We start from the raw sequence: 57,671 nt of genomic DNA on the forward strand, positions 1-57,671 counted from the left end.
CGCCGGTTCAAATCCGGCTAGGACCGTGTGACTAATTTTTTTAACTATCCTTTTTAGGATAGTTTTTTTATTACATTACTTAATACACGGGATATTATGTATCGCTTTGAGTTTTATTTAATACTTTATTGTGATAAAATTTAATAGTTACAATCCATTCCCGAAAGGATTCGTTTTAAACGAAGATGCCTTGTAACCAAATTACTTATAATAATGGGGGAATTAAATTGACAGAAAAACACCTTTTTACTTCTGAATCAGTATCAGAAGGTCATCCAGATAAAATTGCAGATCAAATAAGTGATTCAATTTTAGATGCAATGTTAGAACAAGATCCTGAGGCAAGGGTCGCTGTTGAGACTACAGTAACTACAGGATTAGTAGTAGTAGTGGGTGAAGTTTCCACAACAGCACATATTGATATACAAAAAGTTGTTAGGGAAACTATAAAAGAAATTGGATACAAAAATGGTAAATATGGGTTTGATGGTGATAATTGTGCCGTCATAACAGCTATAGATGAACAATCTCCAGATATTGCTTTAGGAGTTGATAATTCTCTTGAAGTAAAAAATGGAGATGTAGATCCACTTGACCAAATTGGTGCAGGTGATCAAGGAATGATGTTTGGATATGCTATAAATGAAACACCAGAATTGATGCCATTGCCAATCTCACTTAGTCATCATTTAATGAAAAAAGTAGCTGAAGTTAGAAAAAATGGAACTTTGGCCTATTTAGGACCTGATGCTAAAGCACAAGTGACAGTTGAATATGATGACAATAATCAACCGTTAAGAATAGATACAGTTGTTTTATCTACACAACACGATGAAAATATTTCACTAGATCAAATTAGAAAAGATGTAATGGATCAAGTTATCACTAAAGTAATACCTGATAAATATTTAGATTCAAATACAAAGTATTTTATTAATCCAACTGGTCGTTTTGTAATAGGTGGACCACAAGGTGATGCTGGTTTAACTGGTAGAAAAATTATTGTTGATACTTATGGTGGATATGCTCATCATGGTGGTGGGGCATTCTCTGGTAAAGATGCTACAAAGGTAGATAGATCAGCAAGCTATGCTGCAAGATATATTGCTAAAAATATCGTAGCTGCAGGATTGGCATCTCAAGTTGAGGTTCAAATATCTTATGCAATAGGAGTAGCTCAACCAGTTTCAGTTTCCGTTAATACATTTGGTAGTGGAAAAGTTTCAAATCAAAAGTTAGTTGATGCAATTAGAAAAGTTTTTGATTTAAGACCTGCTGGAATCATCAAAATGTTAGATTTACGTAGACCTATCTATAAGAAAACTGCAGCATATGGACATTTTGGTAGAACAGATATTGATTTACCATGGGAAAAAACTGATAAGGTAAATGAATTGAAGAAAGAGTTAGATTTCTAAATTTCTCTTGAAATAGATATACTATTTTGGTATTATCATTGTAAATTATAATATGAACGTAGATAAGGAATAGTAGAGTCTATATTTTAATTTAAGAGAGTGCATGGTTGGTGTGAATGTACTAAATAGAGATTTGAACTCGCCTTAGATGTTTCTTCATTGAAATTAGTAGGTGAAGACGGTACTTTCCGTTAGAAAAGAAGAGAGCTAATCATTTGATTGGAATATAGGTGGTACCGCGAGTTTTTCGTCCTATACGGAATAGTTTTATTTCGTATAGGCTTTTTTTATCTACAGAAGTTTATTATTTTTTTGAAAGGATGGAAATAGATGTCATATAAGCATATTGAAATAGAAAAAAAGTGGCAAAGATATTGGGAAGAACACAAAACATTCAAAACAACTGAAGACGATGATAAAAAGAATTATTATGCCTTAGATATGTTTCCATATCCATCTGGGCAAGGACTTCATGTAGGTCATCCTGAAGGGTATACAGCTACAGATATAATGGCTCGTATGAAGAGAATGCAAGGATATAATGTTTTACACCCAATGGGATGGGATGCATTTGGTTTACCTGCTGAACAATATGCGTTGAATACAGGAAACTCACCACGTGAATTTACCAAAAAAAATGTTAATAATTTTAGACGCCAAATTAAATCTTTAGGTTTATCATATGATTGGGATCGAGAAGTTAACACGACAGATCCTGCATATTATAAATGGACTCAATGGATTTTTGAACAATTATATAAAAAAGGGTTAGCTTATGAAGCTGAAGTTCCAGTTAACTGGAGTCCAGATTTAGGAACCGTTGTAGCTAACGAAGAAGTTATTGATGGTAAAACTGAACGTGGTGGTTTTCCTGTTATTAGAAAGCCAATGCGTCAATGGGTATTAAAAATCACAGCTTATGCTGATCGCTTAATAGATGATTTAGATGATTTAGATTGGCCAGAAGCAATTAAAGAACAACAACGTAATTGGATTGGTCGTTCAGTTGGTGCAGCAATAAACTTTCCTGTTTCAGGAGATGAAAATACAAAGATTGAGGTATTTTCTACTCGTCCAGATACAATATTTGGTGTTGCAGCTTTAGTATTGGCACCTGAACATGAATTGGTTAAGCAATTAACAACTCCTGAACATGAAAATGAGGTAGAAGCATACATAGAAAAAATATCTCATAAATCAGATTTAGAAAGAACAGATTTAGCTAAAGATAAAACAGGTGTATTTACAGGTAGTTATGTTGTAAATCCTGTAAGTGGAGAAAAATTACCTATTTGGATTGCTGATTATGTCTTAAATTCATATGGAACAGGTGCGGTAATGGTTGTTCCTGCACATGATGAACGAGATCATGAATTTGCTCAAAAGTTTGATTTGCCTATCGTACAAGTTATCGAAGGTGGAGATGTTCAAAAAGAAGCATATACTGGTGATGGAGTTCATATCAATTCTGATTTCCTAAATGGTATGGATAAAGACGAAGCCATTGATGCTATAAATAACTGGCTAGAAGAAAATGGAGTAGGGGAAAAGAAAGTTAACTATCGTTTAAGAGATTGGTTATTCTCTAGACAACGTTACTGGGGTGAGCCTATTCCTGTAATTCATTGGGAAGATGGTGAAACAACTTTAGTTCCAGAAGATGAATTACCTTTATATTTACCTAAAGCAACAGATATTAAGCCATCAGGAACTGGTGAAAGTCCATTAGCTAACTTAGATGATTGGGTAAATGTTGTTGATGAAAATGGTAGAAAAGGACGTCGTGAAACTAATACTATGCCACAATGGGCTGGTAGTTCTTGGTACTTCCTACGTTATATAGATCCACATAACAACCATGAAGTAGCAGATTATGAAAAATTAAAAGAATGGTTACCTGTAAACTTGTATGTTGGTGGTGCTGAACACGCTGTATTACATTTATTGTATGCTCGTTTCTGGCATAAATTCTTATATGATTTAGGTGTAGTTCCAACTAAAGAACCATTCCAAAAATTGGTAAACCAAGGAATGATTTTAGGTTCTAATCATGAAAAGATGTCCAAGTCTAAAGGAAATGTAGTTAATCCAGATGATATTGTTGAACAATATGGAGCAGATACATTACGCTTATATGAAATGTTTATGGGGCCTTTAGATGCATCTATCCCTTGGAGTGAAGAAGGACTTGGTGGCGCACATAAGTTCATTAACCGTGTTTGGAATTTATTGATTGATGAAAATGACAATTTGCGTGATAGAGTAACTACAATTAACAATCATGATTTAGATAAGATATATAATGAAACTGTTAAGAAAGTTACAGAAGACTATGAGGCTATGCACTTTAATACTGCAATTTCCCAATTAATGGTCTTTGTTAATAATGCTTATAAAGCAGATTCATTACCATTGGAATATGTAGAAGGCTTAGTAAAATTGTTATCACCAGTTGTTCCTCATATTACAGAAGAATTATGGTCTAAGTTAGGTCATGTAGGTAGCATAGCATATGCTAAGTGGCCAACCTATGATGAAAGCAAGTTGGTTGAAGATGTTGTAGAAATTGTTGTTCAAATTAACGGTAAAGTAAGACAACATCTACAAGTATCTAAAGATGCTAGTCGTGAAGAATTACAAGCACTAGCTTTGAACGACGAAAGAATAAAACAAGAACTTGCGGATAAAGAAGTTAAAAAAGTTATTGCAGTTCCTGGTAAGTTAGTATCAATTGTAGTAGCAAAATAAAGTTTAAACATTAGTATTATTAAAAGATTCGTATTTCATGAGATGCGAATCTTTTTTATTATAGTCAATCTCTCTAACATATAATACTGAGAATTTACGAAGCACAAAAAGGTGAATATTTATGAAGAGAAAAATATATTTATTCGGAAGTATACTTGCTACTTAAGGAATTTTTTTATAAAATGGTAGTTACAATATAAAAATTTTCTGAAAATCCTAAATTATAAAGGAGATTTTACATGAAAAATGAATTATCTCGAGCTTTAACTCATCGGCATGTCCAGATGATAGCAATTGGTGGTGCGATAGGTACAGGGTTGTTCTTGGGATCAGGTTCAGCAATCCAAAAGGCAGGACCAGCTCTGATACTAGCCTACTTAATTGCGGGTATTTTTTGTTTTTTTATGATGCGTGCAATTGGTGAATTAATTTTATCTGATAAAAGTAAGAATTCATTTATCGAATTTGTTAAGGTATATATGGGAAGAGGATGGGAGTTCATTATAGGATGGACTTATTGGTTATGTTGGGCAAGTTTGGCAATGGCTGACTTAACTGCTAGTGGTATTTATTTAAGATATTGGTTTCCGAATCTTCCTCAATGGTTGACAGCATTGATAATCATTCTTGTTCTATTAATTTTCAACTTACTCAGTGTAGGATTATTTGGTGAATTAGAATCGTGGTTTTCTAGTATTAAAGTTTTAGCGATTTTAGCATTAATAGGTACAGGTATTATTTTATTGCTCACCCAGGCAAATGTAGGCGGGAATGAAGTTAGTATCATGAATTTATTTAATCATGGTGGCTTCTTTCCTAAAGGGGCAATAGGATTTATGGCAGCTTTTCCAATGGTTATATTTGCTTTTACTGGTATTGAAATGGTCGGTCTAGCTTCTGGAGAAACTGCTAATCCAGAAAAAGATATTCCACAAGCAATCAATACATTGCCTTTTAGAATAGGATTGTTCTATATAGGTTCGATGTTCGTATTGATGTGTATTTATCCTTGGAATGAAATTGTTACAACTTCTAGTCCATTTGTGCAAGTATTTAATGGAATTGGTATCAAATTTGCTGCTGGAATTATCAATTTTGTAGTATTAACAGCTGCATTATCAGCATGTAATAGTGCGATTTTTAGCACAAGTAGAACTTTATTTGTTTTGTCACATAGTGGTCATGCACCTAAATCTTTTGGTCAAACTAATAATCGGAGTATCCCAGTTAAATCATTGTTATTCTCTTCAAGTTCATTATTTTTAATAGTTATATTGAATTATGTACTACCTAAGAGTATTTTTGATATTATTTCTGGTGTAGCAACAGTTAGCTTTGTTTTTGTATGGATTGCATTAGTTTGGTGTCACTATCAATATCGAAAAAATAGCCCAAATAATAATGAAAAAATTTTTCCGATGCCATTGTATCCGGTAAGTAATGTTATAACAATAATCTTTTTTGTTTTAGTATTAGTTTTATTAACTTTTAATACCAATACATTAATGTCACTTATCTTTTCAATAGTTTGGTTTGGAATTTTGGGAGCAATATATTTCTTTAAAGCTAGAAAGTAGTTTATAAAGCTGGTTAGAATTATCCTAACTGGCTTTTTTAAATGCTTATTTGCAGTCATTAGTAAAATGATTTAAAATTAATGGGCTAAGTATTTTTTGGAAGTAGGAATTACATAAAAATGAATGATAATAATGAACAAATAAAAAAAGATTTAGAAGAAACTTCTTCTAAAGAAAAAATGTTGAAGGGCTCAGCTTGGATGACAGCTGGGAGTATTTTTTCTAGAATTCTGGGAGCAATTTATATTATTCCATGGGCAACTTGGTTTGGAGTTAATTATTTACAAGCAAATGCCTTATTTACTAAGGGATATACTGTTTATGCATTATTTTTGATGCTGTCTACTGCTGGAATTCCATCTGCAGTGGGTAAACAAGTTGCACATTATAATTCTCTTAATGAATATGGAATCGGTAGGCGATTATTTAAGCGAAGTTTAGGTGTAATGATGTTTTTAGGAATTATCAGTGCAATGATTTTGTGGTTTATTGCACCATTAATTTCTCAAGGGGATGCAGCAGTTATTCCTGTATATCGTTCTTTAGCAGTTACATTGCTTTTAATTCCAGTAATGAGTTTAACTAGAGGCTTTTTTCAAGGATATTTTGATATGGCTCCGTTCGCTATATCACAATTAGTAGAACAAGTTGCTAGAATTGTTTATATGTTAGCAGCAACATATCTAATTACTCAGGTGTTACATGGAAGTTACCAGAGCGCAGTAGTTCAATCAACTTTTGCAGCATTTATAGGAGCTGTTGGTGGCTTATTAGTTTTATTATGGCATTATTGGCGAAAACGACCAACTATGAATTATCTTTTAGCTCACAGTAATAATAAACTAGAAGTCTCTGATAAGAGATTAATAAAGGAAATATTGTATCAATCGATACCTTTCATCATTATTGGATCAACTACAACTTTGTATAATTTATTTGATCAATTTAGTTTTCCAACAATTATGAGTTTTGTTACTGATTATAGTACTAAAGAAATTAATGCATTATATGCTTTATTTGCGGGAAATGCCAATAAATTGATAATGATTACTATTTCAGTTGCTGCTGCGATGGCTGACACTGCAATTCCATTATTGTCTCAAGCTGTTACAAAAAATGATAATGAAGAAGTTTCAGCTGCTTTATTAGATTCGGTAGAATTATTCTTTTTTGTAATGTTACCTTGTTCTTTTGGAATGGCTGCAGTTTCTAGACCACTATATGTTTTATTTTATCCATATGATTATACGGGTATCTTTGTATTAGCCTTTTCATCATATATAGCTTTAGCATTAGGCTTATTTATGGTTTTAGCAGCTTTACTTCAAGGAATATATGAAAATACAATAGCAATTAAATTTGCGGTAATTGGAATGATTGTCAAAGTTATAATACAATTCCCATTAACAGCATTTTTACATGTATATGGTCCTTTAGCAGCTACAGGTATAGGAATGACCGTAAGTAATGTATTAATTTTTAGATACTTGTATTTCAAATATAATTTAAATATTAATAAATTACAGAAAAATACTAATATGATGATGTTATTTAGTTTATTTATGTTTATTGTAGTACTCGTTATATCATTTGCTTTAGGAAAAGTAACAAATACATATAGCAAATTCCAATCCACCATTGTGCTAATAATTGGAGCCGGAATTGGAGGATATATTTATGCTTTCTTAAGTTTGAAGGCAAGACTAGCTGATGATATTTTAGGTGCTAGAGCTAACTTTTTAAGAAGAATATTGAGAATTAAATAGCGTGATGTATATGAGATTAGATAAGTTTTTAAGTCAAACAGGAAAGTTCACAAGAGCGGAAGCAAAAAAGGTTATAAAGGCTAAGAGAGTAAGGTTAAATGGTGAAGTTGTCAAAGACGGAAAGATAAAAATAAACGAAGACTCAGATAAAATTTTTTTAGATGGGGAACTTTTAGCTTTGAATAACAAAGAAGTATATTATATGTTAAATAAACCTGCAGGAGTTGTGTCAGCTACTAGGGATGATAAAGATAAGACGGTAATTGATTTAATAAATTTTCCTGGGAGAAAAGAAGATCTGTTTCCTGTAGGTAGACTAGATAAAGATACAACAGGATTATTAATTATTACAAATGATGGAAAATTTGCTCACAACATTATTTCTCCTAAAAAACACGTATCTAAAACATATGAAGCAGTAGTTACTGGAAAAATATCAGAAAAAGAGGTTAAAATATTTTCTCAAGGCATGGAATTGGCCAATGGGGATAAATTACAGCCTGCACAACTTGATATAATATCTTATTCTGAGAAGGATGATACTAGCAAAGTTAGAGTTATCATTCATGAAGGAAAATATCACCAGGTTAGACGAATGTTTGGAGCGGTGTCTCAAAGAGTGTTAGAACTAGATAGAGTAAAGATAGGACTACTTGAATTGGACGATACTTTGGAAAGAGGAGAATATAGGGAGTTAACAGAAAAAGAATTAAATTTAATAAAATAAGGAGAAGAGGACTAAATTTGTCCCTTCTCCTTATTTTTGTTCAGAAATAACTTTCAACATCGTTTTTTGAATCTTTTTAATAATATCTGTTGGTAATGTTACATAGTATTTATGAGATAAGTTTTCAGCTATATAGCTGTGTAAATAAACAGCTGCGTTAATTCTTTCATCTAGTGAACTTTCCTTAAACTGTGTGATAAATGCAGCTAGGATACCGGTTAAGATATCTCCCATACCACCAGTTGCCATAAAAGGGCCACCGATTGTTAAATTATCAATAGTTCCTGATTGATGATAAATAGTAGTATGGTGTTTTTTTAAAATAACAGTAGCATTTAGCAATCTTTGTTTTTGTAAGTTGATGTCATCAATTTGTTTATCTATAGGAATACCAGATAGTCTTTGCCATTCCATTTGGTGAGGAGTAAAAATAATTTTTTTATTGTTAGCAATCAATTCTTTTAAGGAATCATTTTCAGATATGAGAGTGATTGCTGAACCGTCAATTATGCAAAGTTGATTATCAGAGATATTACTTAATGTAACTTCAAGAACTTCTTTAGATCTATTATCAGTACCTAATCCAGGGCCTACAACTACTGCATCAGCCGTTGAAATAGCAGTTGTAAGAGATACCTTATCAAAAAAATTAATAAACATTGCTTCTGGTACGACGGAATGTAGTGAAGATAGATTTTCTTTATTAGTTGCGACAGTAACTAACCCAGCGCCAGCATGAACGGCAGCTGAAGCAGCCATAATTATAGCTCCACCATAGTTAATATTTCCGCCAATGAGTAATACTCTACCAAAATTACCTTTATGACTGTTAGGTTTACGTTTTTTAATGACCTTTTGTAAAATATCAAGTGTAATCTCCATAAATAGTACACCAGCCTTTTTTTAAGATATAATTATTATAATTCAAAATTCGTTTATTTTGAAAAAATTATGCTATTATTAAATAGTAAACATTTTTTAGGAGATGAATTATAGAATGGCAATAGATTGGAAAGCAGAAGTTGAAAAAAGACGAGATGATATTCTCGAAGATTTAAAAACAATGCTTCGAATTGAAAGTGTACGAGATGAAAGCATAGCAACAGCTGATGCACCTTTAGGACCTGGACCTAAAGAAGCTCTAGATGCTTTTTTGAATATTGGTAAACGTGATGGATTTGAAGTTGAAGAATTTGATGGTATGGCTGGACATATTAAATTTGGAGATGGTAAAGAAGATTTAGGTATTCTAGCACATGTTGACGTAATGCCAGCTGGTAAAGGTTGGGATACAGATCCATTTGATCCAGTTATTAAAGATGGAAAATTATATGCTCGTGGTGCCTCTGATGATAAAGGACCAAGTATGGCAGCATATTATGGATTAAAGATTGTTAAAGAATTAGGATTACCAGTTAAAAAGAGTGTACGTTTTATTTTGGGTACTGATGAAGAAAGTAGTTGGAGAGGAATGACTCACTACTTTGAAAAAATGCCTAAGCCAACAATTGGTTTTTCACCAGATGCATTTTTCCCAATTATCAATGGTGAAAAAGGTAATTTCAGTATGCTTGTAAAATTCGATGGTAAAAATGGTGATGAATTAAAATTATTATCCTTTGATTCTGGTTTACGTGACAACATGGTTCCACGCGATGCGGTAGCCATTGTTGAAGGTAATGATCTTGAAAGTATAGCTGCTGATTTCAAGCAATATGTTGCTGAAAATAGTGTTTTAAGTGGCGATGCAGAAATTAAAGATGGAAAATTAGAATTATCCTTAATTGGTAAGGCTGCTCATGCACAAGAACCACGTAATGGCGAAAATGCAGGAACTTACTTAGCTGTATTCTTGAATAAGTACAATTTTGCTAAGGATGCCAAGGGATACTTAGCTTTTGCTGCTGAATACTTACATCAAGATTCACGTATGGATAATTTTGGAATTAGCTATACTGATGAAGTAATGGGTGATTTAACTATGAATGCTGGTATCTTTACATTTGAAGCTGGCAAAGGTGGAGAAATTACTTTGAACTTCAGATATCCTAGAGGTATTGATGATGAATATGTATTCAATGCTGTTAAAAAGGCAGCAACTAAATTAGAAGCTGTTTCATTTGAAAAGAAGGAACATGCAATGGTACCACATTATGTTTCACCTGAAGATCCATTGGTTTCAAAATTATTGGCTGTTTATAGTCGTCAAACAGGTCAAGAAGCTCATGGCATGGTTGTCGGTGGTGGAACTTATGGTAGATTGCTAGAACGTGGTGTAGCATTTGGCGCTATGTTCCCAGGTGTTGAAGACACAATGCACCAAGCAAACGAATTTATCCCAGTAGATGATGTAATGAAAGCTGCTGCAATCTATGCAGAATCCATCTATGAATTAATCAAAGACTAATTTAAGAGAACTCCAAAATAGTGATTAGACTATTTTGGAGTTTTTTTGTATATAAAATCTATCTCTTATAAGTTAAGTTAAAAGCAAAGTATGATGAAGAAAAATATTAGAAAAAGCAAGATATTAAAATCTAGATATAGGACCAATTTTTTAATTTATTCAAAATAATCGTTTTCAAAATCAGAAATTGCAGAAATTAAAAAATTGGTCCTGTGTAGAAAATGAAAAAATAGAATTAACCGAAAATAAAATTTCTATATAAATAAAATTGTTATGGTTTATAAAATTTAGTATTATAGTTTATGACGAAACAAAAGTTTTAATACTATATAGAGAAGGATAATGGTATAAAAGTGAGATATTTAGGCAATAAAACAAGACTATTGAGTTTTATAGATAGTGTAATAGAAAAATATAATATTAAAGGAGAAGTTTTTGCTGATTTATTTGCAGGAACTGCAGCAGTAGGAGATCATATGAAAGATAAATATAGAATATATTCAAATGATTTCATGTACTATTCTTATGTATTTAGTAAAGCTAAATTAATGAATAAAACTCAGCCAAACTTTTTAAAGTTTAAACAAAATTATGATAGTAATCCTTTTGATTGGTTAAATAAAAGAAAATATAAACCAAGTGATCATTACTTTATTTATAATAATTATACACCAAAAGCCGAGAGAAAATTTTTTACTGAAGAGAATGCATTAAAAATAGACGGCATGAGAATAGATATTGAAGAATTATATCGAAAAAATATTATCTTTGAAGAAGAGTACTTTTTTTTATTAGGTTCTTTGTTAGAAAGTGTAACAAAAGTATCTAATACTTCTGGGACATATGAAGCTTTCTTTAAATTTTGGGAATCTAGAGCAAATAAAGAATTTAAAATTGAACCATTAGAAATGAAAAGTAGTAAGACGATTAATAGTGGGAATCTTTCTTTTAATGAAGATACAAATTTTTTATTAAGATATATTTCAGGCGACATAGCCTACATAGATACGCCATATACTATTACACAATATGCATCAGCATATCACGTGTTGGAAACTATAGCTAGATACGATTTTCCTAAAATCGCAGGTAAAACTGGTAGGAGACAAAATGGTAGAAAGATGTCAGATTATAGTCGAAAACAAAAAGCAAAAGAGTCTTTTGAGGATATGTTTAGACAGATCCAATTTGATCATATATTAATAAGCTATAGTAATCAAAGTTTAGTTCCAATTGAGGAGTTAATAGATCTTGCACGGCATTTTGCAGTTAATGGTGAAGTAAATATTGAAAGAGTACCTTATAGGGAATATAGAAATTTAAATTCTAGTAAAAAAAGAAATGGACAAGAACTCTTTGAAGTGGTAATTTACTTTAAAAAAGATAGAACACTTGTTAAATCTCCATTAAATTATTCGGGAAGTAAAGATACGTTATTGCCGTCTATTTATAGAGAATTACCAAGACATGTAGGAACATTTGTTGATGCTATGGGAGGAGCTTTTAATGTCGGAGCTAATGTAACAGCACTTAATACCGTTGTATACAATGAATTCAATCCTTTTATTTTTGAAATTATAGAAATGCTGATGAATAGTGATAAAAAAGAATTAATAGGAAAAATCGAAAGAATTATTGAATCAAATAGTTTAGATAACAAGAAAAAAGATGAATATTTAGCTTTTAGAAATAAATATAATAAACTAGAAAAAAAGGCTATAAATTTATTTATATTACACATGTTTTCTTTTCAAAATTTAATAAGATTTAATAGCAAATTTGAATTTAATACACCTGTAGGTAACGCTGGATATAATGATAACTTAAGACAACGAATTTTAGATTTTTCTCCTAAGACACCTAACTTAATTATGCGTAAAGGAAGCTTTGAAGAAATTGATTATACAGAGTTTGAAAAGGGGACAGTTTTTTATTTTGATCCACCTTATTTAATTACTACAGCGGAGTATAATGATGGAAAACGAGGATTAAAAGGATGGAATTCAGAATTAGAAGCAGAGCTATTGATGTATTTATCCAAGCTAGATAAAGCTGGATATTATTTTATGCTTTCAAATGTAATGGAACATCAGGGGAAAATAAATAATTTACTTAAAGAATGGGTGGATAATAATAGTTTTAATATTGTGGAAATAGGAAAAACTGGAAGTAGATATCCAAGAAGTGAAATATTAGTTAAAAATTTTTAATGGAAAGGAGTTTTTTTTATGGGGGCAACTATTTTATTAAATAAAAAATTAAAAGAAGCATGGATTGGAGAAAATAAGGGAAAAAATTCAGAGATAAAAGAAAATAATAATTTGAAAGCATTAAGAAAAAAAGAAATAATAAATATTGAAGAATATTATCAGAAAATATTGGAAAAAGTAAATGAAAGAAATTCAAAATATAATGTTGATAGTATAAATTTTGTAGATGAACCACTTCCTTTTTTAAGTAAACAAGCCTTAAATGCCGGAAAGATTGTAAAATATGTCAAGGATGAGGAGAAAACATTAGCGTATGTATATATAAGTAATCCGAGTCTAGGTTCTAGGAATATTTTTGGTGCTCAACAACTATTTCCAGGTTTATCGTATCTTATTAATTATTACATTTCTTCCCCAGCATATGAATTTGCTAACTTACCAATTTATTTTATAAATGGAAGCATAGATCCTGTTACAGAATCTATGCAAGAAACTATAATGGCAATGAATTTAATGAATATACGATATATTCAATTATTTGATGACAATAAGTTGCCAGATGGAATATTTGAAGGGGATTTGATAAAATTTTCAAGATTCATTAGTAATGATACAGTTAAGAGACCACAGGGAATAATATATACTGACTTTTATGTGTTAGATTATAAAAATAAGAAAATAAAATTTACAACGTCAACTTTTAAAGAGGATAATATTAGTAGTTTTGGAAGCTCAGATAGATTTTTTGTAATAAAAGCCTATCCGGCGTTATTATTAGCAGATGAGGAAATGTATGATATTGATGTTACTGAAATACAACGTTTTTTATCTGTATATGGTAAAGGAAGAAATAATTTAGAACCATTTATTAGTTTCGCTAAAAAATTAAAAGAAAGAGAGAGATTTTAATGTCTACGCTACAGTTAATTTATTATGGTGCTCCAGGGACTGGAAAAAGTTATGTAGTAGATAAAAAGTTAAAAGAGCTGAAGATAGAAGAAAATCAAATATTTAGGGTAACGTTTCATCCAGAGTATACCTATTCGGATTTCACAGGACAATTACTGCCAGTTGTTAAAGATGACGAAATTACCTATGATTATCAACGTGGTATTTTCACTAATGCGCTTAGACAAGCTTATAATGATTTATCTAAACCGGTATTTTTGATTATTGAAGAAATGTCACGTGGAAATGTGGCTGCTATTTTTGGAGATATATTTCAATTATTAGATAGAAATGATAAGAATGTGAGCAGGTACCCTATTAGAAATTCTGTAATAGCTAAAGAAATTCCACAAATAGATGATAATAATGATGTGGTAAAGTTACCTGCAAATTTTAATATTCTAGGAACTGTTAATACTAGTGATCAAAATGTTTTTGTAATGGATACTGCATTTAAGAGAAGATTTGATTGGAGATATATTTCAACAGATCCTGTAAGAAATAAGGATGGTACATTGTTTGAAGAAGATAATGTTTTATTAAAGTTAAAATATGGTAGTAGGGAAGTGGAAACAAATTGGCATGAATTCTATATGAAACTTAATAGTTTTATAACAGATAGGAGACATGGTTTAGGTTTAAGTGAGGATAAACAGATTGGTCAATTTTTTATTCAATTTTCTAAGAAAATGCCTCAAGAGATAATAGAAGATAAGATAAAAAATAAGTTAATTCAATATTTATGGGATGATGTTGAATCAGCTTCATATGGAACAACAGTAAAATTATTTAATGAAGAAATAACAAATTATTCTGATTTATATAGAGCAATGGAAAAGGAAAAACAATTTTTTAGTGACACATTTTTAACTTATTTTGAAGCGCTCGAGTTACCTGATGGAGTTTTATAGAATGGATGAGTTGAAGTTTTATTATTCTAATGAAGGAAAAGTGATAAATACTGATAATATACCATTTTTTTTTGATAAAAGGGATACTTCTATAATTGACACTGATGAGGGAGAAAAAGAAGTGCTGTCTTTTGCAGGTATAATTCTTGAAAAAAATAAGATATTTGTATCTTTCCCGAAGCATTACGAATTAATTGATGATAACGATTATATTTTGGATATACAATTGTTATTTGATACTATTAATAAACATTATAAAGAAAATAAAATGCTATATTTTACAAAAACATTGAATATAAAAACAAATTATCCATTTAATGAATTTTTTGAAATATATGATTATTATCAAAAATATGGTATTTACCATGAAAATTTATCTGAAATATATGATGGATATAATGGAAATGTTTCTTGGAGAGACACGATAAAAAAGTCAGCAACAGTTATTAATAAAAAAGGAATATTATTTTTGCCGTTAAAGATAAAAAAAGTAAAGAGATATCAAGTATTAATTAGTGAATGTATGTCTTATGCTATTGATTATACTTTACAGCAATTTTCTTTATTTCTAGATATGCCACAAGTAGGTGGAAAAAGTTTAGAAAAAGATTTGTTAAGTAATAAGGATTTTATTATTAGAGAATTGTATTCCTTAAAGAATAAGTTTTTTAAAGATATACATAAAAAATTAATTTCCAATTTGATTTCTTTTTTTGAAAAATTACCAGGTGGAGGTAACTATTATTTAAAACACTATTCTTTTAGTTCCGTATGGGAAAAAATGGTTAATCACTACTTAAATTACCATTTTGAAGGTATAGATGATAATAGATTAATTTTTAAAGACAATAGGAGTATGGTAAATAAGTTTGAAAAGGCAACTTTTTATCCTAATTCTGCTAATCCTAGACAAAATATACAACCAGATTATTATTTGGATGATGGTGATACACAATATATCTTTGATGCAAAGTATTATAATAAAATTGATAGTATCAATTATAAACAAGTTGCGTACTATTTCTTTTTAAAAAATATATCTGTAACTAATGAAAAGATGAAAAGAAAGACAACATATAATGCGTTAATTTTACCTGGGAATTATGCCCAAAGAGTCCATTTTAAGTTTAAGCGGGGATTTAATATTGAAGAACCAGATTTTATTATTTATGAGTATTATTTAGATGTAAGAAAAGCTATGGAGTCATATATAAATGATGACTAGTAGTACTAATTAAATAATATAGTTATATAATATTAAAGATTATAATAACCTCTGAGTATACAGACAAAATGAAAATATATCTGATACTTAGGGGGGATTTCTATAGAGAAGAAAATCTAAATGTTCAGTAAAAGAGAAACTATCAATACTTAAGAAATTTCACACGGAATCTCCAAAGTAACAGCTAAAGGACTCTGTGGAACTATTAAAATAGACTACGTTTAGGAAATTTAGTTTAGATGCTGGTATAATTAGTTTAACTTAAGGTCATATATGCTAAAAAAGAGTTTCAAAAATGAATGGAAGTAAGACTAGTTTTGAAGAACGACTAAGTAATTATTGAAGGACTAGAACAATCTATTAAAAAATTGTATATAACATTAGGTGTGTTATATAAACAAGGACGGCTTGACTGAGGAAAAATTTAAAATTCCACAATCAAGCCGTCTAATTTTTCTATTATAGTGTTTAGTGATTAAAGAAGATGTCATCTCTTGCGATTGTGTTAAATAGTTATTTTTTTAATATCTAGAATCTCTATACTTTTTGGATCAATATCTGTTACGAGGAAATCATTGTAATTCTTATTTAGAGAGGTGTAATTGTTGATAGCATTTACAATATTTTTTTTAAGCTGTGGACTGTTAGAAGAAGCTACAGGAGCAATACATTTAATTTGATAAGTAGAAAAATTTCTAGATTTCCATTTTTCGCACAGATCGATATCAGTAATAAAGCTTTTATTTATAACATCATTCAAAGTATAAATTATCTCAGGATACTCAGAAATAGATGAATAATCCCAAAAATCATCTATTAAAAAGCCGCTTATAGTATAGTCAGTTGTTAAACGTTGATATAGGTTATTTATACAAACTGGATCAGCACCACTTTTTAATAATATAGGGGGCTCATTCCTAAATTTTACTGTGAGATTAGAAATATCTACTGTTACATCATTTTCAATTAAAAACTTGCCTAATTGAGAATTTTTATCGTTTATTAAATCTATTAAAGAACGAAGATGAATCAATTCTTCAATTTTATTGTCGTCAAAAGTAGTGTAATGATAAAAAATAAATTTATCAAACTCTTCTAAGTTGTCTAATTGATGTTTACTAGTATCATTTAATAAATCAAATAACATAAAAAACCACCTTTATAATCTTATACTAGATAAGTAAAACTATAGTACGCCACCAGTTTCAGTAATAATTAATACTGATCCAAGATAATCAAAAAACTATAAAATAAGATTTAGCAATGATTAGAAGTTAGTAAAAATCAATAAAAATGCCTCCGACAAGAGTCGAACTTGCACTTGGAAAACCAAACAACGACCTGAACGTTGCGCGTCTGCCAATTCCGCCACGGAGGCAAGAACAATAGTAATTTTACAATAAAGTATTACTATTTGCAATAATGCTAGTTCTTTTTAGGAAAGCTAATAGCAGTTCCGTATCCGTGTAATAACATATACTTTGGACCAACAGAAACACGGACTATTTGAGGGACAAAGCGAATATCAATTACGCCATCAGCATCAAGTTCAAGTGCTTTATTTTCCAATTTTTTTTGAACTTGAGCGTAAAGATTGTCAAATTGATCTACTTCATTTAATTCTTCTGCTTTAAGAGTTCTTTTCACGGTAGCATTAACTATACCCTTTAAAATATAAGATTGATTGAGACCACTTGTTGATAGAAACATTATATTCATCTCCTTAACAACTATAAATATCGTATATTTATAATACCACAAAAGTAGTTTATTTTTCTTTTTAAAATTATATTTTGATTAGAATTTTGATATTCAAAATATGTTTAAAAGGTAAAAATTATATAGTATCATCTGTATAAATAATAAATTAGTTATAGTTATATAAATTATATAAAGAACAATATTTTGAAGAATAACTATTTTAATGGCATATAGTGGATATTTTGAGAAATCAAAATATCCATTTATTTTGTTTTGTAAAAATATATTTTTTTATTTGATGAATTTTTTTCATAGTCATTTTTGCGTGATTTGACAAAATAAAATCAATAAATTATGATTTGTTCATCGAATATTTTGATGTTCGAAATAATTTTAAGTGAGGTGCTTTGTGTGGCAATTATGGATGCACAGGAAATAATGGATATGATTCCTAATCGTTATCCGATCTGTTACATTGACTATGTTGATGAGCTAGTACCTGGTGAGAAAATTATCGCAACAAAAAATGTAACAATTAATGAATCTTTTTTCAGAGGACATTTTCCAGGAAATCCTGTAATGCCGGGAGTTTTACTAATTGAAACTTTAGCTCAAGCTGCGTCAATACTTATTTTGAAATCTCCAGAATTTGTAGGGAAAACAGCTTATTTAGGTTCTATAAGTAAAGCTAAATTTAGAAAAGTTGTCAGACCGGGCGATGTTTTAAAATTAAATGTCGAAATGAAAAAGAAACACGAGAATATGGGGATAGTAGATACTCAAGTTATCGTGAATGGAAAGAAAGCTTGTACAGCTGAATTAATGTTTATCGTTGCGGATAGAGACAAGAAGTTGTAGTTGCAAAGTAGTCTTATTTCGGTTATTATTTTGATAATCAAATTATTTGGAATACGAAAGATAAGGCGGTATAGGGATGGATGAAAGATATCAAGTAATAAATGATGCTTTAGAAAAAATTTATGCTGATATTGTATGGATTGAAGAAAGTGAGTTACGTAAGAGTGTTTTTAGTGATATCACGATTAAAGAGATGCATGCAATAAATGCAATTTCAATGTATGATCATCAAACAGCTTCACAAGTTGCTAAAAAGCTTCATTTAACCCCTGGAACGTTGACTGCAACAATAGATAGACTATGTCGAAAAGGTTATGCTGAACGCATTAGAGGGAATGATGATAGGAGAATTATTAGAATAGGTTTGACTAAAAAAGGTAGACTAGTTTATCGAGCACATGATGCTTTTCATAGGATGATGGTTAAAAGTTTTTTGAAGGATTTAAATCCAGATGAAATAAAAACTATTGAAAAAGCCATTCATAATTTAGAAGATTTTCTAAAAGAGCACTCTTAACTAAGGAGAACTAGGTTTGGAAAATATAGAAATATCTTATACAGCACGTTATGTTCCACCTGAAGTTATAGATAATCAAAGATTAACAGAATTTATGGATACATCTGATGAATGGATAAGCCAACGAACTGGAATAAAGAAGAGGCATATAAGCTTAAATGAGAGTACAGCTGATTTAGCAGAGAAAGTAGCAGAAAAGTTATTAACAAAAAGTGGATGGAATCCTAATTCTTTAGATTTAATAATAGTTGCTACAATGTCTCCTAATTCTTTTACACCAGCAACAGCGGCTATTGTTCAAGGAAGAATAAGTGCTGATAATGCAGTTTGTTTTGATATTTCAGCTGCATGTTCAGGATATATATATGGTTTAAGTATTGTTGAAGCAATGCTAAGGAATATGAATTTAAAAAGGGCTATGCTAATTGGAAGTGAAAATATTTCTAAGTTGATAGATTGGAATGACAGATCAACGGCTGTACTTTTCGGGGACGGTGCAGCAGGTGCTTTGATTGAGTTAAAAGAAGATACAGATTCTAAATTTATCAGCAGTGATTTGAAAACTATTGGAAATGAAGCTGAGTTTTTAACAGCAGGAATAACTGATCCGTTAGAAAAATTTCCAGATTTGGATAGCATAAGGAAATATACGACTTTCAAAATGGATGGCAGAAGAGTATATACTTTTGCGACTAGGGAGGTTCCCCAATCTATTCTAAGGGCAGTGCAAAAAGCTAACCTTAGTTTGGAAGATATAGATTATTTTATTTTGCATCAAGCAAATTCAAGAATTATTCGACAAGTAGCTAAAAAATTAAAGCAAAATGAAGAAAAATTTCCAATTAACATAGATAGTTTTGGAAATACTTCGGCAGCTAGTGAACCTCTTTTATTAGATGAGTTAATAGAAAATGGAATTGTAAAAAGAGGGATGACGCTAGCATTAAGTGGCTTTGGTGGTGGCTTAACAGTCGGTACTCATATTATTAAATATTAATTTAAGGAGAGAATTTGAAATGACAGAAGCAGAAGTATTAAAGAAAGTACAAGATATCGTAGTAGAACAATTGGATGTAGATGTAGATGATGTAACTTTAACAGCAGATATCAAAGATGATTTAGACGCAGATAGTTTAGATGTTTTTGAAATTATGAATGAACTAGAAGATGATTTAGACATTAAGTTAGAAGCTGATGAAAACATCAAAACAATTCAAGATGTAGTTACTTACGTGAAAAAAGAATTGGATAACAAATAGAAGGTAATTAATTATGAAATTAGCCATCTTATTTAGTGGTCAAGGATCCCAATTTACAGATATGGGATTAGATTTTTACCAGGAAAGTCCAATTTTTAAGGACTGTGTAGATAAAGCTAGTGAGATTGCAGATTTTAAAATTACTTCAGTATTTGCTAACGATGGAGATAAACTTTCTGAAACAAAATATATTCAACCTGCAATAGTTGCTATGAGTATAGGTATCTGGAAAATGTTACAGAATACTCTAGGTGATAAGTTAGCTGTTGAAGGCATGGTTGGTTTATCTCTAGGAGAATATAGTGCTTTAATTGCAAGTCAGAAATTATCTTTTAGCGATGGAATGTCAGTACTTAAAGATCGTGCTATTTACATGCAAGATGATGCTAATAAAGTTGATAGTAAAATGGCAGCAATTATTGACCCTCAAATAGAAGTAATTGAAAAATTATGTACCGATTATCCAAATGTATATGTAGCTAATTATAATACGCCTAAACAATCAGTAATAGGTGGAGATGGCGAAGAATTAGTAGATGTTGTAGATAAGATAGATAGTCTAAATGCAGCTAAGAAAGTAGTAGAGTTAAAGGTAAGTGGAGCTTTTCATACTCCACTTTTTACTAATGCAAGTCAAAAGATGAAAAAGAGATTATCAAATGTGGCATTTACTGAAGGAAGTAACTTAGTTGTAAGTAATACTACAATGCGTCCTTTTGAAAAAGATTCTTTAGCAGAAATATTAGCTAAACAAATCGTTAAACCAACACATTTTGGTGAATGTGTTCAATATTTAATTAATAATAAAAATATAGATACGGTACTTGAAATAGGTCCTGGGAAAACATTAAGCAAATTTACTAAGCAAATTGATAAAAGTATTAAAAGATATCACATTAGTAAATTAAGTGATTTTAAAAAATTCATAGATAGTGTGAAAGAAAGTGAATAAATGGAATTAAAAGAAAAAGTAGTTCTAGTCACTGGAAGTTCAAGAGGAATTGGTGCAGAAATAGCATTAGCTTTTGCTAGAAAAGGAAGTACTGTAGTTTTAAATGGACGCCATCAAATACCTAATGATATGATTAGTAAGATGGAAGAAATTGGTTGTAACTATGATGTTATTCTTGGTGATATCAGTATAGAAAGTGATGTTAAAAGAATTGTTAAAGAAGCCATCGAAAAATTTGGTAGAATAGATATACTAATTAACAATGCCGGAATAACTAATGATAAGTTACTAATTGGAATGAAACCTGCAGATTTTAAATCTGTAATTGATGTTAACCTAATTGGAACTTTCCAAATGACACAAGCTGTTGTAAAGAAAATGTATAAGCAACGATCAGGAGTAATTATAAACCTTGCTAGTGTGATTGGACAGCATGGAAATATTGGTCAAGCTAACTATGCAGCAAGTAAAGCCGGAGTTATCGGATTAACTAAAAGTGTGGCAAAAGAAGGAGCTATGCGAAATATTAGAGTTAATGCGATTGCTCCAGGAATGATAGTTAGTGATATGACAGATGTTTTAAGCGATAAAGTTAAAGAAAACATTCTCACTACTATCCCTTTAAATCGTTTTGGAAAAGCAGAAGAAGTTGCACAAACTGCAGTCTTTTTAGCTGAAAATGATTATATAACGGGACAGGTAATTACTGTTGATGGTGGAATGACAATTTAATGGAGGGTTCTAATGACTAACAGAGTTGTTATTACAGGAATGGGAATAGTAGGTCCTGTCGGAAATGACAGAGAAACTTTCTTAAAGAACATATTTGATAGCAAAGTAGGAATAGAAAAGATTACTAAGTTTGACGCTACACAGACTGGAATTTCAGTTGCTGGAGAAGTGAAAGACTTTGATCCTAAAAATTCTATTGGTAAAAAAGCTGCTAAAAGAATGGATTTATTTTCTCAATATGCAGTTCATAGTGCGATTGAAGCTGTTGAACAAGCAGGAATAAATGAAGAGAATACAGATTCATATGACATGGGAGTAATTTACGGATCAGGTATTGGAGGACTTACTACTATTCAAGAGCAAGTTATAAAGATGCATGAAAAAGGTCCTAAAAGAGTTTCTCCAATGTTTGTACCTACTTCCATAGTTAATATGGCTGCTGGAAATATTGCGATGCATTTTGGAGCTAAAAATATTTGTACAGCAGTTGTAACAGCATGTTCATCTGCAACTAATGCAATTGGGGAAGCTTATCGACAAATTAAAGAAGGTAGAGCACAGGTGATGTTAACTGGGGGCTCTGAAGCATCGGTTAACGAAATAGGAATTGCTGGATTTGCGGCTCTAACTGCTCTTTCACCTGAGAAAGATCCTTTAAAGGCTTCACTACCATTTGATAGAAATCGTTCTGGATTTGTAATGGGTGAAGGTGGAGCTACCTTAGTTTTAGAAAACTTAGAACATGCACAAAAACGAAATGCTACGATATTGGGAGAAGTTGTAGGTTATGGTAGTACGTGTGATGCTTTTCATATAACATCTCCAGATCCTACTGGTGAAGGTGCAGCTAGGGCTATGAAACAAGCCATTGATGAAGCTGGTATAACTCCCGATAAAGTAGGTTATGTTAATGCTCACGGAACTGCTACACATGCAAATGATAGTGGTGAATCATTAGCAATTAATAAAGTATTTGGAGAAAATAGCTCAGTAATGGTAAGTAGTACTAAAAGTATGACAGGTCATTTGTTAGGAGCTGCTGGCGCAATTGAGGCAGCTATTACGGTAAGAGCTCTTCAGATGCAACAATTACCTGAAAATGTAGGTTTGAATGAATTAGATGAAGAATGTAATATTAATATAGTTACAAAAGATAAGACTACCACTTCTAATTTAGAATATGCTATCAGTAATTCATTAGGATTTGGTGGCCATAATGCGGTATTAGCGTTAAGAAAATGGAGTGAATAAGATTGGATTTTAATGATGTGAAGAAGTTAATGGAAGACTTCAATAACTCTCCTACACGAGAACTTGAAATCACAACGGATGGTTTTCATATTCATTTGAGTAAAAATGAAGCACCATTTATTAGCCAAGATAATAAAAATTATGCTGATTCTCCAGCTATTGAAGCTAGCGATGAAAGTATTGTAAGCAGTAAAAACGATGATCTCGATGATGCTAGTTTGATAAAATCTCCAATGGTTGGAACGGTATATCTTCAACCTGAACCAGAAAAAGCAGCTTATGTCTCTGTTGGATCACATGTTCATAAGGGCGATGTTGTATGTATTATTGAAGCCATGAAGATGATGACAGAAATCAAGAGTGAGTATACAGGTGAAGTTGTAGAAGTTTTGGTTGATAATGAAGATTTAGTTGAATTTGATCAACCTTTATTTAAAATTAAGGAAGGTTAGTTAAGTGCTAGATATAACTGAAATAAAGAAAATAATTCCGCATCGCTATCCCATGTTGTTAATTGACAGAGTAGAAGAATTGATTCCAGGGGAAAAAGCAGTAGCTAAAAGAAATGTTACTATCAATGAAGAATTATTTAATGGACATTTTCCTGGTAATCCAGTGATGCCAGGGGTATTAATTGTAGAAGCATTAGCACAAACAGGTGCTGTTGCTCTATTATCTTTACCAGAATTTAAAGGAAAAACAGCATATTTTGGTGGAATAAAGTCTGCTAAATTTAGAAAAGTTGTTAGACCTGGTGATTCATTGCGTTTAGAAGTAACTTTAGAGAAGATTCGAAATAATGTTGGTTTAGGAAAAGCTATTGCAACTGTAGATGGAAAAAAAGCATGTACAGCTGAACTAACGTTTATGATTGGATAGGTAAGAGGTAAGTAGTAAGGTAGGTAGAAATATGTTTTCGAAAGTATTAGTGGCTAATCGTGGAGAAATTGCAGTTCGTATTATTCGATCACTTAAAGAATTGGGCATAAAATCGGTTGCTATTTATTCAACTGTTGACCGAGAAAGTTTACATGTACAATTAGCAGATGAAGCTGTATGTGTAGGAACTGCCCGTCCACAAGATTCATATTTAAACATGAAAAATATTTTAGCAGCTGCTATTGGAACTGGTGCGGAAGCAATCCATCCCGGTTTTGGTTTCTTATCTGAAAATAGTCAATTTGTTGAGATGTGTGAAGCTGTAGGTATAACTTTTATCGGCCCTAATTCTGAAATAATTGATTTGATGGGAAATAAAGCTAATGCAAGAGAACAAATGCAAAAAAGTGGAGTTCCTGTGATTCCAGGAAGTGAAGGTTTCATTGAAACTGTTGAAGAAGCCAAGGAAGTCGCAAATAAGGTTGGATATCCGGTTTTATTAAAAGCAGCAGCTGGTGGTGGTGGCAAAGGTATTAGAAAGGTTAATGACGATAATGAATTAACATCATTATTTGAAGAGGCTAAGCGTGAGGCTCAAGTATCTTTCGGTGATAAAAGAATGTATCTAGAAAAAATAATGACAAATGTAAAGCACATTGAAGTTCAAATTTTTCGTGATAAGCAAGGAAATGTAGTTTATTTTCCTGAACGTGATTGTTCAGTACAAAGAAATAAACAGAAGATGATAGAAGAAAGTCCATGCCTTTTAATTACTGAGGAGCAAAGAAAAGAGCTAGGAAATATAGCAATAAAAGCTGCCAATGCCATTAACTATGTTAATACTGGAACAATTGAATTTTTAATGGATAGTCAACATAATTTTTATTTTATGGAAATGAATACGCGTATTCAAGTAGAACATACTGTGACAGAAATGGTTACAGGAATTGACTTGGTAAAAGCTCAAGTAAAAGTAGCTTCTGGGGAAAGGTTACCTTTTAATCAAAATGATATTCAAATTAACGGAAGTGCTATTGAATGCCGTATCAATGCAGAAGATCCATCTAAGAATTTTATGCCACAGGTTGGCAAGGTGCGCTATTTGTATTTCCCAGTAGGAAATTTGGGAATGAGAATAGATTCTGATTTGTATGCAGGTTGGGAAATCACTCCATTTTATGACTCAATGATTGCTAAAGTAATTTCTTTAGGTCAAGACAGACATGAGGCGATTGAAAAAGTAAAACGCTTATTGAGTGAGATGCTAATTACAGGAGTAAAAACCAATCAATCTTTCTACTTAGATATTTTAAAAGATAAGAATTTCTTAGATGGTAAAGTTACTACTGAATATTTAGAACAGAATTTTTTACCTAAATGGAAGGAAGAACATAAAGATGCAGCTATTTGATGAATTAAAAACAATTAGTAAAAAGCATATTAAGGCTAACAAAAAAGCTGGAGAAAAAGTTCCTTCGGGATTATGGATTTCTTGCCCTAAATGTCAACAATCTATATATCATAAAGATTTAGGTAAGTATAAAACATGTCCAAATTGTTACTATGGGTTTAGAATTCATGCTCGTGAGAGATTAGAATGGTTAGTAGATACTTTTCAAGAATTTGATACAGATTTAGAAACTAAAGATCCATTAAATTTTCCTGGATATAAAGAAAAATTAATTAAAGCACAACAAGACAGTAAACTTAACGATTCAGTTTTAACTGGAATAGCAATGATTGATGATGTTGAATTTGCTTTAGGCATAATGGATCCATACTTCATTATGGGCTCAATGGGAACTGTGACTGGCGAGAAGATAACTCGTTTGTTTGAGAGAGCTACTCAGAAGAATTTACCAGTAATATTATTTGCAGCTTCTGGTGGTGCTAGAATGCAAGAAGGAATTAGTTCCTTAATGCAGATGAGCAAGATCTCTCAAGCAGTCAAGGAACATTCAAATGCAGGTTTATTGTACATAACTGTCATTACAGACCCTACTACAGGTGGAGTGACAGCAAGTTTTGCAATGCAGGGAGATATAATTCTTTCTGAACCAAGAGCATTACTGGGATTTGCAGGTAAACGTGTAATAGAACAAACTATTCACCAAAAGGTACCAGATGACTTACAAGATGCAGAAACTGTTTTAAAGAATGGATTTATTGATAATATTATTAAACGTGAAGATCAAAAAGAAAAATTAGCATGGTTGGTAAAAATTCATTCAATGAAAGGAGCTTTTTAGATGCCTAAAATTTTAAAGAAGAAAAAAACGGCTTCTGAAATTGTAGCTGCTGCTCGTGGGTTAAAAAAAGTAACTGCCAATGAATTGATAGATGGAATTTTTGATGATTTTTTTGAACTTCATGGTGATCGCAAGTATTCAGATGATGAAGCAATTATAGGTGGGATTGCATTATTTAATGGAATCCCTGTAACAGTTATTGCAACGGATAAAGGTGGTACTCCTGAAGAGAGAATAGCGAAACATTTTGGATGTCCAGAACCGTCAGGATATAGAAAGTCCTTACGTTTAATGAAACAAGCTGAAAAATTCAATCGACCAATCGTAACTTTTGTAAATACTTCAGGTGCTTATCCCGGACGATCTGCTGAGGAAAATGGACAGGGTGAAGCTATTGCTAGGAATTTACTAGAAATGAGTGATCTAAAGGTACCAATTATTTCATTTATTTATGGTGAAGGAGGCAGTGGAGGAGCTTTAGCTTTGGCATGTGGAGATCAAGTTTGGATGTTAGAAGATAGTATGTATTCTATTTTATCACCCGAAGGATTTGCTTCTATTTTATGGAAAGATAGTAAAAGGGCAGATGAAGCTGCAGAAGTAATGCAGTTAACTCCTGAGGCTTTATTAAAACAAGAAATTATTGAAGGAATAATTCCAGAATCTAATTCACATCGAAAAGTTTGCAAAGAGATAAAGAAAATATTGGCACAAGAATTAAAAAATTTAACTTCACTTACAAAGTTTGAACTTGTAAAAAGAAGAAAAGAGAGATATAGAAAATTTTAGAAGGGAATGAAATTAATGTCAGACTTGTTAAAAGGAAAGAAAATCCTTGTTATGGGAGTAGCTAATAAGCGTTCAATTGCATGGGGATGTTCCCAGATGATGATGGAAAATGGGGCTGAATTAATATTCACATATCAAAATGACAGAATAAAAAAAAGTTTGAGTCGTTTAGTTTCTGAAGAAGAAAAACTAGTAGAATGTGATGTTTCAGATGATGCAAGTATTGAAAACGCCTTTAAATTAGTGAATGAACGCTTTGGAAAAGTAGATGGAATTTTGCATGCAATTGCTTTTGCTAACAAGGAAGAATTGGGTGGAGAAATTATGCAAGCTAGTCGCGAAGGATATGTATTAGCTCAAGATATTTCAGCATATTCCTTAATTGCGGTTGCAAAGTACGGTCGTGAAATTTTAAATGATCCATCTAGTATTGTAACATTAACTTATTTTGGTTCAGAAAGAGCTATCCCTAACTATAATGTCATGGGAGTAGCTAAAGCATCTCTAGAAGCTAGTGTCCGTTATTTAGCTCGTGACATGGCTAAGTATGGTACTAGAGTTAATGCTATTTCTGCAGGAGCAATAAAGACATTGGCTGTTACTGGAATTAAAGGTCATTCAGAGTTATTAAAAATGTCTGAAGAAAGGACAGTTGATGGGGAATCAGTAACAATTAGAGAAGTAGGCGGAACATGTGCATTCTTGATGAGTGACTTGTCAACAGGTGTCGTAGGCGATGTTATTTACGTGGATAAAGGAGTCCATTTAATATAGTTAAAAAGTTGGAAGAGAGAGTCTCTTTCAACTTTTTTATAAATATGGAACTTATAATTAAAACCATTTTAGTTTATTTAATTAGTAAATATAGTATATAATGTAATTATGTATTATTGATAAAGATTATCGAAAGTGGTGTAGTTATGACTGAAAAGGGAAAAGAGCAGAATGCATTATTTATAATTTTTGGTGCTACTGGTGATTTAGCACAAAGAAAATTATACCCTTCTTTATTTAATTTATATAAAAAAGGTTTTCTTTGTAAAAGATTTGCTGTAATTGGCACTGCACGTAGACCGTGGACTGATGAACATTTTCAACAAGTAGTAAGGAATTCTATTTCCGGAATGGAAGATACTGCTGCCCAAGCGACAGAATTTTCTCGCCATTTTTATTATCAATCTCATAATGTAAATGATGTAGAACATTACGTTACATTGAAGAAATTGGCAGAGAAACTGGATGAGAAATATAAAATTAATGGTAATAGATTATTCTATTTAGCAATGTCTCCACGATTCTTTGGAACAATATGTAAGTATCTAAAATCTGAAGAAATTGTGACAGATGAAGGTTATAATAGGGTAATTATTGAAAAGCCATTTGGTCATGACTTACAAAGTGCAGTTGAATTAAATGATGAGATTGCAAAATACTTCTCTGAAGAATCTGTATATCGTATTGATCATTATCTCGGTAAAGAAATGAATCAAAATATTTTAGCTGTTAGATTTGGTAATAATATTTTCCGTGCTCTATGGAATAATAGATACATTGATAATATTCAAATCACTTTGAGTGAATCTCTAGGTGTTGAAGATAGAGCAGGGTATTATGAAACAGCAGGTGCATTGAGGGATATGGTTCAAAATCATATTTTACAAATTGTTTCATTATTAACAATGAATGCACCAGTAACTTTTACTGATGTTGATATTCGCCGTGAAAAAATTAGTGCATTAAAAGCTTTACAATTGTATACTCCAGAAGAAGTTAAAAAATATTTTGTTCGTGGACAATATGCTCATACAGAAGATTTAAATGGTTATCGTGAAGAAGATCAAGTAGATCCAAATTCGACTACTGAAACTTTTGTTGCTGGAAAACTTCATGTTAATAGTATGAATTTTGCTGGGGTTCCAATTTATATTAGAACAGGTAAGAGATTAGCTGCAAAATCTACTCGTGTTGACGTAGTATTTAAGAATATGCCTAATAACATTTTTAATGCTAATAAGAAATTGTTACCTAATGTTTTGTCATTTGATATTGATGCAAATCCAGGTATGAGTTTAACTCTTAATACTAAGAAAGTTAGTCAATCAGGATATAAATTGGAAAATAGAGCATTGAGCTACCGTCATGATATCTCAACACAAGCAATTACACCAGAGGCTTATGAGAAACTAATTTTAGATGCGGTAAAAGGCGATGCTACTAATTTTGTTCATTGGGAAGAGGTTTACTATTCTTGGAGATTTATTGATTCCGTTAGAACAGCATGGGATAATGAAGATGTAACCCCTGATGAATTGACAAATTATAATTGTAATACTATGGGACCAAAAATTTCTGATGAACTACTAGCTAAGGATGGAAATTATTGGTTCTTTGATCCAACTAAATAGTAATTTAGCTAAACAAAAAAATCACAGCTCTGAATCTTTCAGAACTGTGATTTTTATTTGTATTAATAATTATTTATTCAAACGATCTTGAAGTTCTTTTGTTAATTCTTCGTAACCTGGACGACCAAGTAAAGCAAACATGTTCTTCTTGTATGCTTCTACACCAGGTTGGTTGAATGGATTAATACCATTTAAGTATCCAGAAATAGCAACTGCAATTTCGAAGAAGTAGATCATGTAACCTAATGTGTATTCTGTTTGATCTGGAATGTTAACAATCATGTTAGGAACATTACCGTCTGTATGAGCAAGGACAACACCTTGGAAAGCTTTTGAGTTTACATAGTTCATGGACTTGCCTTCTAAGTAACCTAAGCCGTCAAGATTTTCTTCTTCTTTAGGAATATCTGTATCATTTGTTGGATTTCCTACAGTGATAACTGTTTCCATTAAATTACGCATACCTTCTTGGATGTATTGACCAAGTGAGTGCAAGTCTGTTGAGAAGTTTGCTGAAGAAGGATAGATACCCTTACCATCTTTACCTTCAGATTCACCCATCAATTGTTTCCACCATTCAGCAAAGTATTGTAATGTTGGTTCGTAATTTTCAAGAATTTCAGTTGTATAACCTTTACGATATAAAATATTACGTAAAGCAGCATATTGGTATGCTTCATTCTTTGTTAAATCAGCATCAGAATATTCTTCACGAGCATCAGCAGCACCTTGCATCAATTTATCAATATCAGCACCGGAAACTGCGATAGGTAATAAACCAACTGGTGTAAGTACTGAGAAACGACCACCAACATCATCAGGAATTACAAATGTTTCGTAACCTTCTGCGTCAGCTTCAGTCTTTAGAGCACCACGAGCACGATCAGTTGTAGCATAGATACGTTCACGAGCACCTTCAACACCGTACTTAGCAATTAATTTTTCCTTAAATACTCGGAATGCGATTGATGGTTCTGTAGTTGTACCAGACTTAGAAATTACGTTAACAGAGAAATCACGATCTCCGATTAATTCGATTAAGTCATGTACATAAGAACCAGAAATAGAGTTACCAGCGAAGAAAATTTGTGGAGCATTTCTCTTTTCAGCTGGTAATAAGTTGAAGAATTGGTGATGTAAGAAATCGATTGCTGCACGAGCACCTAAGTAAGAACCACCAATACCAATAACAACTAAAACTTCAGAATCAGATTGAATTTTTTTAGCTGCTTTTTTAATTCTGTCAAATTCGTCCTTGTCGTAATCAACTGGTAAATTTAAGAAACCGCGGAAGTCATTACCTGCACCAGTACCTTCGCGCAATTCTTTATCAACAGCAGTTACTAAAGCTTGCATTTCGCCAAGTTCATTGTCATTAACAAACTTAGTTAAGTTAGAGCTATCAAATGAAATATGAGCCATTATATATTCTCTCCTTATTAATAATAATTGTACGCTTACATTATACCGTAAAATAGTAAATTTGAACATATAAAATGAAGATAAATTATTAATTTTCCTTACAATCCCTTAAATATCAGTATAAGATAATAAGCATTTCTTAATTTATCTTTATCTTAATTGACGTATAAATTAGATAAGGGGTAAAATTATAAGTTAGTTAAGATTGAGAAAGGACGTAACTATCTTGAATTTACTCCGAATAAAAAAGTTCCTTAACACACGCTGGGGATTTTTCTCCTTGCTAGTCTTTTTATTTTGGTTAAAGACTATTTTAGTTTATTTTATAGACTTTCATTTAGGAGTTAAGGGCATCTATCAATATTTTGTACTTTTAGTTAACCCTTTAGCTACGACACTGCTCTTATTGGGGATAGCTTTATATATTAAAAGGACGATTCCATCATATATATTTATGGGATTGATTTATATTGCGAATACAGCTTTACTGATGTTTAATGTCATCTATTATCGTGAATTCACAGATTTTATGACAATTAATACGATATTTGGATACTCTACGGTATCACAGGGATTGAGTGGAAGCTCGTTTGCATTGTTGAAACCACAAGATATTATTATTGTTGCAGATATAATAATAGTTGCTTTAGGCTTTATCACCGGGTTTCTTCATTTAGACAAACGCCCAATTCCACGAGTGCAAGCATTAGCTTTAACTTCATTTTCGTTATTTTGCTTAGTATTGAATATTACTTTAGGTGAAATTAGCCGTCCACAGTTATTGTCAAGAACTTTTGATAGGAATTATCTAGTAAAGTATCTGGGAATAGATACCTATATGGTTTATGATGGATTGAAGACAGCAAGGAACAGTCAAGTTCGTAATAAAGCTGGAAGTTCAGACTTAAATAATATTATTAATTTTACGCGTAATCATTATGCTGAACCAAATTCTAAAATGTATGGAATAGCAAAGGGACGTAATGTAATCGTTATTCATTTAGAAAGTTTTCAACAATTTTTGATCAACTACAAACTAAATGATAAGGAAGTTACCCCATTTTTAAATAGTTTATACAATAGTAAAGAGACATATAGTTTTGCTAACTTTTTTAATCAGGTAGGACAGGGGAAAACTTCTGATGCTGAAAATATGTTGGAAACCAGTACGTATGGACTATCTCAAGGTTCTCTATTTTCAATACTTGGAACTGATAATACATTTGAGGGTGCTCCGGCTATATTAGATCAGTCTCAAGGTTATACCTCGGCTGTCTTTCATGGGAATTCTGGATCATTTTGGAATAGAAATAATGTATATAAGAATTTAGGATATAATTATTTCTTTGATTCTAGTTACTATAATACTGATGCAAATAATTTAACTGAATATGGATTAAAAGATAAATTATTATTCCATGATTCTGTTAAGTATTTAGAAAGACTTCAACAACCTTTCTATGCTAAATTTGTAACTGTATCTAATCATTTTCCTTTTGCTTTAGATGATCAAAATACATCATTCGATAAGGCTAATACATCAGATGCTTCGATAAATAATTATTTTGTGACAGCTCATTATTTAGATCAAGCTGTGCAAGAATTTTTTGAATATTTGAAGAAATCAGGATTATATGATAACTCGATTATCGTTTTATATGGTGATCACTACGGAATATCTGATACTAGGAATTTAAAATTAGCTTCATTGTTAGGTAAATCTTCATCCACATGGAGTGATTTTGATAATACTCAAATGCAAAGAGTGCCATTTATGATACATATACCAGGTACTAAAGATGGTGGTGTTCAAACTCAATATGGTGGAGAAATAGATGTATTGCCAACGTTACTGCATCTATTGGGAATAGATTCTCGCGATTACATTCAATTTGGAACAGATTTATTTTCATCAAAACACGATCAAGTAGTTGCATTTAGAAATGAAGATTTTATAACTCCAAAATATACAGTGGTTGGTAATACTATTTACCAAAATAGTACGGGGAAAATATTAACCCATCCTAGTCAAAAAGTTAAAGATGAGATAAAGAAGGATAGGGAAAAGGTTAATACCGAACTCTCCTTATCAGATACATTGAATAACAAGAATCTCTTAAGATTTTATATACCAACGGGATTTACTCCTGTTGATCCTAAGAAATATAACTACACTAATCAATATGGTCAGATTTTAAAGATTCAAGAGGATTTAGGAAAGAAGTCTACATCGCTATGGTCTAAAAATGGAAATAAAACAACTATTGATGATTATAGTTCAGACGCACCTGAATTAACAACAACAGATCAAAATGAAGCTAATGTATCAAGTGTAAAGAACACATTAAAATCCAACAAAAAAGAATCAATAGATACATCATCTTCATCGGCAGAAAGTGATTCTGATCAATGAAAATGATGAAAAAACCAGTAAAGAAGTAAGTTACTATCCTTTACTGGTTTTTTTGATAATAAAAAAGCTAACCTTTCTATAAATAAGAAAAGTTAGCTATAGTTCAGACATTAAAGTCCAAAAATAATATTATAAATTAAAACGCCTGAAACAGCAGCGCAAATAGGTGCTAATACTGGAACCCATGCATAATCCCATTGAGAAGAACCTTTATGTTTTAATGGAAGTAATGCATGAACGATACGAGGACCCAAGTCACGAGCAGGGTTTAAAGCAGGTCCAGTAGGTCCACCGAATGAAGTAACTAAAACCATAACTAGTAAACCGATACCTATGTATCCAGCACCTTGGTTACCATGTTCAAAGAATGAAGTATGAGTAATTGCTAGAGCGCCAAAAACTAAAGTAAATGTTCCAAAGAATTCGTTAACGAAACCATTGAAACGACTATTTGTTGCAGAAATAGTTGAGAATGTTCCCAAAATACTTTCAGGGTCTTCAGTAATATCGTAGTGAGGGTAGAAACAAGCAACTACGACCAATTGACCAGCGATGGCACCTAAGAATTGTGCTAATATGTATAAAAATGCTTCATTCCATGGAAATGCTCCATTGATAGCTAAACCTAAAGTCATAGCAGGGTTAAATTGTCCCCCAGAAACACTACCAAACATCAAAGCTGGAACCAAAACAGCAAAACCATAACCGATAGAGATTGTAATCCAACCACTATGGTAGCCTTTAGTTCCTTTTAATTCAACGTCAGCTACAGATCCGTTACCTAACATAAGCATAATTGCAGTTCCAAAAAATTCTGCAGCTAATCGTGTAAATAATGGAAAATCCATATTATCCTCCTAAAGATATATGTTATATGTATGTAAGTAATATTAATACTCATATTATAATAATGAGTGATTAAAGCTATGTCAATAAGCAACTTGAAAATTAGAGTAATAATTTTCAAAAATCAAAAAAGTTTGTGAAAATAGTGTTTTTAGTTGCAATATATTCAAACAATACACTAGAATATTATTAGTGATTAAAGGAGGAAATTACATATGATGTCACAACCAATTGAACAAATGTTAATGAGAAACAGTGAGGATTTTTTAATTCCAGCTGATATTGTAGCAAATGTTCAAGAAGAAAATCATTTAGATCATGCTTTTATGGTATTGACTAAGGTGAGATATGCTAAAATTCCTGTTTTAGATCATAATCAAAAATTTAAAGGATTACTTTCATTGTCTATGATAACTGAAGAAATGTTAGGATTAAAAGGAATCGATGCAAGATGTCTTTCAAAAAAACAAGTTAAAGATGTTATGCAGACAGAGGTAGAAACAATAAAACCGACAGCTGATTGTGAGGAGATATTGCATCGCTTAGTTAATCAACCTTTTTTAGTTGTTGTAGATGATGATAATCGTTTTTTAGGTATTGTTACCAGAAGAGAATTATTAAAAAGTATGAATTATTTATCACATGAATTTGATAATTTTTATGTAACTGAACCTAAATAATTAGGCCTAATAAGGAGGAAAAATAATGGCAAAACTTGACGCTCATGATATTATTAGAACAATAGCTGAATCAAAAAAGAAGACGCCAGTTAAGGTTTATGTAAAGGGAGATTTAAATTCTTTAGACATACCTTCAAATGTTGAAACATACTTTACTGACAATGTTGGTGTTATGTTTGGTGATTGGGCAGATGTAGAACCTATCTTGAAGGATTCCTCTGTTGAAAGTTATCATCTAGAAAATGATGGTCGAAATACTGGGGTAGCGATGGTAGATAAGAAGAAATTCAATGCAAGAATTGAACCAGGCGCAATTATCCGTGACCAAGTTGAAATTGGTGATAATGCTGTTGTTATGATGGGAGCTGTAATCAATATTGGTGCTGAAATAGGCGAAGGCTCAATGATAGACATGGGAGCTGTATTAGGTGGCCGTGCGATTGTCGGCAAGAACTGTCATATCGGTGCTGGAACAGTATTAGCAGGTGTGGTAGAACCACCTTCTGCACAACCAGTTGTGATTGAAGATGATGTTTTAATCGGAGCTAATGCAGTAGTCCTTGAAGGTGTACGTGTTGGTAAAGGTGCAGTGGTAGGTGCTGGCGCTGTTGTTACTAAAGATGTAGAACCTTACACTGTAGTTATGGGAATGCCTGCTAAGAAAGTTAAAGATGTTTCCCAAGTGGATAATTCTAAAACTGAAATTGTTGATGATTTACGTAAATTATAATTAATAAAGAGCATGTGAAATATAAGTTGTTTCACATGTTTTTTTGTTTATAGGACTATTTAATCTGGTTATATTAGAGTATAATGAGTATGATTAAAATAGATAAAGGGTGTAATTATGACTTTACAAGAAAATGAATTAATAAAAATCCGAAGAGATCTTCATCAAATACCAGAAATCGGTTTGGAGGAATATGAAACTTCTGATTATTTGTTAAAAATAATTAACGGCTTACCACAAGAGAATTTAGAGATAAAAAGATGGAAGACAGCTATCTTGGTTCATCTTAATGGTGAAAATAAGAATTATACCATAGGTTATAGAACTGATATTGATGGATTACCAGTTGAGGAAAAAACAGGTTTGCCATTTTCATCAAAGCATGAAGGAAGGATGCATGCATGTGGACACGATATTCATATGACGGTTGCTTTAGGTGTATTAAGTTATTTTGCTAGTCATCGTCCTAAATATAATATGACATTTATTTTCCAACCTGCGGAAGAAAATGCAAGTGGTGGAATGAAACTTTATCAAAGTGGTGAATTAGACGAATGGATGCCAGATGAAATCTATGCATTACATGATAATCCACAACTTCCTGCTGGTACAATTGGTTGTCGTAAAGGTACTTTGTTTGCAGGTACATGTGAAATACATGTGAAATTTATTGGTAAAAGTGGGCATGCTGCATATCCACATCAAGCTAATGATATGGTAGTTGCAGGAGCTCAATTCGTTAACCAAATTCAAACTATTGTAAGTAGAAATGTCGATCCAATTCAATCAGGTGTAGTTACTTTAGGTCATTTTTCTGCAGGAACAACAGGAAATGTAATTTCTGGTGTTTGTCAAATAGATGGAACAATCAGAGCTTTAACTCAAGAAAATAATTTGCTTATTCAAAAGCGTGTACGTACAATTGCTGAAGGAATAGCACATAGTTTTGATTGTGAATTGGAAATCGATTTACATCAAGGCGGGTATTATCCTGTTGAAAATGATGATAATACAACAGAAGCTTTCATTAATTATATGAAAAATGAAGATGATGTAGATTTTGTTGAAACATTACCTGCGATGACAGGGGAAGACTTTGGCTATTTAATTTCAAAAATTCCAGGAACAATGTTTTGGTTAGGAGTAGATAGTCCTTATTCTCTACATTCTGAATATTTAGCACCTAAAGAAGAAGCAATTATGTTAGGTGTAAATGCAATCACAGGTTATCTTAAAAATAGACAAGAAAGCTTAAATAAATAGATGTATTTTGAATGTGTCTTTTATTCATAAAAATATACCCCGTAGTTACTTAGATTTTTATCTAATAATTACGGGGTATTTGCTATATATAATTGATTACTTAGCTGATAGATTAATAGGAGAAATAGGCATCTCTAAACCAGCTTGTTTTAAAGCCTCTAAATATTTTGCGAGAAATGCCCTTTGAACAGGAGCTTGGGCACCATTTTTAGTAAAAATAATTACTCTGTAAACAAGACCATTTGGAGTTTCAACTACACCTAAAATTTGCGGTTTTTTGGTAATATCATCAAATTTGGGAGTTAAGGATTTGTTTACATTTTGTATAACAGTTTTAATTTTATCAAAGTCTTGGTTAGGCTTAACATGGATATCAATTTGGGCTCGCATATCATTACGTGAAAGATTGCTAACAATTGTGATGCTTCGATTAGGTATGTAATGTAGGGTACCATCATAGTCAAGAATTTGTGTCGTTCTTAAACCAAAAGCTGCTACCTTTCCAGAAATAGTCCCGATCTTAACGTCATCACCAACTGTAAATTGTTGTTCTAAAAGAATAAAAAATCCAGTAACCACGTCAGTAACAAATCCTTGAGCACCTAAACCTATTGCAACACCCATGATTCCAGCACCAGCAATTAAAGAGCCTATTGGAATTCCTAACAAAGATAATACCGCATAAAAATAGAAGAACAAAATAAAATAATGGAAGATATTTTGTGATAATGTGTAAGCTGTATTAATTCTTCCAGGAGACAATGACTCAACTAAACGATTTTTTTTAAAAGCTCGTTTGATAATTTTCTTACCAATATAATGAAAAATATAAAATAGCAACGAGACTAACAGCAACAAAATAGTTGTTGTTATAACTTTAGAAAGTAATTCATCCCAATTGAAGTTATCGATATATTTTTTGAAAATATTAGTATCAGTGCTAACTTTTTTAGTAATGATATTAGATTCCAACCAAAAATTAAGCAAAATTCCCATCCTTTCTGAAAATGACTAAATTAAGCATATCAAAAAAAGCAAGAAATTTAAATTGTAAAAATAATGTTGCAAAATTTTTTGTAAAATAATTAATTAATAATGAGAATTAAGAGCAAGATATACAAATGGAGTAAATAATTAGGTACTATATATAGAAAATATTTAATTTAAGGAGGAATTATGAGAAGTATAATAAAAAAAGAATTCACTTTAAGTAATGAAGAACAGGAGATTTTAGCAAGAGCTTGTCGTATAAAAAAATTCAAGTATGCAGAAACTATTTACAATGAAGTTGATGATCGTACACACTATTACTATTTAATAAATGGAAATATTGAAATTACAAAGTTATACGGTGATAGGGAGGTTCCTTTTTATAAAGGTAGGGGAAGATTTTTCCCTAATTTTAGTCAAAATGAAGAGTTATGTTGTGAAAGAGTAACAGTTGCTTCTAAAATAGCGACTGTATTGGTTATTAAACATGATGTTATGGAGAAATTAGTTAGAGCAGGTAAAGAATTTTGTAATCTAGTTTGGGATGATATTATTGAGGAACTGGATTTTTTAAAGAGTTTATCTCAAGAAATTGGTAATCGTAATAAACTAGAAGCATTAGATAGGACATGTAGACTATATGCAATATTTATAGATGAGAAAGATAAGCATGGACATTATGAATTACCCCGATCATTAAATCAAGAGAAATTATCTAAAATATTAGGTACTACACGTGTAACAGTTAACAAAAAAATAAAAGAATTAAGACAAAAAAGAGTTCTTCTCCAGAAGGAAAGAAATATGAGAATAGCTAACAAAGCAATTGAAGAATTTAAGAAATTCCTATGAAGATAGGCTTAAATGAGTAAATAGATACATAATTGTGATAAAATATACTGAGTAATTTTATTGACAAGGAAGTTAATGAATGAAGATAAAAGATTTTTTTGAAAAGATAAAGGATGACTTTTTAGCCAATTCTAGAATTTTTGGTTCTTGGTTTAAGAAAAAATGGACAAGATATCAAGGATGGCGATGGTTAACAATAGTCTTTTTAAGTATATTTTTCTTAATTAGTAGCTATGGAGTTTTTTTAGCCAAAAAGACAAATGTTAGAGGGTTAAAATCAGCATTACAAACCTCTACTGAGATTTATGATTATAAAGGACAAAAAGCAGGAGCATTATATTCACAAAAAGGGACATGGGTACCTCTTGATAAGATATCTGATAATGTTCAAAATGCTGTCTTATCTACAGAAGATCGTAATTTCTATCATGAGTACGGTTTTTCTATTACTGGTATTGGAAGAGCTACTCTTTTATATGCTAAAAACAAGATTTTACACAGAGATTATATAAGTGGCGGTGGTAGTACACTAACGCAACAACTTGTAAAAAATGCATTTCTTTCTCAAGAACAGACATTTTCAAGAAAAATTAAAGAAATATTTATTGCTATGCAAGTAGAAAATGATTACTCAAAGAAAGATATTTTAGCAATGTATTTAAATAACGCTTATTTTGGAAATGGTGTTTGGGGAGTAGAGGATGCAGCTGAGAAATATTTTGGTGTACATGCTAGTGAATTGAGTGTGCCACAAGCAGCTACTTTAGCAGGTATGTTAAAGAGTCCAACAGCTTATAATCCAATAGATCATCCCCAGGCTTCAAGAGATAGAAGAAATGTAGTTTTGGGATTGATGGAGGATAATAAAAAGTTAAGCGCAGAACAAGTTAGTCAGTATCAAGCAACTCCAATGACAACAAATGATAACTATCAATATACATCTAGTTATAGATATCCATATTATTTTGATGCAGTTATTAACGAAGCGATGAATAGGTATGGGCTAAGCGAAACAGATATTATGAATAGAGGATATAAAATATATACATCCTTGAATCAAAATTATCAAAATGAAATGCAAGATGATTTTGCTGACAGTAGTTTATTCCCATATAATGCAGAAGATGGAACTAAAGCACAAGGGGCATCTATTGCTATTAATCCTCAAAATGGGGGTGTAGCTGCAGTTGTAGGTGGAAGAGAAGGAACTCATGTATTTAGAGGGTATAATCGTGGTACACAATTAGTAAGATCGCCAGGATCAACGATAAAACCTCTAGCTGTATATACCCCAGCTCTTCAGTCAGGATATCATTATGATACTGATGTAAAAGATGAATTAAAGGCATATGGTAAAGATAAGTATGAGCCTCATAACTGGAATGACGTGTACTCTGGAGAAATTCCTATGTACCAGGCCCTAGCTGAAAGTAAAAATACTTCTGCTGTATGGCTATTAAATAAAATTGGAGTTTCTAAAGGTTATAAGTCTGTCGAAAAATTTGGAATAAAGTTAACTTCAGATGATGAAAATCTAAGTTTAGCATTAGGTGGCTTGAAGAAGGGAGTTTCGCCTTATCAAATGGCCAATGCTTATACAGCCTTTGCAAATGGAGGAAAATTATATACTGCTCATTTTATTACAAAGATAGTCGATGCACAGGGCAAAGTGATTGTGGATAATACAGAGAATGATTCTAAAAAAATAATGACTAAAAAAATTGCCAATGAGATGACTAGTATGATGATGGATGTATATAGAACAGGTGGGACAGGTCAATCTGCTAGTCCAAGTGGATATACGATTGCTGGGAAAACTGGTTCTACCGAAAGTTTAACAGCATCTAATAGTTCAAATGAAAACGATCATTGGTATATAGGATATACACCTGATGTAGTAGTAGCAACTTGGGTAGGTTTTGATTCTACTAAGTATTCGTTAAGTGAAGAAGGCATTAGAGGTGGAGCAAGTCTATTTAAGAATGAAATGGAAGGTATTTTGCCTCATACTGCTGGAAATACGTTTACTGTTAAACCAGCTTCAACTATGGTAGCCCAAGAAAGTGGAGCTTCTTCGAGTTCATCAAATGTATGGGATACATTTAGAAAAGCAGGTGAAACATTAGATGATTCATTCTCTAAATCAGCATCTGATTGGGGAAGTAAGGCTTCATCTTTGTTTGATCAAGGAAAACAAAAATTACAAGAATGGTTTGGACAATAAGAATATATGTTAAAATAAGAACATAAAGGTTTTGGAGGAATTATTATGATAAATGTTTATGATACAGCTAATCAATTAGAAAAAGATTTACGTGAATCACAAGAATACAAAGATTTACAAGCAGTTGTTGCTAAAGTTAAAGCAGATGATGCTACTTTTGCAGTTTATAAGAAATTAAGAGAAGCACAAAAAACTTTACAAGAACAACAAATGCAAGGAACACTTGACGAAAAAGTGATGAAATCATTACAAGAAATTAGTCAAGAAGCTTCTCAATATCCACTAATGATGGAATTGATGGAAAAAGAACGTGCCATCAGTGTTTTGATTGATGATTTGAATAAAATAATTTTTAAACCTTTAAGTGAAGTATATGATATAGAAGGTTAAGATTTAACTCCCATGGAAGCACAGAGTTGCTTAACTGGGAGTTTTTATTTTAAAATAAGTTTTAGAGAAACATTAAGTGTGAGGAAAAGTAGGAATGGAAGAAAAAAAGTTATTAGATTTTTCAATAAATGAAAATATGGATATTTTTGTTTTGATTAAAAGTGCTGAAGTAAGAGTGGCGAAAAACGGGAAAAAGTTTATTGCCTTTAATTTTGCTGATAAATCAGGTGAAATAAGTGCTAAATTCTGGAATGCAACTGAAAAAGAAATCGAAGAATTTAAAGAAGGAAAAGTTGTCAGATTAAAAGGAAAAAGAGAGAATTATCAAGATAATCCGCAAATTAAGATATTTAATTTAAGAATTGCTACAGAAAATGAACCTAACAAACCTGAATATTATTTACAAACTGCACCAGAATCAATTAAAAAAATTGAAGAAGAAATTAATAATACATTTTTTGAAATTACTAATCCTAAATGGAATAGAATAGTGAGATATTTGCTAAATAAATATCATGATAGTTTCTTTTCATTTCCTGCGGCTAAGAAAAATCATCATGCTTTTTCTGGAGGATTAGCATTTCATACAGTATCTATGTTGAGGTTAGCTAAAGCGATTGCCAAGGAATATGATGTATTAAATGAGTCATTGTTATATGCAGGAGTTCTTCTTCATGACTTGGGGAAAGTAAAAGAGCTATCTGGACCGATAGCAACTAAATATACACTAGAAGGTAACATGATAGGGCACATTGTAATTGTTGACGAAGAAATTATAAAAGCGTGTGAGATATTGCAGATAGATTATAATAGCGAAGAAGTAATTTTGCTAAGACATATGATATTATCACACCATGGCTTGTTAGAATATGGGTCACCGGTCAGACCACATATTATGGAAGCTGAGGTATTACATCAAATCGATCAACTTGATGCATCGATTCAAATGATGAAGAGTTCATTAAGTCATACGGAATCTGGTGAATTTTCTGAACGTATTTTTGGCCTTGATGGTCGTAATTTCTATAAACCTAAAGAATAAAGATATCAAGTAGATATTATTTTTATTAGAAAATAAAAAGGCACATAGTCGAAATTGACTTGTGCCTTTTGTTCTATTTAGAACTAGAAGAACTACCTAAGTAGCTAGATAAAATATTTTGTAAATCTTTATCTTTAATAGATACATTACCCTTCTTTAGAACCTTAGATACAACTGTTTGTAGAGTTGTAGAATCACTCATCTTAGAATCAATGATTTGTGATTTTAATTCAGAAGTATGATCTGACATTTTACCTTTGCCAGGGTTCTTAATAGAATAAATTACATGGTAACCATATTCTGTTTTTACAGGTTCAGTTGTAAATGATCCTTGCTTTAATCCAAAAGCAGCTTTCTTAAAAGTACTATCTAATGAAGTATCTGTGTTGTCAAAAGCAGCTAATTTACCGCCATCGTTCTTAGTAGAAGAGTCAGTAGAATATTTCTTAGCTAATTTCTTGAAGTTAGCGTAACTTCCATCTTCTTTTAATTTATTAATGATGTCTTCAGCAGTACTTTTCTTTGATACTAAAATATGAGCTACTGTAACTTTAGGTTCATATTCTTTCCATTGAGCTTTTAATTGTTTATTGGTGATTTTTGTATTATCTTTTACAGCTTCTTTTAAAAGTAAGTTAGAACGAATTTCTTGTTTGAAACTAGATTTAGTCATGTCATTTTGTGCTAAAACAGAATCAAAAGAAGAACCATATTGCTTTTTGTAAGTATTATATTGTTCGTTAACTTTTTTGTCAGAAACTTTTGAACCATATTCTTTTTCAAGAACTTTATTTAAAATCATTTGTTGAAGAACTTGCTTACCAGAAGAAGTTTTCTTCATACTACTATAGTATTCACTTTCAGTAATCTTTCCGCCAGATGTTGTAGCTACTGTCTTTGAACAAGCAGCAAGACCGAAAGTTAAAACAATACCAGATATGGCAACTAACCATTTCTTTTTCATGATAAATATACACATCCATTCAATTAATTTAAATTAACGATAATAACTATACCATAGATATTGAAATGATAGTAAAAAAAACTAAATCTTACAAAAAAATAAAAGAAAAAGTCTAAAAATCAAAGACTATCTAAAGTTTTATTGACTTCTTGAGAAAAAGTGTCAATTTCAGTTAATAAATTTTCAATAGTATCTGAGGATTCACTAACCTGATCTAATAGTTGCATTACATTAAACAAGACTTTCTTTGAAGCAAAAGAAACTTGTGAAAGTTCTTTAGATAAGTTTTCATAGTAATCTTTATAGATAAGAAATTCATTTTTAAGAGCTTTTCTATTGTAATAAGCTAATCCAACAGCACCCAGAGCAATTGGAATAATAAGTTTTCTTTTTTTCATAGATTATTTCTCAACCTTAGAAGCAATTTGATTAGCAATTTCTTGAAGTTTTTTACTATCATATTTTGAAGAATTATCATCAAATCTAAGGCCAAATCCTTCTTTTTTACTATAACGAGGAATCAAGTGTATATGAGAATGGAACACAGATTGATAAGCAACTTCACCGTTATTATTAAGGATGTTAAGGCCTAAAATATTAGGATTAGAATTTTTAATAGCTCTGGCAAGCATTGGAATACGACTAAAAACTTTAGCAGCTAAATCTGTATCGTATTCATAAATATTAGCTACATGTTTTTTTGGAACTACCAAAGTATGTCCAGGAGTAACTTGTGAAATGTCTAGGAAAGCTAATACTTCATCATCTTCATAGACTTTTGTGCTAGGAATTTCACCAGCAATGATTTTACAAAAAATGCAATCTTCCATAAATTTCTACCTTCTTTCAAGTTAATCTATCTACAATTATACACCTATTAGGCGATTACTAGACATAATTTTTAACTGCTGCTAAGATGATATTAAATTAAGAAATAGAAGGAATGTAGAATGACGTTAAAGGTTAAGAATTTAGTAGGTGGTTATTCCCAAATACCAGTGTTAAAAGGGATTGATTTTAGTGTTGATAATGGCGAATTGGTGGGCTTGATTGGTCTGAATGGTGCTGGAAAGTCAACGACAATTAATCATATTATAGGGTTATTACATGCTATGAAGGGTTCAATTGAGATAGATGGGATAACTATTGATGAAGATGCACAAGCATACAAGAGTAAGATTGCTTATATTCCAGAAACGCCCATTTTATATGATGAATTAACGTTAAAGGAACATATAGAGTTGACGATATTGGCATATAATTTAGATAAAGATGAAGCTTGGAAAAAGGCAAATGAGCTATTGGAAATATTTAGGTTACAGAATAAATTGGACTGGTTTCCGGCCAACTTTTCAAAGGGTATGAAACAAAAGGTAATGATCGTGTGTGCCTTCATTACTAAGGCTAAGCTCTTTATTATCGATGAGCCGTTTTTGGGATTGGATCCATTGGCTACAGATGATCTATTAAAGCTCATAGATGACGTTAAAAAGGAAGGATCAGCTGTGTTAATGTCTACGCACGTACTAGGAACGGCCCAAGAGTACTGCGATCGATTTGTAATGATCAATCATGGAGAATTGAAGGCAAGTGGGACATTGGAAGAATTACGAGCTCAATTTAATAAGCAAGATGCTTCTCTTTCTGAGATTTATTTGAGTTTGACTAAAGGGGAAAAGGCCAATGAATAATCTATGGAAGAAGCGATTAAACCTGTATCTAAAGCGAATGATCAAGTACTATCGCTATGTATTCAACGATCATTTTGTAATTGCGTTACTCTTTTTACTGGGTGGAATAAGCTACACATACTCTAATTTCATAAAGTCCTTAAATGTAGATCTATCGTACCCATGGGCCAAGCCGGTAGTAATCATTGTCTTACTTGTGATGTTGCAGTTTGGAAAGGTAGGGACATTAATTGATGAGCCTGATAAAGTGTTTCTTTTGCCACAAGAAAAGGGTATGAGAGAGTATTTAATGAGAGCACAAAAGCGAGCTTGGGTTTCAAACAGCGTTATTCAAATCGTTGTCTGGATCGTTTTACTGCCTTTCATTTACTATGGTGTCCATTTAAACTTAGTAGAAAGCATAATCCTATTATTAAGTCAGGTAGCTTTAAAGGTTGCCCAGGTAAACTTATTCTTTATCCGAGCCTTTGAAGCGAAGTATCAAGCAGGCAAATATAGTCTTATCTTTAATTATGTGGTACCTTTAATCGTTTATATGCTTGGCTTGTATGCATCCATATATTTCGCATTGGGGATTACCGTTGGACTAATTCTGTATTTGAAATCATTGCCTAAAAATAAAATCATTCAGTGGAATTATTTGATAGACGTAGAAAAACTAAGACTGATGAGAAAATACAGTTTCTTCAATCTATTTACAGATGTTCCCCAAGTAAAGAAGAAAGCTAAGCGCAGAAAGTATCTAGACTGGCTCATACCTAAGTTTAAAAACGTATATGGCTACCTATTCATTAGGGCAATCATCCGAAATGGTGAATATAGTGGCCTGTATATACGCCTAACCGTTATCGAGTTCATTGTCCTACTCTTTATCCCTAAATTTTGGCTTAGCCTGGTAATAGGAATGTTGTTTATCTACCTAATCGGCTTCCAAATGTTACCACTATACAAGTACTTTGACGATAATGTATTCGTACATCTATATCCACTTGAAACCAACAGTAAAGGCAAAGAATTCAAAAGCATCCTATTAGCTTTATTGATAATCAATGCCCTTATATCAGTCATAGCCGTATATATCGCTATCCAAAACATACTACTCTCAGGAGCCTTCCTTGCCCTTGTATTAGTCGAAAGCATCCTGTTTGTTTATGGATATGCAAATTTAAGGTTAGAAAAATCTTGACACTTAATAGATATATTTGTAGACTTAGTTTAGTTAGCACTAAATGCGAGGAGTAAGTCATTATGAATCTTAATTTAGAAAATGGATGGCAAATCCTCCCAATCGGTGGTGACACAGATACAGCATATATGGGAATAAAAAGTGATCAAAAAGTATTTTTAAAACGAAATACCTCTCCTTTTTTAGCAGCATTGTCTTTGGAAGAAATAGCACCTAGACTAATATGGACGAAGAGGATTTCAACAGGTGATACTTTGACTGCTCAAGAGTGGTTAAATGGTAGATCTTTATATAGGAGTGAAATGGGACAAAAATCGGTATCTGATTTATTATATAAAGTTCACCATACTCCTGTACTTAAAAAAATGTTAATTCAAGTTGGTGGGAAAGTAGTTACGCCAATTGATTTAGTGAGAAAATACTTTGAAGGACTTCCTGATGATTTAAATCAGCATCCGTTATTGAATAAAGTAGCAAATTATCTAAAGGCTAATCAGCCTGATTTAAAGTCTGACTTTTATGAAGTATGTCATGGAGATTTAAATCATAAAAACTGGTTGTTGTCAGATAAAGAAAAGCTTTATTTAGTGGATTGGGAATCAGCTAGAATTGCTGATCCAGCTAGTGATCTTAGTATGTTAATGTGTCAATATGTCCCACGTAAAAATTGGGAGCAATGGTTACGTCAGTATGGTTTAGAAGTGAATAGAGATTTATGGTATCGAATTTACTGGTATTCATTGATAAATTTATTGCTCGATGTTAAATACTATCATCAACGTGGTCGTTTCACAGAAATGAACCAAGACATATTAAAAATATCGGAATTAATTAATGAACTTAATTTTTAAAATGTAGAATTGTTGAGATAGAGGAAGTTAGTACATTAACCCCTCTATCTTTTATTTTTTGTAGGAGGACTAGTATTGCGATTAAGAAATAAACCCTGGGCTAAGCCTTTGATTGAAGAAAATCCAGATTTTGTAGTAACAGAACCAACAAAATTAAAAGGAAAATGGCACACACGTTTTCAAAATAATAATCCAATTTTTGTCGAAATAGGAATGGGAAAAGGTCGTTTTATTGTTGAAATGGCCAAAAAGAATCCAGAAAAGAATTACATTGGATTAGAATTACAGACAGTTGCTGTAGGAATTGCCTTGAAGAAACAGTTAGAAGAGAAACTACCTAATCTTCAGTTAATATGTGCTAATGGTAGTGGCTTAGGAGAATATTTTGAAAAAGGTGAAATTGCAGGTATCTATTTGAATTTTTCTGATCCTTGGCCTAAGAAACGTCAAACTAAAAGAAGATTGACGTACAAAACTTTTCTTGAACAATATAAAGAGGTATTAGATTCAGATGGACATATTGAATTTAAAACTGATAACCAAGGATTGTTTGAATATTCTTTAGTTAGCATGAATAATTTTGGAATGAAATTTGACGGAGTTTGGTTGGACTTACATTCATCTCCTGAGGCTGAAGATAATGTAATGACAGAATATGAGGAAAAATTTAGTAAAAAAGGGCAACCAATTTTTAAATTAGAAGCCCATTTCTAAGTTGATAATATGTGAGTCAATAATTTTTCCGGTTTTTGCATCTGCAGTAAAGGTATAATTAATGGTTTTTCCTGAAGGATCAATACATTTTACACCACCAGCATAAGTTAATGGTTGATTAAATTGATAATTTTGACGAGGGTATACGTGGATCCAGGAATCTTTGACTATATACTGTTTGGAAAATTCGTCTCTTATCTTTGATAAAACAGTCTCGCTATTTTTGATATACTTCCTTTTTAAATAGAAGATGAGCAAAAATAAAGGACAAAGGACAATAAGCAGAGCAAAAAGCAATTGTAAGTTCAGTTTTTTCACAGTCATCAATCCTTTCAAACTAACTATAGTAATATCAAATATTTGATGAATAAGCAATATATTTTACTTATTATTTTTTTAAGTTATAATTAAGGCATAATTAATTACAAAAAGTAAGGAAGTGTCTGTAATGGAACAATTGGCAAAAATGAATAAACAAGAACTAGAAGAAAAATTAGCAAAGGGAAAATACGTACTATTTTTCACAGCTGGTTGGTGTCCTGATTGTCGTTTTATAAAACCAGCTATGCCTGAAATTGAAGAAGAATTTTCAGATTTTAACTTTATTCAAGTTGATAGAGACGAAAATATTGATTTATGTCAAGAATTAGATGTATATGGAATTCCAAGCTTCATTGTTTATGAAGATGGAAAAGAAGTAGATCGTTTTGTAAATAAAGATAGAAAGACTAAGAAAGAAGTAGAAAATTTCTTAAAAGCGATCTAAAATTTTAATAAAGGAGAAAAGAATCAGATGTTTATTGCTAGTTATAATCCTAAAAGTATAGGTGATGTATTGGTTGTTGTTCTAAGACCTGATACAATCCAACAAAAATCAGAAAAAAAGGGAAATGTTGTAAGAATTTTTGACGCTGAAAGTAATACAACATTAGGATATAACTTTTTTGGTATTTCAACTGTGTTGGCGGACCTACAAGGACATGGAGAGGAACAATTAAATCAAGAACAAGTGGATAAGTTGAATAAATTACTTGAAGAAAATGATTTTGATCCAGAATTAATTTTAGATGCTAATCCAAAATTTGTTGTAGGGTACGTAGAAAGTATGAAAGAACATCCTGATTCTGATCACTTACACATTACCAAAGTAAAAGTTGATAATGATCAAGAATTGCAAATTGTATGTGGTGCTCCAAATATAGACGAAGGGCAAAAGGTTGTAGTGGCTAAAGTAGGAGCAATGATGCCAAATGGCGCTATGATTTTTCCTGGAAAATTACGTGGTGTAGAAAGTATGGGAATGATTTGTTCTGCTAGAGAATTAGAGTTACCTAATGCACCACAAAAGAGAGGAATTTTGGTTTTACCTGAAACCGATGCTTTTGAAGTAGGAAAAGAGTTTAATTTTGTAAAAGGTGCAGAATTATTTGTAAATAAAGCGTAATAATATGATAGAATGGGCTAGTATTCAAATTTATTTTGAAATATTAGCCTATTTTTTATAGGAAAATAAAGAATTTAGATAGGATGAGATAGAATGGAACATTATGATGGACCAGCTTTTTTTCGTAGACAAGGTCGATCAAGTAATATAGATGAAAATAGTGCAAAAAAAAGTTCAAATGTTTCTTCTACATCTTCTTTTAAGAAAGCTAGTCATAAATTTGAAGGAAGAAATATTAGACGTCAAAGAGCTTTTGTGCGGACAAGCACAACTTTAGACAGTTATAGAACACGTTCATTTCGCCCTACATATGTACCACCTTCATCTATTAAGTTTACTAACAAGAATGACAAAGAAAAATATAGTAAGTTAGTAGCAAAATTGAGATTAAAATTTAATAATTTATGGTTATTTACGGATGATTTTCAAGAGCCTAAAGATATTGTAGATGATAATATCTTTGAAGAAAATAATCTCCAACAAATTGAAGATAAAAATGAATTACCTGAAGATGAATTAGAAATACCAGCAGATAGTAAGTCAATTGAAGAAATAAATGATGACAACGCTGATGGCAATATTAAAGTTAATAAAGAACAAGAAATTAGCGAGCCTACTGATAATGAAGAAGATAAAGGAAATGAGAAGACAGAAGATATAGGTAGGAATGAGATAGAAATTTCAGAAGATTCTATAGAAGAACAAAATGATACTGATACTATTTCTTCAGAAGAAAGTGATGATAATAGTATGGATACAGTAATTCCTTACGAAACAGCTAGAAATTATCATCATGAAGAAATTGAAAAAACTGTAGAACTTAAGCAGCAAGATGATAATGCTCCTAAGAAGAAAGCATTAGATCGTTCTTTAGATGAAATTATGCAACAAGAAAAGAATGATATGCAAAGTCACTTATCCTTATTTAATCAGTCGCAAAAAGGTGACAATAAAGAAGATTTAATGTATAAATTCCCGGAAATGTCATTACTACCAGATCCTGTAATTAATGATGAAGATGAGATGGATGAATGGGTGTTACAAGAAGTAGATATTCTAAATGAGACTTTAGAGGCTTTTCATGTTAAAGCTGAAGTTACTAATTGGACTATTGGCCCAACAGTTACTCAATTTGAAGTAACGTTAAATAGGGGAGTTAAAGTTAATAAAATTACAAATTTGACAGATGACTTAAAATTAGCTTTAGCGGCTAAAGATATTAGAATAGAAGCACCAATTCCCGGAAAACGAAGTGTGGGAATTGAGATACCAAATAAAAAGTCACGTCCAGTTATGTTATCAGAAGTCTTAAATTCTAAAGTCTTCAAAGAAGCAACTTCACCTTTAACTGTAGCATTAGGTGTAGACTTATTTGGACAACCTCAAGTTACAAATATAGCTAAAATGCCACACGGTTTGATTGCGGGAGCAACAGGTTCGGGAAAATCAGTATTTATCAATAGTATGTTAGTATCTTTATTATATAAAGCAACACCGACAGAGCTAAAACTGTTACTGATTGACCCTAAAGCTGTTGAAATGGCTCCATATCATGATATTCCACACTTATTAGCTCCTGTTGTATCTGATCCTCAAGCAGCTACGGCATCATTAAAATGGGCAGTTAATGAAATGGAAGAACGATTTGAACGTTTAGCGGCTGCAGGAGCTAAAAATATAGAATCGTACAATGAAAAAGCTGAGGAAAATGGAGATTATGGATTAAAAATGCCATATATTGTCATCGTTATAGATGAGTTGGCAGATTTAATGATGGTCGCTTCTTCTGAAGTTCAAGATTATATTATAAGAATTACACAAAAAGCGCGTGCAGCAGGGATACATATGATAATTGCAACGCAACGTCCAAGTGTAGATGTTATAACTGGTGTTATTAAAAGTAATATACCTACTAGAATTGCTTTTATGGTATCTAGTCAAGTTGATTCAAGGACGATTTTAGATTCGTCTGGAGCAGAAAGATTACTTGGTAGAGGAGACATGTTGTATTTAGGAAATGGTGAAAGTCAAGCAAGACGTATTCAAGGAACGTACGTTGAGGATGAAATAGAAAAGATTACAGACTTTATCCGAGAACAAGGAACTCCGACATATGCTTTTAATCCAGATAAGTTAAAAGTTATAGAGACACAGACTGAAAATGAAGATGATCTAATGCCTGAGATTTTAGAATATATTGTTAATGAAGATGGAATTTCTATATCTAAGCTTCAAAGAGTATTTTCAATAGGCTATAATAGAGCTGCAAAAATTATTGATGATTTGGAAAGTAAACAATACATTTCGTCTGCAAAGGGGTCTAAACCTAGGGACGTATATTTAACTCCTGAAAAACTTGAAAAAATGAAGGAAACAAATTAAGTCTAAATAATAAAAATAATTATATTTATGGTATCATTGAAATGATCGGAAGTTAGAAAAGAGGAAACGTAGATTATGAATAGTGAACAAACATATTTTTTTGTAGGAATTAAAGGAACTGGAATGAGCTCTTTAGCTTTAATTTTGCATGATAAAGGATATAAGGTTCTAGGATCTGACATTGATAAGTACACTTTCACACAAAGAGGTTTAGAGAATGCTGGAATAAAAATTTTACCATTTGATGAAGATAATATTAAGGAAGATATGATCGTAGTTGCTGGTAATGCATTTGGTGATGATCAAGTAGAAATTAAAAAAGCTCATGAGATGGGATTGACAGTACAAACATACCCAGAAACAGTAGAACAAATTATTGAAGAAACAACAAGTATAGGTGTTGCTGGTGCACATGGTAAAACAAGTACATCAGGTTTACTAGCTCATGTATTAAGCGGAGTATCACCAACAAGCTATTTAGTTGGCGATGGTTCTGGTAAGGGAACTCCTAATGCACGTTTCTTCGTTTTTGAAGCAGATGAATATCGTCGTCATTTCGTTGCATATCACCCAGATTATGCGATTATGACTAATATTGATTTTGATCATCCAGATTATTTCACAGATATTGATGATGTTAGAGATGCATTTGAAACATTGGCTATGCAAACTAAAAAAGGAATTTTTGTATGGGGCGAGGATGAAAACTTGCGTAAACTTAATGCAAAAGTTCCAGTGCATTATTATGGTACTAAGTCGGATGATGATTTTAGAGCTGAAAACATTAAACGTACAACAAAGGGTTCTAATTTCGATGTCTATTTCCATGATGAATTTATTGGAAATTATGATATTCCAATGTTTGGAGAACACAATGTTTTAAATAGCTTAGCTGTAATTGCTGTTTCTTATATGGAAAAAGTAGATCAACAAGAAATTGCTAAAGAATTGTTAACATTTAAGGGTGTTAAGAGACGTTTTACGGAAAAACGTGTGGCAGATATGGTGATTATTGATGATTATGCACATCATCCAGCAGAAATAAAAGCAACAATAGATGCAGCCCGTCAACAATACCCAGATAAGAAGATAATAGCAGTATTCCAACCACATACTTTCAGTAGAACAATTGCGTTAATGGATGAATTTGCTGAAAGTTTAAGTTTAGCAGACAAAGTTTACTTAACTGATATCTTTAGTTCTATTAGAGAACATGATGGAAAAGTTTCTTCTGAAGATTTAGGTAAGAAAATTAGTAAAGGTGGAGAGGTTCTAAAATTAGATAATATGTCCCCTCTACTAGATTTTCATGACGATGTTGTTATTTTTATGGGAGCAGGAGATATTCAAAAATATGAACATGCATATGAAGATTTGCTAAGTAATTTGAGTCTAAAAAATAACTAGTTATTAAAAGATCATTCTAAAAAATATCAAAACAGACGCCTGTCTAATTAATTGTTAAAAAAATCTATATGTGGTATGATATGTCTAAGAAAACGTGGAGGTGTTGTCATGTCTGAAGATGTGCATAGGCGCGGTAAAACAATTGATGAGATAAAAGAAGGAGATTCTTTAACTGTTACTGAAAGTATAAGCGATAGAGATCTGTTATTATATTTAGGTATTACAAACGATAATAATCCTCTATATATCCAACATGATTATGCAAGAGATACTGAGTATCAAAAGCCAATCGTTCCACCAGTATTACTTACAGGTATTATTACAAGTTCAATTTCTAAAGTTTTACCGGGACCAGGTAGTGATGTAGTTAATTTATCAACTAATTTTATCCTTCCCGTCTATCATGATGAGATGGTAACATTTAGTTTTGAAGTTATTAAAGTTGATAGCATGAAAGAAGTTATTACGATTTCTGTTGAAGGTGAAAATGAAGATGGAGATCGTGTTATTGATGCAGTGGTGATTGTAAAGCCACCTAAGATTTTTTAATACTTTAGACTATATGAGAGGATTTGATATTGAGAATGAATAATAATGAAATTTATAGAAATCAAGCTGGACTAAATAGTTTTATGGCTAAGATGTATGGTTTTATGGCTGGTGCAGTTGCAATTTCTGCTGTCACAGCTTATCTGATTTCTAATGTATATCAAGTACAAGCCCTAACTTTTTTTTCTAATAATCGTTGGGCTGTATGGGGAATTTTGATTTTGCAAGTTGTTTTAGTTATGTCAATGTCTTTTAAGGCAGATAGATCACCTGCTATGTCGTTAACTGGATTAGGATTATATTCAGTGTTGGAAGGATTATTCTTTGGACTAATTGTTCAGGTATATTCAAGCCAAGATGTAACGATGGCATTTGTTTCAGCAACTGTTATGTTTACAGTATTAGCTTTAATGGGAACAAATACTAAGAAAGATTTGTCAGGAATAGGTCGTCAAGCAATGGCTGCTTTGATAGCTTTAATTATTGTAATGATAATTAATATTTTCCTAAGAAGCTCAATTATAACTTTGGCATTTTCATTTATAGGTGTTGTTATCTTTGCAGCTTTAATAGCTTGGGATTCACAAAGATTTCGTCAAATGTATATTCAATATGGAAATCAAATTAATACGACAAATTTAGCGATTATGGGTGCATTACAATTATATTTAGACTTCGTAAATTTATTTATACAATTATTAAATATTTTTACTGGTTTAGGTGGAAACAAAGATTAATATTTCAGGCTTGGGATTTTTCCCAAGTCTTTTTTTATTTAATAGAATATAGTTTATTGGTACAATAAGATTAGAAGAAAACGAAGGGAGTATATAGTTGGACTTCCAGCTAAGTGTATTATGGTAGAAGAAAAAAATAAATTATTATTAATAGATGGAAATAGTGTCACATTTAGAGCTTTTTTTGCTTTGCACAATTCTTTAAGTAGATTTGTAAATCATGAAGGACTACATACTAATGCAATTTATGGATTTAAGAATATGTTAGATAGCATCTTAACTAAGGTTAACCCTACACATATATTAGTAGCATTTGATGCTGGTAAAACTACTTTTAGAACTGAAAAATTCACTGATTATAAAGGTGGGAGAGCTAAAACTCCTTCAGAATTATCAGAGCAATTTCCAGAAATAAAAAATTTACTAGAAGGATATGGAATAAAAACTTACGAGCTAAAAAATTATGAGGCTGATGATATTATCGGAACATTAGCTGCAAAAGCTGAAAAGAAAAATTATGATGTTGTAGTTGTTACAGGAGATAGGGATCTAACGCAATTAACAACTGACAAAATAACAGTTGCTGTAACAGTTAAGGGTGTTAGTGAAATTGAAGAATATACTCCAAGTCATGTTGAAGAAAAAATAGGTTTAATCCCTGAACAAATCGTTGATATGAAAGCTTTAGTGGGGGATACTTCTGATAATTATCCTGGGGTTACAAAAATTGGTGAGAAGACAGCAATTAAATTGTTGAAACAATATGGTACTTTAGATGGAATCTATAAAAATATAGATGAAATGAAAAAGTCTAAGATGAAAGAAAATTTAATCAGAGAAAAGGAAATTGCTTATTTATGCCAAGATTTAGCAGAAATTAGAAAAGACGCTCCAGTTGAAATAGATTTAGAAGAAACTGAATGGACTGGAAAAGATATTGAGAAACTAATAACGTTATATCAAAAATTAGATTTTCGAAAGTTTTTATCACAATTAAAGGATGAAAGTAGTGAACAATTAGATATTTTTGAATCTAAAAGTAATATAGAGTTTACTGAATTAACAGAAGAAAATTTAGATGATATAAATGTTAGTGATAATGACGAAATAGTATTTAATTTAGAAATAGATGGAGAAAATTATCATACAGCTGAAATTATTGGTTTTTCTATTAAAATAGATGATAAATATTTAGTGTCGGATGATATAGATTTACTAAAGAAAAAACAAATCAAGAATTTGTTGGAATCAGATGAAGTTGAAGTAGATCTATTTGATGGCAAAAGACAATATGTTGGCTTAAATAGATTAGGTGTTACTTTATCGAAAATTAATTTTGATTTGTTACTTGTATCATACTTGCTAGATAATAGTGAAAATAGTAATGATCTAGGTCTGTTGGCACAACAGCACGAATATTATGATGTAGAATCTGATGAGCAAATATATGGTAAAGGTGCTAAACATGCTGTGCCAAAAGATAAAGAAGTTTTATTTGAACATTTAGTGAGAAAAGTAAAAGCGATAAATAATTTAAAAGAAAAATTATTTAATGAGTTAGAAGAAAATCAGCAACTAGATCTATATACAAAAATAGAACGTCCATTGTCGATTGTATTAGCAAATATGGAAATTGCGGGCGTAAAAGTGGATAGTAATAGACTAGAAACTATGCAAAGTGAATTGAAGGAACGATTAAGTGAACTAGAGCAGGAAATATATAATGAAGCTGGAGAAGAATTTAACTTAAATTCACCAAAACAGTTAGGTGTTATATTGTTTGAAAAATTAAAGTTACCAGTTATTAAAAAGACAAAAACAGGATATTCAACAGCAGTAGGTGTATTAGAGCAACTTAGAGGTATGTCCCCAATTGTTGATAATATTTTACAATATCGTCAATTAGCTAAAATACAATCTACATATATTGAGGGATTGTTAAAAGTAGTTTCTAAGAAAGATGGGAAGGCCCATACAAGATATACTCAAACATTAACTTCAACGGGAAGACTATCTTCAGTTGATCCAAATTTACAAAATATTCCTGTTCGTTTAGAAGAAGGTCGAAAAATACGTCAAGCTTTTGTTCCAAGTCATCCGGGATGGGAAATATTTTCTTCTGATTATTCACAGATTGAATTACGTGTATTGGCACATATTTCAAAAGACAAAAATATGCAAGAGGCTTTTAAGGAAGGCATGGATATTCACGCAAGTACAGCGATGAGAATTTTTAATGTAGATAGTCCGGATGAAGTAACTCCTAATATGAGAAGACAAGCTAAAGCTGTTAATTTTGGAATTGTATATGGTATTAGCGATTACGGTTTATCACAAAATATAGGAATATCAAGAAAACAGGCTAAACAATTTATAGATACCTATTTAGATACATTTTCAGGCGTAAAAGATTATATGGAAAAAATTGTTGAATTCGCTAAAGAAAATGGATACGTAGAAACTATTTTTAACAGAAGAAGATATCTACCTGATATAAAGAGTCGTAATTTTAATTTACGCTCTTTTGCTGAAAGAACGGCTATGAATTCACCAATTCAGGGTAGTGCAGCTGATATTATCAAGGTTGCGATGATTAATATGCAAGAAATGTTAAAAGAAAAGAATTTACAAGCAAAAATGCTACTTCAAGTACATGACGAATTAATCTTTGAAGCACCAACAGAAGAAATTCCATTATTAGAGGATATGGTTCCAAAAGTTATGGATTCAGCAGTTAAGCTAGATGTACCGCTAAAAGTTGAAAGTAAGCATGGACAAACTTGGTTTGATACGAAGTAGGAAGGTGAGATAATGCCTGAATTACCAGAAGTTGAAACAGTACGTAGAGGATTAGAGAAATTAGTCTTAAATAAAAAAATAAAAGATATTAGAGTGTTGTATTCAAAAACTATAGTTAATGAAGAATCAGAATTCATAGAAAAATTAACAAATAAAACTATTAAAAAAATTGATAGACGTGGGAAATATCTATTGTTTAGATTTAGTAGTGATTTGACAATGATTTCCCATTTGAGAATGGAAGGAAAATATTTCGTTGAACCAAGTACAAAAGAAGTTGAAAAACATACCCACGTAGTATTTGATTTTACAGATGGAACATCGCTTAGATATAACGATGTTAGAAAGTTTGGCAGGATGCAGTTGGTTAAAACAGGAATGGAAATACAAACTGCTGGTTTAGCTAAATTAGGGCCAGAACCTAAAGAGAAAACATTTATAGTTGAAGATTTTTCTAAAAATTTGAAAAGGAGAAAAAAAGCTATAAAAAATGCCTTATTAGATCAAACAATAGTGGCAGGTTTGGGAAATATTTATGCAGATGAAGTGTTGTGGATGAGTAAAAT

52 protein-coding genes, 1 tRNA gene, 1 pseudogene, 1 riboswitch and 1 other annotated feature (1 of these 56 running past the window's edge) are annotated in these 57,671 nt (G+C 31.5%); of the genes and pseudogenes, 43 read left to right on the top strand and 11 right to left on the bottom strand.

The genetic code is table 11. The features are described from left to right. Window positions 1-142: 142 nt before the first annotated feature. Window positions 143-230, top strand: a riboswitch (SMK box riboswitch). The 5 genes from metK (at window position 228) to FC55_RS02310 (ending at window position 8,236) form a co-directional block, all read left to right on the top strand. Beyond that, window positions 228-1,418: a methionine adenosyltransferase gene (metK, locus tag FC55_RS02290; protein WP_034982396.1), complete on the top strand. Its 1,191-nt coding sequence runs from the start codon at window positions 228-230 to the stop codon at window positions 1,416-1,418. It overlaps the preceding riboswitch by 3 nt. Before the next feature lie 50 nt (window positions 1,419-1,468). Beyond that, window positions 1,469-1,676: a binding site (T-box leader), on the top strand. Window positions 1,677-1,748: 72 nt separating this feature from the next. Continuing rightward, window positions 1,749-4,166: a leucine--tRNA ligase gene (gene leuS / locus FC55_RS02295; protein WP_003699717.1), complete on the top strand. Its 2,418-nt coding sequence runs from the start codon at window positions 1,749-1,751 to the stop codon at window positions 4,164-4,166. 239 nt (window positions 4,167-4,405) lie between these two features. Continuing rightward, entirely contained in the window at window positions 4,406-5,743 is a 1,338-nt protein-coding gene (locus FC55_RS02300; RefSeq protein ID WP_003699718.1) for an amino acid permease, read from the top strand. Between the two features lie 119 nt (window positions 5,744-5,862). Further along, window positions 5,863-7,509: a putative polysaccharide biosynthesis protein gene (locus FC55_RS02305; RefSeq protein WP_003699719.1), complete on the top strand. Its 1,647-nt coding sequence runs from the start codon at window positions 5,863-5,865 to the stop codon at window positions 7,507-7,509. A gap of 10 nt (window positions 7,510-7,519) precedes the next feature. After that, on the top strand, window positions 7,520-8,236 hold the full coding sequence (locus FC55_RS02310; RefSeq protein ID WP_003699720.1) for a pseudouridine synthase: 717 nt from the start codon (window positions 7,520-7,522) through the stop codon (window positions 8,234-8,236). Window positions 8,237-8,266: 30 nt separating this feature from the next. On the opposite strand, the gene FC55_RS02315 is transcribed toward FC55_RS02310, so the two are convergent. Continuing rightward, the gene (locus FC55_RS02315; RefSeq protein ID WP_003699722.1) at window positions 8,267-9,118 is read right to left on the bottom strand and encodes an NAD(P)H-hydrate dehydratase; all 852 of its coding nucleotides are present in this window, start codon (window positions 9,116-9,118) and stop codon (window positions 8,267-8,269) included. 115 nt (window positions 9,119-9,233) lie between these two features. Here FC55_RS02315 and pepV point away from each other — a divergent pair, with 115 nt between their 5' ends. From pepV to FC55_RS02340, 5 genes are all read left to right on the top strand, one after another. Then, window positions 9,234-10,643 carry a dipeptidase PepV gene (gene pepV / locus FC55_RS02320; protein ID WP_003699723.1) on the top strand — a complete coding sequence of 470 codons (1,410 nt, stop codon included), beginning with the start codon at window positions 9,234-9,236 and terminating at the stop codon, window positions 10,641-10,643. A 353-nt stretch (window positions 10,644-10,996) separates the two neighbouring features. Next, window positions 10,997-12,853: a Dam family site-specific DNA-(adenine-N6)-methyltransferase gene (locus tag FC55_RS02325; RefSeq protein WP_003699724.1), complete on the top strand. Its 1,857-nt coding sequence runs from the start codon at window positions 10,997-10,999 to the stop codon at window positions 12,851-12,853. An 18-nt stretch (window positions 12,854-12,871) separates the two neighbouring features. Further along, complete coding sequence (locus FC55_RS02330) at window positions 12,872-13,762, top strand: hypothetical protein (protein WP_003699725.1); 891 nt, start codon at window positions 12,872-12,874, stop codon at window positions 13,760-13,762. Beyond that, window positions 13,762-14,712, top strand: a complete 951-nt coding sequence (locus FC55_RS02335) for an AAA family ATPase (RefSeq protein WP_003699726.1) — start codon at window positions 13,762-13,764, stop codon at window positions 14,710-14,712. The genes FC55_RS02330 and FC55_RS02335 overlap by 1 nt, the downstream gene beginning before the upstream one ends. A gap of 1 nt (window position 14,713) precedes the next feature. Then, a complete protein-coding gene (locus FC55_RS02340; protein WP_035149642.1) occupies window positions 14,714-15,937 on the top strand; it encodes an LlaJI family restriction endonuclease in 1,224 nt (407 codons plus the stop codon). A gap of 505 nt (window positions 15,938-16,442) precedes the next feature. Here FC55_RS02340 and FC55_RS02345 read toward each other — a convergent pair. From FC55_RS02345 to FC55_RS02355, 3 genes are all read right to left on the bottom strand, one after another. Next, a complete protein-coding gene (locus FC55_RS02345) occupies window positions 16,443-17,084 on the bottom strand; it encodes a hypothetical protein (RefSeq protein ID WP_003699728.1) in 642 nt (213 codons plus the stop codon). A 147-nt stretch (window positions 17,085-17,231) separates the two neighbouring features. After that, window positions 17,232-17,315: transfer RNA gene (locus FC55_RS02350), tRNA-Leu, on the bottom strand. Window positions 17,316-17,362: 47 nt separating this feature from the next. Beyond that, complete coding sequence (locus FC55_RS02355; protein WP_035149645.1) at window positions 17,363-17,647, bottom strand: hypothetical protein; 285 nt, start codon at window positions 17,645-17,647, stop codon at window positions 17,363-17,365. A 402-nt stretch (window positions 17,648-18,049) separates the two neighbouring features. Between FC55_RS02355 and fabZ (FC55_RS02360) the strand changes: the two genes are divergently transcribed. The 13 genes and pseudogenes from fabZ (FC55_RS02360) to zwf all read left to right on the top strand — a co-directional run bounded on the left by fabZ (FC55_RS02360) (window position 18,050) and on the right by zwf (window position 29,529). Further along, window positions 18,050-18,496: a 3-hydroxyacyl-ACP dehydratase FabZ gene (fabZ, locus tag FC55_RS02360; RefSeq protein WP_004563897.1), complete on the top strand. Its 447-nt coding sequence runs from the start codon at window positions 18,050-18,052 to the stop codon at window positions 18,494-18,496. Between the two features lie 76 nt (window positions 18,497-18,572). Next, complete coding sequence (locus FC55_RS02365; protein WP_003699732.1) at window positions 18,573-19,013, top strand: MarR family winged helix-turn-helix transcriptional regulator; 441 nt, start codon at window positions 18,573-18,575, stop codon at window positions 19,011-19,013. A gap of 16 nt (window positions 19,014-19,029) precedes the next feature. After that, window positions 19,030-20,010, top strand: a complete 981-nt coding sequence (locus tag FC55_RS02370) for a beta-ketoacyl-ACP synthase III (RefSeq protein ID WP_003699733.1) — start codon at window positions 19,030-19,032, stop codon at window positions 20,008-20,010. Between the two features lie 19 nt (window positions 20,011-20,029). Continuing rightward, a complete protein-coding gene (locus tag FC55_RS02375) occupies window positions 20,030-20,272 on the top strand; it encodes an acyl carrier protein (protein WP_003699734.1) in 243 nt (80 codons plus the stop codon). Between the two features lie 13 nt (window positions 20,273-20,285). Beyond that, the gene (locus FC55_RS02380) at window positions 20,286-21,224 is read left to right on the top strand and encodes an ACP S-malonyltransferase (RefSeq protein ID WP_003699735.1); all 939 of its coding nucleotides are present in this window, start codon (window positions 20,286-20,288) and stop codon (window positions 21,222-21,224) included. After that, on the top strand, window positions 21,225-21,956 hold the full coding sequence (gene fabG / locus FC55_RS02385; protein ID WP_003699736.1) for a 3-oxoacyl-[acyl-carrier-protein] reductase: 732 nt from the start codon (window positions 21,225-21,227) through the stop codon (window positions 21,954-21,956). It begins immediately after the preceding gene. Window positions 21,957-21,968: 12 nt separating this feature from the next. Continuing rightward, the gene (fabF, locus tag FC55_RS02390; RefSeq protein WP_003699737.1) at window positions 21,969-23,207 is read left to right on the top strand and encodes a beta-ketoacyl-ACP synthase II; all 1,239 of its coding nucleotides are present in this window, start codon (window positions 21,969-21,971) and stop codon (window positions 23,205-23,207) included. A gap of 2 nt (window positions 23,208-23,209) precedes the next feature. Further along, window positions 23,210-23,659: an acetyl-CoA carboxylase biotin carboxyl carrier protein gene (gene accB, locus FC55_RS02395; RefSeq protein WP_035149650.1), complete on the top strand. Its 450-nt coding sequence runs from the start codon at window positions 23,210-23,212 to the stop codon at window positions 23,657-23,659. A 4-nt stretch (window positions 23,660-23,663) separates the two neighbouring features. Further along, on the top strand, window positions 23,664-24,086 hold the full coding sequence (fabZ, locus tag FC55_RS02400) for a 3-hydroxyacyl-ACP dehydratase FabZ (protein ID WP_003699740.1): 423 nt from the start codon (window positions 23,664-23,666) through the stop codon (window positions 24,084-24,086). A gap of 31 nt (window positions 24,087-24,117) precedes the next feature. Next, window positions 24,118-25,497, top strand: coding sequence for an acetyl-CoA carboxylase biotin carboxylase subunit (accC, locus tag FC55_RS02405; RefSeq protein ID WP_003699741.1), 1,380 nt, complete (start codon window positions 24,118-24,120; stop codon window positions 25,495-25,497). Then, a pseudogene (gene accD / locus FC55_RS10080) lies at window positions 25,484-27,124 on the top strand (acetyl-CoA carboxylase, carboxyltransferase subunit beta). The gene accC and the pseudogene accD overlap by 14 nt, the downstream one beginning before the upstream one ends. 15 nt (window positions 27,125-27,139) lie before the next feature. Next, complete coding sequence (gene fabI, locus FC55_RS02420) at window positions 27,140-27,898, top strand: enoyl-ACP reductase FabI (protein ID WP_035149655.1); 759 nt, start codon at window positions 27,140-27,142, stop codon at window positions 27,896-27,898. A gap of 146 nt (window positions 27,899-28,044) precedes the next feature. Beyond that, window positions 28,045-29,529: a glucose-6-phosphate dehydrogenase gene (gene zwf, locus FC55_RS02425; RefSeq protein WP_003705857.1), complete on the top strand. Its 1,485-nt coding sequence runs from the start codon at window positions 28,045-28,047 to the stop codon at window positions 29,527-29,529. A gap of 69 nt (window positions 29,530-29,598) precedes the next feature. On the opposite strand, the gene FC55_RS02430 is transcribed toward zwf, so the two are convergent. Beyond that, window positions 29,599-30,951 carry a glucose-6-phosphate isomerase gene (locus FC55_RS02430; RefSeq protein WP_003699746.1) on the bottom strand — a complete coding sequence of 451 codons (1,353 nt, stop codon included), beginning with the start codon at window positions 30,949-30,951 and terminating at the stop codon, window positions 29,599-29,601. Between the two features lie 226 nt (window positions 30,952-31,177). Here FC55_RS02430 and FC55_RS02435 point away from each other — a divergent pair, with 226 nt between their 5' ends. After that, complete coding sequence (locus FC55_RS02435) at window positions 31,178-33,364, top strand: LTA synthase family protein (RefSeq protein ID WP_035149660.1); 2,187 nt, start codon at window positions 31,178-31,180, stop codon at window positions 33,362-33,364. Between the two features lie 110 nt (window positions 33,365-33,474). On the opposite strand, the gene FC55_RS02440 is transcribed toward FC55_RS02435, so the two are convergent. After that, entirely contained in the window at window positions 33,475-34,212 is a 738-nt protein-coding gene (locus tag FC55_RS02440) for an MIP/aquaporin family protein (RefSeq protein ID WP_003699748.1), read from the bottom strand. 213 nt (window positions 34,213-34,425) lie between these two features. Between FC55_RS02440 and cbpB the strand changes: the two genes are divergently transcribed. The 3 genes from cbpB (at window position 34,426) to FC55_RS02455 (ending at window position 36,883) form a co-directional block, all read left to right on the top strand. Continuing rightward, window positions 34,426-34,890, top strand: coding sequence for a cyclic-di-AMP-binding protein CbpB (gene cbpB, locus FC55_RS02445; RefSeq protein WP_003705862.1), 465 nt, complete (start codon window positions 34,426-34,428; stop codon window positions 34,888-34,890). Between the two features lie 25 nt (window positions 34,891-34,915). Further along, window positions 34,916-35,620 (top strand): 2,3,4,5-tetrahydropyridine-2,6-dicarboxylate N-acetyltransferase, encoded by a 705-nt coding sequence (gene dapD / locus FC55_RS02450; protein WP_003699750.1) that lies wholly within the window; start codon window positions 34,916-34,918, stop codon window positions 35,618-35,620. A gap of 117 nt (window positions 35,621-35,737) precedes the next feature. Continuing rightward, window positions 35,738-36,883, top strand: a complete 1,146-nt coding sequence (locus tag FC55_RS02455) for an N-acetyldiaminopimelate deacetylase (protein ID WP_003699751.1) — start codon at window positions 35,738-35,740, stop codon at window positions 36,881-36,883. Window positions 36,884-36,979: 96 nt separating this feature from the next. Here the strand turns inward: FC55_RS02455 and FC55_RS02460 are convergent, their stop codons facing one another. Continuing rightward, window positions 36,980-37,879, bottom strand: a complete 900-nt coding sequence (locus FC55_RS02460) for a mechanosensitive ion channel family protein (RefSeq protein WP_003699752.1) — start codon at window positions 37,877-37,879, stop codon at window positions 36,980-36,982. A gap of 180 nt (window positions 37,880-38,059) precedes the next feature. Here FC55_RS02460 and FC55_RS02465 point away from each other — a divergent pair, with 180 nt between their 5' ends. From FC55_RS02465 to FC55_RS02480, 4 genes are all read left to right on the top strand, one after another. After that, window positions 38,060-38,725 carry a Crp/Fnr family transcriptional regulator gene (locus FC55_RS02465; protein WP_003699753.1) on the top strand — a complete coding sequence of 222 codons (666 nt, stop codon included), beginning with the start codon at window positions 38,060-38,062 and terminating at the stop codon, window positions 38,723-38,725. A 79-nt stretch (window positions 38,726-38,804) separates the two neighbouring features. Then, window positions 38,805-40,949 carry a PBP1A family penicillin-binding protein gene (locus FC55_RS02470; RefSeq protein ID WP_003699754.1) on the top strand — a complete coding sequence of 715 codons (2,145 nt, stop codon included), beginning with the start codon at window positions 38,805-38,807 and terminating at the stop codon, window positions 40,947-40,949. A 45-nt stretch (window positions 40,950-40,994) separates the two neighbouring features. Then, window positions 40,995-41,339 (top strand): YlbF family regulator, encoded by a 345-nt coding sequence (locus tag FC55_RS02475; protein WP_003699755.1) that lies wholly within the window; start codon window positions 40,995-40,997, stop codon window positions 41,337-41,339. Window positions 41,340-41,433: 94 nt separating this feature from the next. Beyond that, window positions 41,434-42,381 carry a 3'-5' exoribonuclease YhaM family protein gene (locus FC55_RS02480; protein WP_003699756.1) on the top strand — a complete coding sequence of 316 codons (948 nt, stop codon included), beginning with the start codon at window positions 41,434-41,436 and terminating at the stop codon, window positions 42,379-42,381. A gap of 73 nt (window positions 42,382-42,454) precedes the next feature. On the opposite strand, the gene FC55_RS02485 is transcribed toward FC55_RS02480, so the two are convergent. The 3 genes from FC55_RS02485 to FC55_RS02495 all read right to left on the bottom strand — a co-directional run bounded on the left by FC55_RS02485 (window position 42,455) and on the right by FC55_RS02495 (window position 44,175). Beyond that, window positions 42,455-43,345, bottom strand: coding sequence for a peptidylprolyl isomerase PrsA (locus tag FC55_RS02485; protein WP_003699757.1), 891 nt, complete (start codon window positions 43,343-43,345; stop codon window positions 42,455-42,457). A 119-nt stretch (window positions 43,346-43,464) separates the two neighbouring features. Next, window positions 43,465-43,743, bottom strand: a complete 279-nt coding sequence (locus FC55_RS02490) for a hypothetical protein (RefSeq protein WP_003699758.1) — start codon at window positions 43,741-43,743, stop codon at window positions 43,465-43,467. A 3-nt stretch (window positions 43,744-43,746) separates the two neighbouring features. Further along, complete coding sequence (locus tag FC55_RS02495; protein ID WP_003699759.1) at window positions 43,747-44,175, bottom strand: HIT family protein; 429 nt, start codon at window positions 44,173-44,175, stop codon at window positions 43,747-43,749. Window positions 44,176-44,295: 120 nt separating this feature from the next. Here FC55_RS02495 and FC55_RS02500 point away from each other — a divergent pair, with 120 nt between their 5' ends. From FC55_RS02500 to trmB, 4 genes are all read left to right on the top strand, one after another. Continuing rightward, a complete protein-coding gene (locus FC55_RS02500) occupies window positions 44,296-45,036 on the top strand; it encodes an ABC transporter ATP-binding protein (RefSeq protein WP_003699760.1) in 741 nt (246 codons plus the stop codon). Further along, window positions 45,029-46,222 carry an ABC transporter permease gene (locus tag FC55_RS02505; protein WP_003699762.1) on the top strand — a complete coding sequence of 398 codons (1,194 nt, stop codon included), beginning with the start codon at window positions 45,029-45,031 and terminating at the stop codon, window positions 46,220-46,222. Before FC55_RS02500 ends, FC55_RS02505 begins: the two co-directional genes overlap by 8 nt. A 62-nt stretch (window positions 46,223-46,284) precedes the next feature. After that, window positions 46,285-47,073 carry a phosphotransferase family protein gene (locus tag FC55_RS02510; RefSeq protein ID WP_003699765.1) on the top strand — a complete coding sequence of 263 codons (789 nt, stop codon included), beginning with the start codon at window positions 46,285-46,287 and terminating at the stop codon, window positions 47,071-47,073. 75 nt (window positions 47,074-47,148) lie between these two features. After that, entirely contained in the window at window positions 47,149-47,787 is a 639-nt protein-coding gene (trmB, locus tag FC55_RS02515; protein WP_003699767.1) for a tRNA (guanosine(46)-N7)-methyltransferase TrmB, read from the top strand. On the opposite strand, the gene FC55_RS02520 is transcribed toward trmB, so the two are convergent. Further along, window positions 47,770-48,111, bottom strand: a complete 342-nt coding sequence (locus FC55_RS02520; RefSeq protein ID WP_223687525.1) for a hypothetical protein — start codon at window positions 48,109-48,111, stop codon at window positions 47,770-47,772. The genes trmB and FC55_RS02520 overlap by 18 nt on opposite strands. A 124-nt stretch (window positions 48,112-48,235) precedes the next feature. On the opposite strand from FC55_RS02520, the gene FC55_RS02525 reads away from it, so the two are divergent. The 8 genes from FC55_RS02525 to mutM form a co-directional block, all read left to right on the top strand. Further along, window positions 48,236-48,553, top strand: a complete 318-nt coding sequence (locus FC55_RS02525; protein WP_003699770.1) for a thioredoxin family protein — start codon at window positions 48,236-48,238, stop codon at window positions 48,551-48,553. Window positions 48,554-48,580: 27 nt separating this feature from the next. Beyond that, window positions 48,581-49,231, top strand: coding sequence for a YtpR family tRNA-binding protein (gene ytpR / locus FC55_RS02530; protein WP_003699772.1), 651 nt, complete (start codon window positions 48,581-48,583; stop codon window positions 49,229-49,231). Between the two features lie 93 nt (window positions 49,232-49,324). Then, window positions 49,325-51,613 carry a DNA translocase FtsK gene (locus FC55_RS02535; RefSeq protein WP_003699773.1) on the top strand — a complete coding sequence of 763 codons (2,289 nt, stop codon included), beginning with the start codon at window positions 49,325-49,327 and terminating at the stop codon, window positions 51,611-51,613. A 75-nt stretch (window positions 51,614-51,688) separates the two neighbouring features. Next, a complete protein-coding gene (gene murC / locus FC55_RS02540) occupies window positions 51,689-53,020 on the top strand; it encodes a UDP-N-acetylmuramate--L-alanine ligase (RefSeq protein ID WP_003699774.1) in 1,332 nt (443 codons plus the stop codon). Between the two features lie 108 nt (window positions 53,021-53,128). Beyond that, window positions 53,129-53,569, top strand: coding sequence for an FAS1-like dehydratase domain-containing protein (locus tag FC55_RS02545; RefSeq protein WP_003702490.1), 441 nt, complete (start codon window positions 53,129-53,131; stop codon window positions 53,567-53,569). 35 nt (window positions 53,570-53,604) lie between these two features. After that, window positions 53,605-54,306 carry a Bax inhibitor-1/YccA family protein gene (locus FC55_RS02550; protein ID WP_003699778.1) on the top strand — a complete coding sequence of 234 codons (702 nt, stop codon included), beginning with the start codon at window positions 53,605-53,607 and terminating at the stop codon, window positions 54,304-54,306. A gap of 120 nt (window positions 54,307-54,426) precedes the next feature. Beyond that, window positions 54,427-57,105 carry a DNA polymerase I gene (polA, locus tag FC55_RS02555; protein WP_003699780.1) on the top strand — a complete coding sequence of 893 codons (2,679 nt, stop codon included), beginning with the start codon at window positions 54,427-54,429 and terminating at the stop codon, window positions 57,103-57,105. Between the two features lie 12 nt (window positions 57,106-57,117). Further along, window positions 57,118-57,671 carry the 5' portion of a DNA-formamidopyrimidine glycosylase gene (gene mutM, locus FC55_RS02560; protein ID WP_003699782.1) on the top strand. The gene runs 277 nt beyond the window's last position, so only the first 554 of its 831 coding nucleotides appear in the window; its start codon is at window positions 57,118-57,120; the stop codon falls past the right edge of the window.

Source organism: Ligilactobacillus salivarius DSM 20555 = ATCC 11741 (assembly GCF_001435955.1).
In the GTDB taxonomy this organism is placed as follows: Bacteria; Bacillota; Bacilli; order Lactobacillales; family Lactobacillaceae; genus Ligilactobacillus; species Ligilactobacillus salivarius.

Coding starts and splice junctions, on each gene's coding strand:
- leuS (WP_003699717.1), top strand. CDS start 1,749: ATGTCATATAAGCATATTGAAATAGAAAAAAAGTGGCAAAGATATTGG.
- FC55_RS02300 (WP_003699718.1), top strand. CDS start 4,406: ATGAAAAATGAATTATCTCGAGCTTTAACTCATCGGCATGTCCAGATG.
- FC55_RS02305 (WP_003699719.1), top strand. CDS start 5,863: ATGAATGATAATAATGAACAAATAAAAAAAGATTTAGAAGAAACTTCT.
- FC55_RS02310 (WP_003699720.1), top strand. CDS start 7,520: ATGAGATTAGATAAGTTTTTAAGTCAAACAGGAAAGTTCACAAGAGCG.
- FC55_RS02315 (WP_003699722.1), bottom strand. CDS start 9,118: ATGGAGATTACACTTGATATTTTACAAAAGGTCATTAAAAAACGTAAA.
- pepV (WP_003699723.1), top strand. CDS start 9,234: ATGGCAATAGATTGGAAAGCAGAAGTTGAAAAAAGACGAGATGATATT.
- FC55_RS02330 (WP_003699725.1), top strand. CDS start 12,872: ATGGGGGCAACTATTTTATTAAATAAAAAATTAAAAGAAGCATGGATT.
- FC55_RS02335 (WP_003699726.1), top strand. CDS start 13,762: ATGTCTACGCTACAGTTAATTTATTATGGTGCTCCAGGGACTGGAAAA.
- FC55_RS02340 (WP_035149642.1), top strand. CDS start 14,714: ATGGATGAGTTGAAGTTTTATTATTCTAATGAAGGAAAAGTGATAAAT.
- FC55_RS02345 (WP_003699728.1), bottom strand. CDS start 17,084: ATGTTATTTGATTTATTAAATGATACTAGTAAACATCAATTAGACAAC.
- FC55_RS02355 (WP_035149645.1), bottom strand. CDS start 17,647: ATGTTTCTATCAACAAGTGGTCTCAATCAATCTTATATTTTAAAGGGT.
- FC55_RS02365 (WP_003699732.1), top strand. CDS start 18,573: ATGGATGAAAGATATCAAGTAATAAATGATGCTTTAGAAAAAATTTAT.
- FC55_RS02375 (WP_003699734.1), top strand. CDS start 20,030: ATGACAGAAGCAGAAGTATTAAAGAAAGTACAAGATATCGTAGTAGAA.
- FC55_RS02380 (WP_003699735.1), top strand. CDS start 20,286: ATGAAATTAGCCATCTTATTTAGTGGTCAAGGATCCCAATTTACAGAT.
- fabG (WP_003699736.1), top strand. CDS start 21,225: ATGGAATTAAAAGAAAAAGTAGTTCTAGTCACTGGAAGTTCAAGAGGA.
- fabF (WP_003699737.1), top strand. CDS start 21,969: ATGACTAACAGAGTTGTTATTACAGGAATGGGAATAGTAGGTCCTGTC.
- accC (WP_003699741.1), top strand. CDS start 24,118: ATGTTTTCGAAAGTATTAGTGGCTAATCGTGGAGAAATTGCAGTTCGT.
- fabI (WP_035149655.1), top strand. CDS start 27,140: ATGTCAGACTTGTTAAAAGGAAAGAAAATCCTTGTTATGGGAGTAGCT.
- zwf (WP_003705857.1), top strand. CDS start 28,045: ATGACTGAAAAGGGAAAAGAGCAGAATGCATTATTTATAATTTTTGGT.
- FC55_RS02430 (WP_003699746.1), bottom strand. CDS start 30,951: ATGGCTCATATTTCATTTGATAGCTCTAACTTAACTAAGTTTGTTAAT.
- FC55_RS02440 (WP_003699748.1), bottom strand. CDS start 34,212: ATGGATTTTCCATTATTTACACGATTAGCTGCAGAATTTTTTGGAACT.
- cbpB (WP_003705862.1), top strand. CDS start 34,426: ATGATGTCACAACCAATTGAACAAATGTTAATGAGAAACAGTGAGGAT.
- dapD (WP_003699750.1), top strand. CDS start 34,916: ATGGCAAAACTTGACGCTCATGATATTATTAGAACAATAGCTGAATCA.
- FC55_RS02455 (WP_003699751.1), top strand. CDS start 35,738: ATGACTTTACAAGAAAATGAATTAATAAAAATCCGAAGAGATCTTCAT.
- FC55_RS02460 (WP_003699752.1), bottom strand. CDS start 37,879: ATGGGAATTTTGCTTAATTTTTGGTTGGAATCTAATATCATTACTAAA.
- FC55_RS02465 (WP_003699753.1), top strand. CDS start 38,060: ATGAGAAGTATAATAAAAAAAGAATTCACTTTAAGTAATGAAGAACAG.
- FC55_RS02470 (WP_003699754.1), top strand. CDS start 38,805: ATGAAGATAAAAGATTTTTTTGAAAAGATAAAGGATGACTTTTTAGCC.
- FC55_RS02475 (WP_003699755.1), top strand. CDS start 40,995: ATGATAAATGTTTATGATACAGCTAATCAATTAGAAAAAGATTTACGT.
- FC55_RS02480 (WP_003699756.1), top strand. CDS start 41,434: ATGGAAGAAAAAAAGTTATTAGATTTTTCAATAAATGAAAATATGGAT.
- FC55_RS02485 (WP_003699757.1), bottom strand. CDS start 43,345: ATGAAAAAGAAATGGTTAGTTGCCATATCTGGTATTGTTTTAACTTTC.
- FC55_RS02490 (WP_003699758.1), bottom strand. CDS start 43,743: ATGAAAAAAAGAAAACTTATTATTCCAATTGCTCTGGGTGCTGTTGGA.
- FC55_RS02495 (WP_003699759.1), bottom strand. CDS start 44,175: ATGGAAGATTGCATTTTTTGTAAAATCATTGCTGGTGAAATTCCTAGC.
- FC55_RS02500 (WP_003699760.1), top strand. CDS start 44,296: ATGACGTTAAAGGTTAAGAATTTAGTAGGTGGTTATTCCCAAATACCA.
- FC55_RS02505 (WP_003699762.1), top strand. CDS start 45,029: ATGAATAATCTATGGAAGAAGCGATTAAACCTGTATCTAAAGCGAATG.
- FC55_RS02510 (WP_003699765.1), top strand. CDS start 46,285: ATGAATCTTAATTTAGAAAATGGATGGCAAATCCTCCCAATCGGTGGT.
- FC55_RS02520 (WP_223687525.1), bottom strand. CDS start 48,111: ATGACTGTGAAAAAACTGAACTTACAATTGCTTTTTGCTCTGCTTATT.
- FC55_RS02525 (WP_003699770.1), top strand. CDS start 48,236: ATGGAACAATTGGCAAAAATGAATAAACAAGAACTAGAAGAAAAATTA.
- ytpR (WP_003699772.1), top strand. CDS start 48,581: ATGTTTATTGCTAGTTATAATCCTAAAAGTATAGGTGATGTATTGGTT.
- FC55_RS02535 (WP_003699773.1), top strand. CDS start 49,325: ATGGAACATTATGATGGACCAGCTTTTTTTCGTAGACAAGGTCGATCA.
- murC (WP_003699774.1), top strand. CDS start 51,689: ATGAATAGTGAACAAACATATTTTTTTGTAGGAATTAAAGGAACTGGA.
- FC55_RS02545 (WP_003702490.1), top strand. CDS start 53,129: ATGTCTGAAGATGTGCATAGGCGCGGTAAAACAATTGATGAGATAAAA.
- FC55_RS02550 (WP_003699778.1), top strand. CDS start 53,605: ATGAATAATAATGAAATTTATAGAAATCAAGCTGGACTAAATAGTTTT.
- polA (WP_003699780.1), top strand. CDS start 54,427: ATGGTAGAAGAAAAAAATAAATTATTATTAATAGATGGAAATAGTGTC.